This is a genomic window from Pedobacter jaeyakensis (assembly GCF_054461315.1).
Genome location: NZ_CM136921.1, coordinates 57672 through 114680 on the forward strand (window position 1 = coordinate 57672; position 57009 = coordinate 114680).

The window sequence follows — 57009 nt, forward strand, 5'->3', positions numbered from 1 at the left end:
ACGCAACGCTTTTGCCTTTGCTAAAGTTGTTGATATCCTTTTGTGTTTAATTAAAGATGAAGCCATATTAGCCAACATCGCTTTACGATGTGAATCTGTTCTTCCTAAATGGTTTACTTTTCTACCGTGTCTCATTTCTTAATTTGTTCAGCATATACCGTCTCTTTTATTTATCCGAGGGAATTATATACTATTTATAATCTATTATTTATTCAAATCTTCTTATTCCTCATCAAGTTTGAACTTAGATAAGTTCATACCAAATGACAAGCTTTTAGATTTAACAAGCTCTTGTATCTCCGTTAAAGATTTCTTACCAAAATTTCTGAATTTAAGCATGTCTGCAACATCATAAGAAACTAAATCTGCCAATGTACGGATATCAGCTGCTTTAAGGCAATTCAATGCACGTACAGAAAGATCAAGATCCACAAGTTCAGTTTTAAGAATCTTGCGCATATGAAGAATCTCTTCATCCACTTCTTTAGTTTCCTCTTTCGCTTGTGATTCCAAAACCAGATTCTCATCAGAGAACAACATAAAATGTTGAATTAAGATTTTCGCAGCTTCCTTCAACGCTTCTTCAGGATGGATTGAACCGTCTGTTGAAATATCAAGGATAAGCTTCTCATAATCCGTCTTCTGCTCAACACGATAATTTTCAATCGTATATTTCACATTTTTCATCGGAGTAAAGATCGAGTCAATAGCGATCACACCAACAACGGCATCATTGATCTTATTTTCTTCAGCAGGAACATATCCACGACCCTTATTGATAGACAATTCTACTTCCAAAGTTACCGCTTTCTCCATGTTACAGATAACGAAGTCTGGATTAAGAACCTCAAAATTAGTCGAGAATTTGGTAATATCTCCAGCAGTAAACTGATCTTGGCCATTAACTACGATAAAAACTTTTTCAGTATCACCCGTGTCACCAACCTTTTTAAAACGAACTTGCTTTAAATTTAGGATAATCTCGGTTAGATCTTCTACAACACCTTTGATGGTAGAAAATTCATGAGATACACCTGAAAAACGAATACTTGTAATTGCATAACCTTCTAGTGAAGAAAGTAAAATTCTTCTTAGGGCATTACCAATTGTTACACCGAAACCCGGCTCTAAAGGACGAAATTCAAATATACCATCGAAATCAGTTGATTTCTGCATGATTACCTTATCGGGTTTCTGAAATGCTAAAATTGCCATTTATAATGTTTTTAGATCGTTATTAAATTATGTAACGCAAAAATTTGATTGCCCATTAAGGACAATCAAACTATATATTATTTAGAGTACAACTCAATTATCAGGTTTTCTTTGATGTTCTCTGGAATCTCATCACGATTTGGATAAGAAAGGAACTTCCCTGTTAATTCACTTGCATTCCAGTCTAACCAATTAAATTTGTTAATTACCCTAGCAGCTACTGAATTTGTAATTGCTTCTAAAGTCTTTGATTTCTCACGGACTGCAACAACATCTCCTGCTTTTAACTGATAAGATGGAATATTTACTACTTCACCGTTAACTGTAACGTGTTTATGGCTAACTAACTGACGAGCAGCTGAACGAGTGGTAGCGATGCCTAATCTATAAACAGTGTTATCTAAACGAGCCTCAAGCAATTGTAATAAGTTATCTCCTGTAATACCCTCACGAGAAGACGCTCTAGTAAATAGGTTACGGAACTGACGTTCTAATACACCATAAGTATATTTAACTTTCTGTTTCTCCATTAACTGTACAGAATACTCTGATTGCTTTCCTCTTCTTTTTGACGCACCATGTTGCCCAGGAGGATAGTTTTTTCTGTCTAATACTTTGTCAGGGCCAAAAATAGGCTCTCTGAATTTACGCGCGATTTTGGACTTCGGTCCCGTGTATCTTGCCATTGCTTTTTGTTTTAAAGTATCATGCAACCTGTAGCTGCAGACTCTTAGCTTTAAAAATTAATAAATTAAACTCTTCTCTTCTTAGGAGGACGACATCCGTTGTGCGGAAGCGGTGTGATATCTTTGATTGAGGTAACTTCGATACCTGAAACCTGCAATGTTCTAATTGCAGACTCACGACCTGAACCTGGACCTTTAACAAAAACTTCTACTTTACGCAGACCAAGGTCAAATGCTACTTTACCGCAGTCTGATGCTGCTTGTCCAGCTGCATATGGAGTGTTCTTTTTAGAACCCTTAAATCCCATTTTACCTGCAGAAGACCATGAAATAGTCTGACCATTGTTATTTGTTAGGGTAACAATGATATTGTTAAAAGTCGCATTGATGTGGGCCTGACCAACAGGCTCAATAACAACAATACGCTTTTTGGTAACTTTTTTACTCTTAGCCATAATTATTATTCAGTACTAATTTTATTTAGTAGCTTTTTTCTTGTTTGCAACTGTTTTTCTCTTTCCTTTACGTGTACGAGAATTGTTTTTAGTACGCTGACCACGAACCGGCAAACCTTTTCTGTGACGTAAACCACGATAACAACCGATGTCCATCAAACGCTTAATGTTTAATTGGACTTCTGAACGTAAAGCACCTTCTACTTTAACGCCGTCATTGATAATTGTACGGATCGCAGATAATTCATCATCCGACCAGTCCTGTACTTTTTTGCTTAAATCGATACCTGCCTCAGTCAATATACGCTGAGCAGTTGATCTGCCTATTCCGAAGATGTAGGTTAATCCAATTTCGCCTCTTTTGTTTCTTGGTAAATCAATACCTGATATCCTTGCCATATTTGTACTAAATGTTTGATTATTTGATTAAACGACAGATTGAGTAACCCGTACATTCAATCCAATCATACTTCAATAATTTCTTAACCTTGACGTTGCTTAAATTTTGGGTTCTTCTTATTGATAACGTAAAGTTTACCTTTACGACGAATAACCTTACAATCCGCGCTACGTTTTTTAATTGATGACCTAACTTTCATTTTATTTGTATCTATAAGTAATCCTGCCTTTTGATAAATCATAAGGCGACATCTCTAATTTAACTTTATCTCCTGGTAAGATCTTGATGTAGTGCATCCTCATCTTTCCCGAAATATGTGCAATTATCTCGTGCCCGTTCTCCAGTTCAACCCGGAACATTGCATTTGATAATGCTTCCTTTATTACACCGTCTTGTTCAATTGAGGCTTGTTTAGCCATATAATATTGATTTTTACTTAATTAGCTGTTATCAAACAGGGTTGCAAAATTAAATAAAAAAATTTAATTATTTACTTTTTTTCTTTTAAAACTTCTTCAATTAATGAAAAGGTCGACAAAACATCCGCCTGGCCTTTTTTTACTGCAACTGTATGCTCGAAGTGAGCGGATGGTCTATTGTCTTTAGAAGTCACCGTCCAACCATCAGACCAAAATTTCACTTCGGGAGTACCGGCATTGATCATAGGTTCAATAGCAATCACCATCCCCTCCTCTAAGATAATACCGCTTCCACGTTTCCCATAATTAGGAACCTCTGGCTTCTCATGCAATTTAATTCCAACACCGTGACCGACAAGTTCTCTTACAACGCCAAAACCACTTCTTTCAGCTAAATCTTGGACAGCAAAACCAACATCACCAATTCTCAAACCAACAACCGCCTTATCTATTGCTAACTTTAAGCATTCTTGAGTAATCCTTACTAGTTTTCTCTTCTCTTCATTTATCTCACCTATCGAGAATGTATAAGCTGAATCACCGAAATAATTATTCCTGATAACTCCGCAATCTACCGAGATTAAATCTCCTTCTTCAATCACGTAAGCACCAGGGAAACCATGGACCACTTGACTATTTGGCGAGATACACAACGAGTAAGGAAAGCCATTATAATTAAGGAAGGCTGGTATAGCACCATGATCACTAATAAAAGTATAAGCCAGATCATCTAAACTTTTGGTAGTAATTCCTGGTCTAATTACTTTAGCTACCTCAGCTAAAGTTTTAGAAACCAAAAGTGAGCTTTCCCTAATCAGCTCAATTTCCTCTGATGTCTTGTAATAAATCTTGGACATTTGGAGTACTAAATACCAGCGTTACTACCCGTTGGTGCAGCAATACTAGATCTTCCGGTAACCCTACCAGTTTTCATTAATCCATCATAATGGCGCATCAACAAGTAACTTTCGATCTGCTGTAATGTATCTAATACCACACCAACAAGGATTAACAATGAAGTACCTCCATAAAAATGAGCAAATTCAGACTTAATACCGAACTTTACTGCCACTGAAGGAAGAATAGCAATAATTGCCAAAAAGATGGCTCCTGGGAGCGTAATTTTAGAAATCACATCATCGATAAAGCTAGAAGTAGCAAATCCCGGTTTAATACCCGGTATAAATCCTCCGTTTTTCTTCATATCATCAGACATTTGTGTCGGATTTACCGTTATAGCAGTATAGAAAAATGTAAATGCTATAATTAAGAAGGCAAAAGTCAAGCTATAAGCCCAAGATGTATAATCGCTAAACTGAGTAAGCCATGTATTTTGTAAAGATGGAATAAATCCTGTTAAAGTTGCAGGAATAAACATCAACGCTTGAGCAAAGATAATAGGCATTACACCAGCCGCGTTTACTTTCAACGGAATGTATTGTCTAACTCCACCAAATTGCCTGTTCCCTACAATTCTCTTCGCATATTGTACAGGCACTTTACGTACACCCTGAACAATCATAATAGTGAACATAACTACTGCAAACAGCGCAACAATTTCGACTACTAATGCAATCAATCCACCATCACCAACAAACCTTGAACTAATCTCTTGTTGTAAAGCAATAGGCAAGCGTGCAATGATACCGACCATGATAATTAAAGATATACCGTTTCCGATTCCTTTATCAGTAATTTTCTCACCTAGCCACATCACAAATAGAGTACCTGCGGATAACACAAAGGTTGATAACACGAAGAAAAGAGTGTGATCAATGATTATCGCTTCCTGTGGAACCTGAGTTTTCACGTATCCAACCGCCTGAACAGCTGTAATTGCGACAGTTAGATATCTTGTAATTTGATTGAGTTTCTTTCTTCCACTCTCTCCTTCTTTTTGCATTTTCTGGAAGGAAGGAACAGCGATTCCCAATAGCTGAACTACAATTGATGCTGAAATATAAGGCATAACACCTAAAGCCAAGATAGAAACCCGTGAGAAAGATCCTCCGGCAAACATATCTAACAGACCTAAAAGTCCGGACTTAGCATTATCGCCTAAAAGAGTTGCATCTACACCCGGTAAAACCACGTGCGATACAAACCTGTATACCAAAAGAATCATGAGCGTATACAATATACGTTCCTTTAATTCCTGGATTTTCCAAATGTTACTTAAAGTAGTAAACAGCTTCTTCATTAATTACAATTTTTCGATTGAGCCTCCAACAGCCTCAATAGCTTTTTGTGCAGTTGCAGAAAAAGCATGTGCTTTAACTTCTAATTTAGCTTTAACTTCACCACGACCTAAAATTTTAACCAGATCATTTTTTGAAGCCAAACCATGTTGTTGCAGAATAGCAAAATCTATACTTGCCAACTCAAATTTTTCAGCCAATTCCTGAAGAACATCTAAGTTTACACCAACGTATTCAACACGATTAATAGGCTTAAAACCTACCTTAGGTACACGACGTTGTAAAGGCATTTGACCGCCTTCAAAACCAATTTTAGTGGAGTGACCAGAGCGTGATCCAGCACCTTTGTGTCCGCGTGTAGATGTACCGCCGCGACCGGATCCAGTACCACGACCTATTCTCTTACTATTCTTAGTAGAACCTGCTGCAGGTTTTAAATTACTTAAGTTCATTTTTGAAACTTATTGTGTTGTCCTTCGCTTTCACTAATCAGGAACAACGGTTAAACATATACAAGGGTTGCAAATCTAGTTATATAACTGAAATTTGCAACCCTTAAAAATTATATACTTTCGATAGCGATCAAGTGATTCACTTTCCTAACCATACCAATGATGGCTGGATTCGCTTCGACTTCAACACTTTGGTTCATTTTATTTAGACCTAATGCCTGCATCGTCCTCTTCTGACGTTCGCTTCTGTCGATGATGCTCTTTATCTGGGTTATTTTAATCTTAGCCATAGTATTATCCGTTGAAAACTTTATTTAAATCCACGCCGCGTTGCTGAGCTACAGTGTAAGCATCACGCATTTTTGTCAATGCATCAACTGTTGCCTTTACCACGTTGTGAGGGTTTGATGAACCTTTTGATTTCGCAAGTACATTGTGTACTCCTGCGCTCTCCAAGACAGCACGCATCGCACCACCTGCAATAACACCGGTACCTACTGCTGCTGGTTTAATTAAAACAAAACCACCTGAGAATTTACCAATTTGTTCGTGAGGAACAGTACCATTTAAAAGCGGAACTTTAACCAGGTTCTTTTTAGCATCATCGATACCTTTAGCAATTGCTTCAGTAACCTCTTTTGCTTTACCTAAACCGTAACCTACGATTCCGTTCTCATCTCCAACAACAACGATTGCTGAGAAGCTGAAAGTACGACCACCTTTGGTTACTTTGGCTACACGCTGTATGCTAACTAAACGATCTTTCAATTCGATCTCGCTAGTCTTAACTCTTTTTATATTGATAGTTGACATTCTTATCCTATTTTCAGATTAAAATACTAAACCAGCCTCGCGAGCACCTTCTGCCAGCGATTTAACACGTCCATGGTATAAGTAGCCATTTCTATCGAAAACAACTTCTTTAACACCAGCAGCAATTGCTTTTTCAGCAACTAATTTGCCTACAGCTACTGATTGCTCAGATTTGCTTCCAGTTCCTGCAAAATCCTTTGATAAAGATGATGCCGATACAATTGTGTTACCCGTTACGTCATTAATGATTTGAGCATAAATACCTTTATTGCTTCTATAAACCGATAAACGTGGACGGTTTTCGGAACCTGTTAATCTTTTTCTGATTCCTTTTTTTATACGATCTCTACGAGATAATTTTTTCCCTGCCATGATGATTATTTTTTAGAAGCTGATTTACCTGCTTTTCTTCTTAATACTTCGCCTACAAACTTGATACCTTTACCTTTATATGGCTCTGGAGTACGTAGTGAACGGATTTTAGCCGCTACTTGTCCAATCAATTGCTTATCAATACTCTCTAAAATGATTTTAGGAGTCTGACCTTTCTCAGATGTTGTAGTTACCTTAATCTCTTCCGGTAATTGGAATACATAATGGTGAGAATAACCTAAAACAAGATCCAGTGTATTACCGGTATTAGTTGCGCGGTAACCCACACCAACTAATTCTTGCTGTAACTTATAACCTTCTGTTACACCAATAACCATATTGTTTAACAAAGAACGGTACAAACCATGTAACGCTTTGTGTCTTTTTTGCTCTGTTGGACGTTGTACAGTTAGTACACCATCTTCTTGGCTCACAGTGATTTCTGAATCTACTGCTTGAGTAAGCTCTCCTTTTGGTCCTTTTACAGTAACTAAATTCTCTTTAGATACTGAAATCGTAACACCAGCAGGAATACTAATTGGGGCTTTTCCTATTCTTGACATTTTGCTATCCTCCTTTAATTAATAAACGTGACACAAAACTTCGCCACCAATGTTAAGTTTAGCAGCCTCCTTATCTGTCATCACACCTTTCGATGTAGACAAGATTGCGATACCTAAACCATTTAATACTCTTGGCATATTATCAACGCCGGCATATTGCCTTAAACCTGGTTTGCTAATACGTGTAAGCGTACGAATCGCCGGAATCTTCGTAATAGCATTATACTTTAAAGCTATTTTAATAATTCCTTGAGTTGTCGTATCCTCAAATTTGTAGTTAGCGATGTAACCTTTGTCAAAAAGTACTTTAGTAATTTCCTTTTTAAGGTTTGATGCAGGAATCTCTACAATTCTATGATTTGCCTTGATGGCATTTCTTACCCTTGTAAGATAATCTGCTATTGGATCTGTATTCATTGTTATATAATTGTGATAGTGGTTTCCTTCCTGACCTATTCGGGACGACCTGCCATCGGTTAAAATTTTATTTTAAACTCAGAACTATGTTCCAAGCCAAAAAGAAGCTGTTTACCAGCTTGCTTTTCTTACTCCAGGGATCTTACCTGCTAAAGCCATATCACGGAACAATACCCTAGATATACCGAAAGTACGCATATAACCACGAGGACGACCAGTAATTTTACAACGATTGTGTAAACGAACTGCAGATGAGTTTTTTGGTAACTTATCTAATCCTTCATAATCACCGGCAGCTTTAAGTTCTGCACGTTTGTCTGCATATTTAGCTACCAATTTTTGGCGCTTAACTTCGCGAGCTTTTACTCCTTCTTTTGCCATTATTGCTCAGTTTTAGGTGTTTGGTTTTTAAACGGTAATCCAAATTGTTTTAAAAGTTCCAATGCTTCAACATCAGTAGTAGCTGTTGTCACAAAAGTAATGTCCATCCCTAAAATCTTACTGATCTTGTCGATGTTGATCTCAGGGAAAATGATCTGTTCAGTAACACCTAATGTATAGTTACCTTTACCATCAAAGCCTTTGTCATTAATACCTTTGAAATCACGGATACGCGGCAAAGCTACGGAAATTAAACGATCTAAAAACTCATACATGTTATTGTCACGTAAAGTAACGCGCACACCTACCGGCATACCTTTACGCAATTTAAAGTTTGAGATATCTTTTTTAGATTTTGCTCCAACTGCCTGCTGACCTGAAATTGTAGTCATCTCTAAAATAGAGCTGTCCATAATCTTCTTGTCAGTTACAGAAAAGCGTCCAACACCTTGGTTGATAGCTATTTTCTCTAATTTAGGAACCTGCATTACGCTTTTGTAATTGAACTTATCTTTAAGTGCAGTTACAATTTCCTCTTTATATTTACTTTTTAATCTTGGTACGTAAGCCATTATTTGATCTCCTCTCCTGATTTTTTACTAACCCTAACTAATTTCCCATCAGCATTAAGCTTTCTGCCAACGCGTGTAATATCTCCCGATTTAGGATCAATTAATGCTACGTTAGAAATATGAAGAGCAGCTTCTTTTTTAATGATACCACCGTTTGGAGTAGCAGCATTTGGTTTTGTATGTTTTGATACAAGGTTAACTCCTTCTATTAGGACTCTGCTTTTAGTTGTAAGTACTGAAAGTACTTTACCTTGCTGGCCTTTTGAATCTCCGGCTATAACCTTTACTAAATCTCCTTTACGGATCTTTATTTTTGGTGTAGTTATTTCTTTTTTCATTTTATAATACCTCCGGTGCTAATGACACAATTTTCATGAATTGTTTTTCACGCAGTTCTCTTGCTACCGGGCCAAAAATACGTGTACCACGCGGCTCATCTTGTGCATTTAATAATACTGCTGCATTGTCGTCGAAACGGATGTAAGAACCATCCTTACGTCTGATCTCTTTCTTTGTTCTTACAACAACTGCTTTAGAAACTGTTCCTTTCTTGATGTTCCCGGAAGGCAATGCACTCTTAACGGTAACAACGATTTTGTCACCAATAGAAGCATATCTCTTTCCAGTACCACCAAGTACACGGATAACCAATACTTCCTTTGCGCCGCTATTATCGGCTACGTTTAATCTTGATTCCTGTTGTACCATGTTATTTAGCCCTTTCTAAAATTTCCACTAATCTCCAGTTCTTATTCTTACTCAGCGGACGAGTCTCCATGATCAGTACTGTATCACCAATACCGCAATCGTTTTTCTCGTCATGAGCCATAAATTTGGTAGTTTTCTTTACGAACTTACCATAGATCGGGTGTTTTACTTTACGCTCTACTGCTACAACAATAGATTTATCCATCTTGTTGCTCACCACCAACCCGGTTCTTGTTTTTCTTAATTGTCTTTCCATTTCGACTCTAAAGTTATTTAGTTTCAGTAGCTGGCACAGCTTTACGCTTGGCCACTTCAGTGTTTAATCGGGCAATATCTCTTCTTACCTTTCTAATACGGGTAGGATTTTCAATAGCCGAAATTGTGTGAGCAAATTTTAACTTTACTAAGTTTTCCTTTTCTTCTGCAATCCTGGCTACTAGTTCTTCTTGTGAAAGCCCTGTGATTTCTGAGTTCTTCATTTTATTAATTTTTATGATGCGGGTCTAGCGGTTATAATAACAAGTTACTTACAACATTCAACCCGCAACTGCTTATGCCTCTACGTAATCTCTACGTACTACAAATTTTGTTTGGATCGGTAATTTCTGAGCGGCCAATCTCATTGCTTCTTTAGCTACTTCTAAAGGAACACCTTCGGCTTCAAAAATAATACGTCCTGGTCTAACAACGGCCACCCAATATTCAGGAGCACCCTTACCTTTACCCATACGTACTTCAGCTGGCTTCTTAGTAACCGGTTTGTCCGGGAAAATTCTAATCCACACTTGGCCTTCACGTTTCATGAAACGAGTTACCGCAATACGGGCTGCCTCTATCTGACGACTGGTAATCCAAGTCGACTCTAAAGATTTGATCCCGAAAGACCCGAATGATAATTCAGCACCACGAGTTGCTAAACCTTTCATTCTGCCTTTTTGCATCTTTCTGAACTTCGTTCTTTTTGGCTGTAACATTTTATTCTAATATTATCGTAAAACGATCTGTTAACTAATTATTTACGAGGACCTCTGTTAGGAGTATTTCCACCTCTGTTATCTCTTCCTGGACCACCTTGACCGGGACCACCTTGACCAGGACCTCTTCCGCCACGATTACCACCACCGCGGTTATCGGTTCTTCTGTCTCCACCGCCACGGTTATCTCTCTCTCTGCCGCCTGCAAATGCACCCTCTGGTCTGCCACCTTTGCCTGGAGCATTGCTCGTAGCGCCAATGTTTGGAGAAAGATCACGTTTACCGTAAACCTCGCCTTTACAGATCCACACTTTAACACCTATTTTTCCATAAGTAGTTAAAGCTTCTGCCAATGCATAGTCAATGTCTGCACGGAAAGTATGCAAAGGAATTCTTCCTTCTTTATACTGTTCGCTACGAGCCATCTCAGCACCACCTAACCTACCAGAGGTCATGATCTTGATACCTTCAGCACCCATACGCATTGTTGATGCAATTGTAGATTTCATCGCTCTACGGAAAGAGATCCTCGCCTCTAACTGTTTCGCAACACCTTCTGCAACCAATTGTGCATCAAGCTCAGGACGTTTGATCTCAAAAATGTTGATTTGAATTTCCTTTTTTGTCAATTTCTTCAACTCTTCTTTGATCTTGTCAACTTCCTGACCAGCTTTACCGATCACAATACCTGGACGTGCTGTATGAATTGTAACAGTGATACGTTTTAACGTACGCTCAATTACAACCTTAGCAACACCGCCTTTCGCGATACGTGCAGCAAGATATTTTCTTATTTTATCGTCCTCAACTAATTTATCAGCATAGTTGTTGCCACCGAACCAGTTAGAATCCCAACCCTTGATGATTCCTAACCTGTTTCCTATTGGATGTGCTTTTTGTCCCATTTCTGTTAATTAGTTTGAGTTTCAACGTTTTTACTATCTACTACCAAAGTTACATGGTTCGAACGTTTACGTATTCTGTAACCACGTCCTTGAGGTGCCGGTCTTAATCTTTTTAACTGACGACCACCGCCTACCATTATCGTTTTCACGTATAATTGGTTTTCTTCAGGGCGAGAACCTTCATTCTTAGTTTCCCAGTTTTTGATAGCTGACAATAATAGTTTCTCAACTCTTATTGCCGCATCTTTATTGGTAAACTTTAAAATATGTAAAGCTTTCTCAACACGCTCACCTCTGATAAGATCTACAACCAAACGCATCTTACGCGGTGAGGTTGGACAATTGTTTAATTTCGCTACTGCTTCCATCTCTTAATTATTTTTTCTTTTCAGAGTGACCCCTAAATGTTCTGGTTGGAGCAAACTCTCCCAGCTTATGACCAACCATGTTTTCTGTTACGTATACCGGTATAAATTTATTACCGTTATGTACTGCAAATGTATGACCCACAAAATCTGGTGAGATCATTGATCTGCGAGACCAAGTTTTAATTACAGACCTCTTGCCTGAATCATTCATAGAGGCTACTTTCTTCTCTACGTTATGGTCAATATAAGGTCCTTTTTTTATCGAACGAGCCATTATTTCTTCCTTTTCTCTATGATGAAACGATTTGAGTATTTTTTAAGTGTGCGGGTCTTAAAGCCTTTAGAATACATACCATTCCTTGACCTAGGCTGACCACCTGATGAGCGTCCCTCACCACCACCCATTGGGTGATCGACAGGGTTCATCGCAACCGGACGTGTTCTAGGACGACGACCTAACCAACGATTACGACCAGCTTTACCTAATACTTCATTTGCATGATCAGAATTGGAAACAGCTCCGATAGTAGCCAAACAAGCAGTCAGGATTAACCTGGTTTCGCCTGAAGGCATTTTCAATGTAGCATATTTACCGTCACGTGCAGCTAATTGTGCATAAGCACCTGCGCTACGTGCCAACTGAGCACCACGACCTGGATGAATCTCCACATTGTGTACAATAGATCCTAAAGGAATATTGCTCAGTTTTAAAGTATTTCCCACTTCTGGAGTTGCAGTATCACCCGATACCACCTTTTGCCCTACTTGCAATCCTTCCGGTGCAATAATATAACGCTTCTCACCATCTGCATAATGTAATAATGCAATACGTGCTGTACGGTTTGGATCGTATTCAACAGTAGCTACTGTTGCAGGAATATCAAACTTCTCACGTTTAAAATCAATTAAACGATAAGATTTTTTATGACCACCACCCATGTAGCGCATAGTCATCTTTCCTGTATTGTTACGTCCTCCCGATTTCTTAGAAGATACAACCAATGATTTTTCGGGCTTGGTTGCTGTAATCTCCGTAAAACTGGCACCTACTCTAAAGCGGGTTCCCGGAGTGACTGGTTTAAATTTTCTTAAGCCCATAGTTTATAATTATTCAATTCTTATTAAATGTTCGCGTAATAATCGATTGTCTCTCCTGCTTTCAAGGTAACAACAGCTTTCTTGTATTTAGGGCTGCGTCCTGTTACCAATCCGCCCTTAGTGTTTCTCGACTTAACTTTACCAGCCACAACCAAAGTGTTGATGGCTAAAATGTTTACGCCGTACATTTTTTCTATTGCAGATTTGATTTGCAGTTTGTTAGCTTTAGTATCCACTCTGAATGTAAAGCGGTTTGACTTTTCAGTCAGTACAGAAGCTTTTTCTGTTAAAATCGGTTTTTGTAAAATTTCCATATTACTTGGCAAATGCCTCCTCCAATGTTTTAAGAGAATCAGTAGTAAACAAAAGCTTTCTGCAATTCAATACATCGTATGTATTTAACTGATCTGCAGTGATTACTTTCGCTTTCTGGATGTTTCTGCTTGATAAATAGATATTGTTATTTTGTGAAGGTAAAACCAACAAAGTCTTTTCGCCAGCTAAATTCAAAGCGCTAACTAAATTGATGTAGTTCTTAGTTTTGATAGAATCAAAGCTGAAATCTTCTAAAACCACAACATTTGAATCTTGTGCTTTATAAGATAATGCAGACTTACGAGCCAACACCTTCAATTTCTTATTCAGTTTAAAACTATAATCTCTTGGTTGAGGACCGAAAACACGACCACCACCATTAAACAAAGGAGATTTAATACTACCTGCACGAGCACCACCAGTACCTTTTTGTTTATATAATTTACGGGTTGAACCAGCAATTTCATTACGTTGTTTAGACTTGTGAGTACCTTGACGTTGATTTGCCAAATACTGCTTAACATCTAAATAGATCGCATGATCAACCGGCGATATACCAAATACCGCCTCAGGAAGCTGCACTGTTGCGCCTGTTTCTTTTCCTGAAATGTTTAATACTTTAACTTCCATCTGCTTACTTATCTAAGATTACGTAAGAACCCTTAGCTCCTGGTACGGAACCACTAACTACAACCAGATTTTGATCAGCATAAACTTTCAAAACTTGTAAGTTCTGAACCTTAACCCTGTCTCCACCCATTCTTCCAGCCATACGCATACCTTTAAATACGCGTGCAGGATAAGAAGCTGCTCCCAATGAACCTGGTGCACGCATCCTGTTGTGCTGTCCGTGAGTTTGACCACCAACACCACCAAAACCATGACGCTTTACAACACCTTGAAATCCTTTACCTTTTGAAGTACCAACAACATCAACAAAGTCACCTTCATTGAAGATGCTTACTGTTACCGTGTCTCCTAAGTTTAATGATTCCTCAAATGGCTCAAATTCAACCAATTTGCGTTTAGGCGTAGTGTTTGCTTTCGCAAAGTGTCCTTTTAACGGCTGAGTGGTATTTTTTTCTTTAGCCTCGCCGAAACCCAGCTGAACTGAAACATAACCATCTTTCTCTTCGGTCTTTACTTGCGTAACTACACAAGGCCCAGCTTCGATCACCGTACATGGAATATTCTTTCCATCGGCGTCGAAAATGCTGGTCATTCCTACTTTTTTTCCAATAATACCTGACATTTTCTTTTTTTAATTTAACACCCATCGAAGCAGTAGGGCTTCGTTCAAGGTGGATACACATCCCTGTTAAGGGAGGGCAAAAATAGGAAAGAAATCTTAATTTTCAAATAGTTAGCGTATTATTTTTTCAAATAATCGCAAATAATTTGATTAGGCAGGACAGCACTCATTTAAAACCAGTTTTAACCAACTAGCTTATTACTCAAACTAATCAGAATCACAGTCAAAACCAATAAACCAATTACCACATATAGATAATCTCGTTCAATAAGAAAGCTAAAAACTGAAAAGACCACTCTGGCAACCGGCGTAAAAATCAATAAAAGAACACCGAATTGGGCGATCGCGTTTCCATCCAAATTAAGAACGCCTCTATAAACTGAAGCAATTGAAAACAGTCCCGATTTATTGGGATCAAAAACACTATAATCTACAGCTTCAGAATACCTTGTAAACAAGTAAATCATCCCACCAGTAAAAACCACGATCATCGAAGCGACAACTCCAACCCTCAATAACGTTCCAAGTATTAACTGAACATCTTTATCTGCATAAAAATTAAGCGGCTTTTTCATAGTTTTCCAGATAACCCGTTATAAATCATTTGTAGCGCAAGAAAAGTAACAACCAGTGCAAAAACAACTTTAAGCTTGTCGGTTTTAGTTCTTACCAAGATCTTTGACCCTACAGTAGCACCAATTAAAACTCCAATAGATACCGGCATCGCAATACCCGGGTCAATCTGGCCTCTATGAAAATATACAACCGCACTTGCAGCAGCTGTAACACCCATCATGAAGTTACTTGTTGTAGTAGATACCTTAAATGGAATTTTCATAATATTATCCATCGCTATGACTTTCAAAGCTCCTGAGCCTATCCCAAGTAAGCCAGAAATTATACCAGCAATGAACATCATTAAAAATCCGCCAACTACATTATGTACAGCATAATATTTAGCCCCCTCCGCAGTTGGATAGCTACCATTTAATTTAAGAAATACAGCCAATCTTCCAGCTGTATTGTTATCAGACCGATCAACTTTCTTCCTCATCATCATAACCGCGGAAAAAAGTAGAATCATTCCAAATGCAACAGCTATATACCCCGGGTTTATATATATGGTAATAACGGCACCAAATACGGCACTGATTGTGGTAGCGATCTCTAAAAACATACCAATACGAATATTAGTTATTCCCTCTTTGACATAAGCCGCCGCTGAGCCAGACGAGGTAGCAATGACTGAAATGATTGAAGCGCCAATTGCATAGTGGATATCCACCCCTAAAACAAGCGTAAGCAACGGTATTATAACGACCCCTCCGCCTAAACCCGTAAGTGACCCAAGTAGTCCTGCCAGAAAAGCACCTACGAAGACAATCAATGTGAACACCAATACTGACATCGATGCAAATATACTATCTAACGGACTAACACAATAAATTTATAATACCATTGTTAAAATAGAAGTAACTATTTTCAATATATTCACACAATTTAAACAGGCATTAATGAAAAAATTCTCCATCCTACTGGCCATAATTATCCTAACCAACTTAAGTTTGAATGCTCAGGTCAAGGCAACCCGTACCGGCATAAAGATTGACTCGGTCAAACTAGATCCTAGTCTGCAGGGTCAGTATCAGTTAATCCTGGCGAAATCGAAAACCTTAAATGGTTACAAATTGATCAATCCATATAGATTTTCTCAATTTTTCCAAAGTGTTAAAGACACTTTACGTACAGAGAGAAAAAGCCTTGCCAACGCAAATCAAAAAATCAAAGCGCTGGAACAAGGTGTTTCGGGATTAAAAAATGAAATTTCAGGAACAGAATCATCGCTTGCCGCAACGAATGCAAAAATGGATCAGATTTCCTTTATAGGGCTGTCCTTCTCCAAGTCCAGTTACAATGTGATCGTTTGGACAATAATTTTAATCCTTGCCCTACTGCTCACTTTTGTTTTTGTTAGATCGGCCAAGAATATTCATGAAGCAAAGTACAGAACTGGTCTATATGAAGAGATATCGCAGGAATACCAGGCCTATAAAACGAAAGCCAATGAAAAAGAAAAAAAGCTAGCTCGTGAACTTCAGGACGAACGGAACAAACTCGAAGAGCTTAAAGGCAGGGGTTAGTCTCCACTAATATTCCAAAATAGCAAATAAATAAAAAGCCTTCCAGAAAATCTAGAAGGCTTTTTGTTTTATTAACTCAGTAAAGTTAAACTTTGATTTCTACTTCAACGCCGCTAGGTAATTCAAGTTTCATTAAAGCATCAACAGTTTTAGAGTTAGAACTATAAATATCTAACAAACGTTTGTACGCACACAATTGAAACTGCTCACGTGCTTTTTTGTTCACGTGTGGTGAACGCAAAACTGTGAAGATTTTCTTTTCTGTTGGCAACGGAATCGGTCCGCTAACCACTGCACCCGTAGGTTTAACTGTCTTAACAATTTTCTCAGCAGATTTATCTACCAAGTTGTAATCGTAAGATTTCAATTTGATTCTGATTCTTTGGCTCATAGTATTTATTTAATTAAGGCGCCGGTTAGAGCTATTAATAACCGGCAGCCAAGTTTTATATTAATCGATAGATTTAACTCTACCTTTTGATTTAGCAATTACTTCGTCCTGTACATTCTTAGGAGCAGCTTCGTAATGATCAAACTCCATTGTAGATGTTGCTCGTCCAGAAGTGATTGTACGTAACTGAGTTACATAACCAAACATCTCAGATAGTGGCACAGTAGCTTTAATTACCTGAGAACCATTACGTGTATCCATACCTAAAAGTTGACCGCGACGACGGTTCATATCTCCAATTACATCACCCATATTCTCTTCTGGAGTCAGGATTTCAATTTTCATTATTGGCTCCATCAAAGTAGGTTTGCATTTAGGTAATGCTTCACGGTAAGCCATTCTTGCTGCAAGCTCAAATGACAAAGCATCTGAATCGACCGCGTGGAATGAACCATCAATTAAACGAACTTTCATATCAGGAAGTGGGTAGCCTGCTAATACACCATTCGCCATTGCTGCCGCAAATCCTTTTTCTACTGAAGGAATAAACTCACGCGGAATTGAACCGCCTGTAATTTCATTTACAAACTGCAAACCACCTTTTTCAAAATCAGAATCGATAGGTGAGATCACTACTTGAATATCAGCGAACTTACCACGACCACCAGATTGTTTTTTATAAGTTTCACGGTGTTGTGTAGAACCAAAAATTGCTTCCTTGTATGCTACTTGAGGCGCACCTTGATTAACTTCTACTTTAAACTCACGTTTAAGACGGTCAATCAAAATATCAAGGTGTAGCTCACCCATACCAGAGATAACAGTTTGACCAGTTTCCTCGTCAGTTTGAACTCTAAATGTAGGATCCTCCTCAGCAAGCTTTGATAAGCCCATACCTAGTTTATCGATATCAGCTTGAGTTTTAGGCTCAATTGCCAAACCAATAACCGGCTCTGGGAATACCATTGATTCCAATACAATTGGGTTCTTCTCTTCACAAAGTGTATCACCAGTTTTAATATCTTTAAATCCAACTACCGCAGCAATATCACCAGCACCTACATTAGGGATTGGATTTTGCTTGTTGGCATGCATTTGGAAGATACGGGAAATACGCTCCTTATTCTCAGAACGTGCATTGTAAATATATGATCCAGCTTCCAGGTTACCTGAGTAAACACGGATAAAGCACAAACGACCAACAAAAGGATCTGTTGCAATTTTAAAAGCTAAAGCCGCAAAAGGTTCTTTCTCATCAGGTTTACGTAATACTTCTTCTCCAGTTTCAGGATTAGTTCCAACGATACCTTCAGAATCCATCGGCGACGGCAATAACTCCATCACATAGTCAAGCATAGTTTGTACACCTTTGTTTTTGAAAGACGAACCACAAACCATAGGTACAATTTTGGCATCCAAAACTGCTGCACGTAATGCATCCAGAATTTCACGTTCAGTAATTGAGTTAGGATCATCGAAGAACTTCTCCATCAAGGTCTCATCGTAATCCGCAACGGATTCCAATAGTTTTTCTCTCCATTCAGCTACTTCATCAAGCATATCGGCAGGAATAGGGACTTCTGTAAAAGTCATACCCTTATCATGCTCATTCCAAACAATTCCACGGTTATTGATTAAATCCACAACGCCAGTAAAGCTGTCTTCAGCGCCAATAGGCAATTGTAACGGAACAGCGTTACTACCCAACATACTTTTCACCTGTCCAACAACTTTTAAGAAGTCAGCTCCGGAACGGTCCATTTTATTAACGAAACCAATACGGGCAACATTATAGTTGTTAGCCAAACGCCAGTTGGTTTCAGATTGAGGCTCAACACCATCAACTGCCGAAAACAAAAATACCAATCCATCCAATACACGTAAAGAACGGTTTACCTCTACGGTGAAATCCACGTGTCCCGGTGTATCAATAATGTTGATGTGGTAATCCTGTCCCCTATACTTCCATCCTACTGTAGTTGCAGCAGAAGTGATGGTTATACCACGCTCCTGCTCCTGTGCCATCCAGTCCATTGTAGCCGCACCTTCATGCACCTCACCAATTTTGTGACTAACACCAGCATAATAAAGGATACGCTCAGTTGTTGTGGTTTTACCCGCATCAATGTGCGCTGCGATCCCAATATTTCTTGTAAATCTTAAATCTCTTGACATTATATAATTTCAAATATTAGAAACGGAAATGAGAGAACGCTTTGTTAGCCTCAGCCATTTTATGCGTATCTTCTTTTTTCTTAACTGCTGCGCCTTCACCTTTAGCTGCTGAAATAATTTCACCCGCTAATTTCTCTTTCATAGTTTTCTCACCACGTTTACGAGCGTAATTGATTAACCATTTCATGCCTAAAGCAATCTTGCGGTCTGGTCTCACCTCTGTTGGTACCTGGAAGTTTGCACCTCCAACTCTACGAGACTTAACTTCTACAGCTGGGCTGATGTTCACCAAAGCACGTTTAAATACTTCTAAACCATTCTCACCAACTTTTTTCTCAGCTAACTCTACTGCATCATAAAAAATATCGTAAGCAATGGATTTCTTTCCATCATACATCATATTATTCACAAACCTTGTTACCTGAACATCATTAAATTTAGGATCAGGAAGGATAATTCTCTTTTTTGGTTTTGACTTTCTCATTTTTCTTTCCTCCTAATTATTTCTTTTTACCACCTTTTGTTGGAGCCGCAGCTACTTGTCCTGGCTTAGGACGTTTTGTTCCGTATTTAGAACGACGTTGATTACGACCGGCTACGCCTGACGTATCTAACGCACCACGAATGATGTGATAACGTACACCTGGTAAATCTTTAACACGACCACCACGAATCAATACGATGGAGTGCTCCTGTAGGTTGTGACCCTCTCCAGGAATGTATGCGTTAACCTCTTTACCATTGGTTAAACGTACACGCGCTACTTTACGCATTGCTGAGTTTGGTTTTTTAGGGGTAGTAGTATATACACGTGTACATACACCTCTTCGCTGTGGACAGCTGTCCAACGCCGGAGACTTACTCTTGAACTCCAGTGCTACTCTACCTTTTCTAACTAATTGCTGAATGGTTGGCATTGCTCTTTTTTGTTTTTCTATTAATGTTTAAAAACTTTACCCCTCAATAAGGGACTGCAAAGGTAAGACAATACATTTTATAAATCAAGACGTTAACAAAAATTTAATTAATAACTGTTAATGAAAAGTATTGAGATATAATTTCTCCACTTTCTTCCTTGCCCAGTCGGTTTTTCTCAGAAACTTTAAACTTGAATTCATTGTTGGATTGTTTTTAAAGCAGTCAATCTTCACATATATGCTCATCTCCTCCCAGCCATAATGCCATACCAACTGTTTTAAAATGAACTCTAGTGTCTTGCCATGTAACGGATTGTTCTTTTGCTCCTCTTCTGCCATGGTACAAAAATAAACAACTTCCATGCTACCTTAAAATAAAATTACTTTACGCTGCTATTAAATAACTCCCCTTCCTTTTATCTAAGTTTGAATCCATAATTATAACTAACCATGGATTTAAAAATTGGAGATTTTGTACGTTTTGTTGATGAAAACCTCGAAGGCTACATCACACGCATCATAGATAAAGAAACTATAGGTGTTACCGACGCTAACGACTTTGAAATACCTGTTATGGCTTCCAAAGTAACATTAATACACGGAGAAATCCCTACCGGGAGCAAACTGGCCAGCAACACTGCAGGCCAAATTCAACCTATTCCAACCCAATTTATCAAAGAGGGAGTATTTTTAGCAATGGTTAGTGATCAACACATATCTTCCGTTGCGCACTTTCATTTGGTTAACGAAACCTCATTTACACTGCTAACCAGCCTCAGTACAGAAAAAAACGGAGCCTTTAAAGGTGAATTTGCTGGAATTATCCACCCAAACAGTACAGCAAAATTATATTCAGCAAACATGAGTGATATCCAGCTATGGCCAAAATTCCGTCTAGAGATACTATTCAATACGAAAGGTGATATAGAATCTCCTGAACCAATACTATATAATCAAGCCTTAAAAGGGAAAGACCTTTCTGTAGCGAAAGTTGATATTGCGCTATTGAAAACTAAAGGATGGTCTATCCGATTAGATACTCCACCACCTGTTTTAAATGCAGAAAAACTTAAAGAAAGCTTTTTTAAATAAGCAACCCTATTCAATTAAAAATGCCCCCAAAAGCAACTAACTTTCTGGGGGCATTCTATGTTCCGGTGTTTTGCTTTTTAGTTTCCAGTCCAGCTGTCATTATCAGCATTTACATCAGGCAATACTTTATCAGGATCTAATTTTACAGAAACAACTTCTTCTGTGGTAGGATAATTTACAGTCCAGCTTTTATTCCTCATCCAAACATCTACACCTAATTTAAGAATATCTGTCTTGCCGCTCTTTGTTTTAACTTCAATAATAATTGGCATCGGTAATTTTTGAAGGTTAGTCACCACAATGCTATACCCCGTAGTAGCACCATTAATTTTATTTGGTGTAACACTAGTAATAGCTTGATCCATTTTCCAGTTTTCTAAAAACCAACCCCTCCAGAACCAGGATAAGTCTTCTCCTGCACCGTTTTCAATTGACCTAAAGAAATCAAATGGTGTTGGATGCTTGAAAGACCATTGGGCTATATAGTTTCTAAATGCATAATCAAAACGATCTGCTCCTAATATTTGGTTTCTTAACAAATCCAATCCTTGCCCAGGTTTGCTGTATAAGTTTCTGCCGATATTTGCTTCACGCATCGCATCTGGCGTAAGCATGATATATTCCGCCTCAGGTTTAGCATTCGCGATAGCTGCTTTATGCATATCAGCTGGTGCCTTTTTATATTCGCCATTATTGAATGACTGCGAAGATATGCCATTGATAAAAGTATTAAAACCCTCATCCATCCAACCATACTTGCGCTCGTTACTACCTACAATCATTGGAAACCAGGTATGCCCAAACTCATGGTCTATAACCCCCCAGGCACTACCATTCTTAGCAGTCCAGCCACAGAAAACAATCCCCGGATATTCCATACCACCAACGTTACTGGCTACATTTACAGCCATTGGATAAGGATACTCAAACCATTTTGCAGAGTAATGCTCTATAGTGGTCTTTACGTATTCTGCACCCCTTCCGTAGCTTTCTTTACCAGCGCTTTCAATGGGATGAGCTGAAACGGCCAGCGATTTTTTGCCACTTGGCAAGTTGATGCGAGCAGCATCAAGCACAAAAGCCTTAGACGATGCCCAAGCTACGTCCCTTGTATCTTTTATCTTAAATTTCCAGGTCAACTTATCTTTTGAAGGTCTTGATGCTGCATCAGTGACTTCTGCTGCAGAGCGGATCGCTACAGTTTGATCACTTTGCTTTGCGGCATTCCAGCGCTTCAATTGCTCTGCAGTAAATACTTCTTGGGGGTTTAACAACTCGCCAGATCCCATCACGATATGATTGGCAGGGGCTGTAACAGAAAAATCAACGTCACCATACTCGCAGTAAAATTCTCCTGCACCCCAGTAAGGCAAGGTGTTCCAACCCAATACATCATCATACACGCACATTCTTGGAAACCATTGGGCTATCGCATATATCTCGCCATTTTTTGTGGCGAGGTGCCCCATTCTGTCTGATCCATTCTTAGGAATAATAAAGGAAAAGTTCATTTTTAGAGTGATCGTTTCTCCTGGCAATAAAGGTTCCTCTAACCTTACTTGCATTCTTGTGTCTTCAACAAGTGAAGCAAACTTTACCGACTTTGCTTTTATTGAAATAGCTATTCCATTTATCTTATAACCGCCTTCTAGTTTTTCTCCTCTATTGCCATAACGGCTGTTACCGGCAATCATCGCATTTCCTCTTGATCCTTCCGCGAACAAATTCTGATCCAGCTGAAGCCATAAGAAAGGTAGCTTATCAGGACTGTTATTTTTATAAGAAATAGTAACTGCGCCGGTTACCGAGTTGTTTACATCGTTTAGCGTGGCAGATATTATATAATCTGCTCTATTTTGCCAGTATCTTGCACCTGGATATCCACTCGCAGAGCGAAATTCATTGCCATTTTGCGTATAAAAAAGCGGACTAAACGCATCGTGTGGATCATAATTCGATTCGACAGTGACATTTTGCTGAGCAAATGCAGAAAAACTGCCGGCAAAAATTAACACAAACAGAAGATTCAGTTTATTTATCATTGTTTATAAGATTAGTTGTAGCATCAAATATAGAAAATACCTTTTTTCTATACAGATTGTAACGGTATTATTAACTCTTTTTGATTTTTGGCAGCGCAGGAGGTTTTCTTTGATCGACAGGCAACTTCTGCCAGGTGCTAAATGCCTTTAAGATATACAAAGTGTAATTGAATGGCCGATCTGCTTTTACAAGTCCGGCAGATGGTTTATACAGATAAATAAAATTCTTAAGTTCTTCTCCTTCCAGCTTTGTCAACTTGCCTACAAATTCATTGGTAAAATTAGCGTTAATCTCGTCTTCATAAATTTCTGTCTCCTCAATCTGCTGTTTCTTTTGCTGCTCCCTTCTGTATTTACCATAGCCAAGATTAAAACTAAGTCCACCGGCCCGGTCGTTGTTTTTCTTTCCCCTCAGATCATCAGTTTCAAATCTCTTAAATTCCTTTGCTTCGGGATCTCGATAGAGCACGCCCGGATTTACCCTTACTCCTTGTATGTTCACCTCTTTCAAATCGGTAACACTAACAGGAAGAAAAATCCGCTTTACGGAAAGGTCAATTAAAAATAAAGTATCTGTATGGTATCCACTTTTTGAAAATACCAGGAGATCCCCTTTTTTTGCTATAATTTCAAACTGTCCGCCACTCTGGGTTTGTGTTTCCTTTGCATTATTCAGATTCTTGACCACGACGTATGGCAACGGCAACTTTCTATTTTCATAATCATAAACATGACCAGACAAAGTACTTTGAGCTATGCTTTGCAATGGAAAAATTAGTACAAGAAATAGGAACAGCGTTTTGTCCATAACCAAAGGTAGCAGCGTTAAAGAATCAAACAATTCATTTAACAAAAATTAACAATTATGCTGTTAATTGGGCTGTTTAAATTTGGTCTTTAATACGATAACGATAATACCGATTGGTATTCGTCTTCAGAAAAACTAAGAAGCACTGGCTTACGCTCAACTTCAACAACAGGGCGCTTAATAGCGCTATTATTTTCCAGCATCACTGCAATCGCAGTTTGCTTGTCTTTTACACTTTCCTGTATTTCTGGAGAAAGTTTTTTCCAGGTAGTTCCCTTTTTATTCAGCACACGTTCCCATCCAAAAACTTCACACCATTGATCTAGCTTCTCAACAGTAATGCCTTTTTTCTTAAAATCATGAAATTCCGGCTCAAATCCATGGTCTCTCAACCAGGTCATGGCCTTCTTAACCGTATTACAATTTGGGATTCCATATACTACCATCTTACAAAACTAGGCAATTCAGCCCTTTTTTCTTAGGTTTCGTCACATTTTAAAATTTCAGCAAAAAAGCATTTGTACTATTGCAGCATTAGAAATAACAACCATGAAATTACAAGAATCAGCAAAAATTGAACTTATTGCTTTTACAGCATGTGCAGTAATCGCATTTTTTTTCAATGCCGGTGTTGCCATTAATGAGCATGCTACCATATTCCATCATCAGTATTACCCTAACTACTGGACCAATCTTTTGTTCAGTTACATTATAACATGTGTCTGCTATTTTATTTTGTTCTTTTTTGTCGATAAGGAACTGGAACAACAAGAGAAAAGGCCTTCTACTGCCGTTATTTTGATCTGCTTATTCATTAACGTTTGCTTTGTAACACGGCTTATAAATGAATACTTTGCTATTTTAATAGCTTTAAAGATGCTAATTATCTACTTTAATTCGTCCAAGATCAGCAAAAAGGCAAATATTATGCAAGAAGCAATTTTGCTGTTTGGTTTTTCAATTTTTCTGAATGCAAGTGTTGCCATTCTTAACGCGGATTATAAGTTGAATGTTTTCTTCACTACCATTGCTCCGCTTGCTATTTTGCATTACCTGTATTCCACTCATGTCCTTATGCCAACGCTGATCAGCAAAAGGCGCCCGGTTCTAAAATTTATTGGATATACGATATTTATTACAGGATTAAGCTTCCTGGCGATGCTGGTTATACAACTTGCTATTTATGGCAACGTATCAACCTACGAATTCATATATCCATTTAACCTGCCCTTCCAATTGCTTGTTGTTCCTATTTGTGCATGGAACTTCTATAAGTCTAGGAATAAAAAAGATATAGAGGAGATTAAATCACTTAAAACAGAACTTGGCAAGTCTGACGCGAATTTAAATTTCCTAAAATCCCAGATTAATCCACACTTCCTTTTTAATGCCCTTAATACGCTCTATGGCACTGCCCTGCAAGAAAATGCGGAGAGAACTGGCGAGGGGATCCAAAGGCTCGGCGATATGATGCGTTTTATGCTTGAGGAAAATTTGGAAGACAGAATCTTTCTTTCACGAGACATGGATTATCTAAAAAACTATATTGACCTCCAGAAATTGAGGACGGCCACAACCAATAATATCCATATTGAAACCCAGCTAGAAGAGCCATTAAATAAATACTTAATAGCGCCAATGGTGTTACTACCTTTTGTAGAAAATGCATTTAAGCACGGGATTAGCCTAAATTCCCCTTCGCATATTAAGATTACACTTCAAACAAAAGGCACAAAATTGTTTTTCGATGTGAACAATAGCATACATATTAAGAGTGAGAATGACCCTGAGAGACTTCAAAGTGGCATTGGGCTTAAAAACGTTGAGCAAAGACTTTCGCTGCAATATCCCGACAAGCATGAACTCATCATTAGAGAAAATGCCAAAGAGTTTTTCGTTCACTTGACCATAGAATTAGAGGAAATTAACTAATTTTATAGCATGATCGCTATCGCTATTGATGATGAGCCTATCGCCCTGGACATTGTAAAATCCCACGCTTCAAGGGTTACATTTATAACTTTAGCCGAAACATTTACAAATGCTTTTGATGCCATTAGTTATTTGCAGCAGCATAAAGTGGATCTGATTTTTCTGGATATTAAGATGCCAGATATTAACGGAATAGACTTCTTGAATAGCCTGACCAAACCTCCTATGGTAGTTTTTACAACTGCTTATTCTGAGCATGCCGTAAAAAGCTTTGAGCTAGATGCGATAGACTATTTACTAAAACCTTTTTCGCTTCCACGGTTTTTAAAAGCTTGCAATAAAGCATTAGAGCTATTTAACCTAAGGAAAAATATTAGCGATGCCTCAGACTTGCAAACTACTATTTTTATAAAAGATGGGTATGAACAGATTAAGGTACAACTTGATCACATTTTATATATAGAGGCCTCTGGAAATTATACTCGTGTACACCTCGAAAATGAAAAGCTTTTGAGCACCCGGGTACCAATTAACGAGATGATCCAAATGCTACCAGCTAAAAAATTCATCAGGACACACAGAGCTTTCATTATTTCGAAAGACAAGATAGCAAAGTACGATCGCTCGCAGATTTGGATAAATGAGGCCGTAATCCCAATAGGAAATACTTACGCTCAATCTTTATCGGAAATTCTTTGAATTTTATCTGCTAACGGTTAAAATTATTTCGCAAAAATTTCATTTCTAGTATTATCTTAGTCCCAATCTGACTATAATATTTTATCTTAGAGATATATGTTTAAATTATCCTTCAAACAGCAGGTACTCACGGGGTTCGCTGTGTCTTTATTGTTTGTACTCTTATCTGCAGTTACTTCTTACCAGAGCATAAAAGCACTTTTTGAAGATGCAGGTTGGCAAAGTCATACATACGAAGTCATCAATTTAACTCAGCGGATTGAAACAGAAGTACTCAACTCTGAAGCATCAATGCGGGGTTTCGTACTAACGCAAAAAAATGACTTTCTAGGGCCATACAATGCCAATATAAATAGGATATCTCCCAGTGTTGGCGAGTTAAAAATACTGGTATCGGACAATGCGCGTCAATCTTTAAGAATAGATACGCTGGACAAGTATGCAAATGAAAAAATAGCTGATATGCAATCTGTGCTACGGGCAAATGCTTTAGGTGGCAGAGACAATGCAATTAAATCTGTAATGACCGGAACTGGTCAGCGTCTTAAATTGCTAATGTTAGGAGTTAGTAATAGGATTATTGCGGAAGAAATGAGATTGCTTAAACTTAGAAAGGCCGCTACAGCTTACAGCAGCAACAGAAGTTCTTGGATAGTTTGGGGGAGTTCTGCAATAATCTTTGGACTTATTTTATTCCTTTTTTCTTACATCAAACGAACATTTGATCAGCAAAAACGCACGGAGGAGCAAATCCGTGAATCCAATACAAAGCTCGCGGAGATTTCTGCAGACAATGAACAAAAAAACTGGCTGCTATCGGGAGCTACTACAATTAATGAAGCCATCAGAGGAGAACAGGAAATAGAAGATCTTTCCAACAACATCATTGCTGAAATTTGTAAGTATATTAATGCACCAGTAGGTGCCCTGTTCTTATTGAACTTAACTAATAAAAAGTCATACCAGTTTTCTGGAGGATACGCCTATCAGCGAAGTAAAAACCTATTACCTGAATATCGAATCGGCGAAGGTATGGTTGGACAAACCGCGGTAGAGAAGACTTATAAAATACTAACTGATCTTCCAAAGGATTACATTAAGGTTAACTCCGGATTAGGGGATACACCTCCTACTTCACTATTTTTATTGCCTATTGTATTTGAAGAAACAACACTTGCTGTGATCGAATTAGGCATGCTGAAGCACCCGGATGCGGTTACTACTCTTTTCTTAACAAATATAGCAGAAAATATCGGGGTAGGGATCAATAGCGCTATAGCAAGAATTAAACTAAGAGACTTGTTTGAACAAACCCAGCAGCAGGCCGAAGAACTAGAAAGTCAGCAAGAGGAATTACGTACTACAAATGAAGAGCTAGTTTACAAATCTGAACAGCTACAGGCCTCCGAAGAAGAACTAAGAGTACAGCAGGAAGAACTAAGGCAAACAAACTCTGAACTGGAAGAGAAAGCACAGCAACTCGAAGAAAGAAATATTCTTGTGAATCAATCTCGTGAAGCAATGAGTCTTAAAGCGGAGGAGCTGGAAATTTCAAGCAAATATAAATCAGAATTTCTGGCTAATATGAGTCACGAGTTAAGGACTCCATTGAATAGTATACTTATCCTGGCAAGGATCCTAAAAGAGAACAGGCCTGAAAACCTTAATGAAGATCAAATAAAATATGCTGGGGTAATTCATAATGCAGGTAACGATCTATTGACATTGATTAACGATATTCTTGATCTTTCTAAAATTGAATCAGGGAAAATTGACCTGACGATTGAACCAGTAAAACCAAATGCGATACAACATAACATGGAGTCGCTGTTTACTGAATTAGCAAAAAGTAAAAAAATCGACTTCAAAACTTCTATCGAACAAAATCTCCCTGACGCAATATTGTCTGATCAGGCTAGATTGGAACAGATTATCAAAAACCTATTGTCTAATGCCTTCAAATTTACGCCTGAACATGGGGAAATAAGCTTAAAAATTGCGAATGCAAATCATGATGTAAACTATTTCTCAGACCAACTAAAAAACACCAGAGAACAGATTATAGCTATCCAGGTGCAGGATTCAGGAATTGGAATCCCACTAGAAAAACAAAAATTAATTTTTGAAGCTTTTCAGCAAGCTGATGGTTCAACAAGTAGAAAGTACGGCGGAACAGGGCTTGGCCTATCCATTAGTAAAGAATTGGCGCATATAATGGGCGGAGAAATCCAGATTAAAAGTGAGCCAAATGTTGGCAGTACTTTTACTTTATACATCCCAGAAAGAAATGAAGGTATGCTTGGTGAGGAAGTTCAACTTTCTCAAGAGCCACGATCAAATTCCACAACTTATGTACCAGAGGTTGCTCCTGTAAAAGTTCCAGAACTTAGAAAAGGCAATGCGCAAACCTTATTGATCGTTGAAGATGATCCGATTTTTGCAGAGCTACTAAGTGACTATGCGACAGAAAAAGGTTTCAAACCAATTTTAGCAAGTCAAGGTGATACTGGCTTAGAAATAGCCATTTCGGAATTACCAGATGCTATAGTACTGGATATTATGCTTCCAGTTATGGATGGATGGCAAGTTTTAAAAAAATTAAAAGCTGACTCCAGAACGAAGCACATACCGGTACACATGATGTCTGCCGGAAATGAGCGGGAAGACCGTGCGAAAAGCGAGGGTGCTATCGGGTTTTTAAGGAAGCCTGTAGAAAAAGAAGATTTAGATGAAGCATTTAATTTGCTTAGCGATGCCTACATAAAATATAACTTAAAGACAGTTTTAGTTATCGAAGACCAGGAACTGCAAAGTAGGGTACTTACAGAACAGTTAACCAGTAAAGGCGTGGAGGTTAAGCAAGCTTATACAGGTAAGGAAGCGCTTGAAATGCTAAAAAATCAGGAATTTGACTGCATAATTCTGGATTTAAAACTTCCAGATATTTCGGGTTTTGAATTATTAGACATGATCAAAACGCAGCCAAATCTTGTGCATGTTCCTGTCATAATAAATACGGCAATGGAATTAGATCAGGAAAAAATGGATAAGATACTTCGGTATACGGAAGCTATGGTATTGAAAACCAACAAATCTAACGATCGGCTTATCGATGAAGTGAGCTTATTTATGAATAAATTGAAGCAGGGGGACCGAAAAGCAATCTCCGTAAAAAGCAAGGCAATTGAAAAAGGCGTATCTACTATCGAGAAAGCACTTAGGAATAAGACTGTATTAATTACTGATGATGATATGAGGAACATATTTGCCTTATCAAGCGCATTGCAACTTTACGACATGAATATCCTGATTGCAAATAACGGTAGGCAGGCGATAGATAAGTTGGAAGAAAACCAAGACATAGACATTGTACTAATGGATATTATGATGCCTGAAATGGATGGATATGAGGCGATGACGGCAATAAGGAAGGAGAAAAAATATGCTAAATTACCCATTATAGCGTTAACAGCAAAGGCAATGAAGAACGACCGCGAAAAGTGTATTGAGGCGGGGGCAAATGATTACATTTCAAAACCAGTTGATATGGATAAACTGTTGTCAATGTTAAGAGTTTGGTTAAGTTAATGAGTGCTAATAACCATGAAATAATTAGCTACGATGAACTGAGCAGCCTGGTTGATCTTATTAAGAATACCCAGGATTTTGATTTTAGCAATTATTCTCCCGCTTCTTTAAAAAGAAGGGTTACCAGAATATTGCATTTGCAAAAACTAAGCTTATTCGATTTACGTACGTTAATTACGAATGATGAGGATTACTTTGAATCGTTTTTAATAGAAATTACAGTTAATGTCACTGAAATGTTCAGGGATCCGATGTTTTACAAATCTTTGTCAACAAATGTGATCCCTTATTTGAAATCTTATCAGCGCCTAAAGATATGGAACGCCGGTTGTTCAACTGGTGAAGAGCTATATTCTTTTGCCATTTTATTTAAGGAAGAAAATATTTACGATAGAAGTTTTTTTTATGGTACAGACATCAATAACGATGTTTTGGAACATGCAAGAACAGGTATTTATGACCTGCAAAAAATGAAACAGCATGCAGAAAACTATCAAAAAACAGGTGCAACTTACACCCTTTCTGACTATTTTACTGCAAAGTATGAAGCTGCAATTATCAATCATTCTTTAAAAAAAAACGTGCTTTTCTCAGTTCATAACCTGGCATCAGACGGTGTATTTAATGAATTCCAAGTAATTTCCTGCAGAAATGTATTGATATACTTCAACCCCGAACTCCAAATGAAAGTTATTGAGTTATTCTATAATAGTTTAGCTAATTTTGGGTTTTTATGTCTAGGGTCAAAAGAGACATTAAGAAGTACAGAGTTAGGACGCTTCAAAGTAATTGACAAAAAAAACAATATTTATCAAAAAATTGCCTAATCCCTCAAATGACAATTTGCACCCATGGAAAAAATTAATATCCTGATAGTCGATGACCGACCAGAAAATATTATCGCACTTGAAGCCCTCTTGCAAAGGCAGGATATTAATATTATTACAACCACAAATCCAAACGAAGCATTAAGGCTATCTTGGGAGATGGACATTGCAATTGCCTTGGTTGATGTTCAAATGCCCGAAATGGATGGCTTTGAATTGGTAGAAATACTAAAAAGCAATCCCAGAACTAAAGATATCCTTATCATATTTGTTACAGCAATATCAAAGGAAACAAAATATGCGGTTAAAGGCTTAAATACTGGCGCAGTTGATTACTTATATAAACCCTTGGATCCGTTTATAACTTCTGCAAAAGTTGATTCTTTTATACAATTTGTAAGAAACCAGAGAGAGATTAAGCAGAAAAACAAGGAACTGGAGGCTTATCAAAAAGAGCTCATCAAAGCCAAGGAAGCAGCAGAACAGGGAAAGAGAATTAAAGAGAATTTCTTAGCGAACATGAGTCATGAACTCCGAACCCCTATCAATGGAATCATTGGAGTAGCTCATTTATTAGAAAAGACCGAATTGTCTGAAGAGCAACAAGAAATGCTCAAATTACTCGAAATATCCTCTAACTCCTTATTGGGAGTAATTAATGACATTCTTGATCTTTCAAAAATTGAAGCAGGAAAATTTAGGATCAACAGAAATGATACAGACCTAATCGGCCTGTGCGAAGCGGTAGTTAATCTTTTGAAAATTAGGGCCAAGGAAAAGAAGCTTAAGTTGATTACTATATTGGATCCGGATCTCCCAAAGTATATTATTGCAGATTCATTAAGACTTAATCAAATCTTGATGAACCTAATTGGGAATGCCATCAAATTTACTTCTGAGGGAAGTGTAACCCTTAAGGTTGAGGTTGTAAATGCTAAGGGAAATAATGCAAGAATAAAATTTTCGGTAATTGATACAGGGATCGGGATTGCAAAGGAGAATACAGAGAAAATTTTTGAGACCTTTGAACAGGCAGATGATCAGACTACCGTAAATTTTGGCGGTACAGGTTTAGGGCTCTCCATTGTTAAAAACCTGGCGAAGCTAAAAGGCGGTACTTTAGAAGTACATAGTGAAATTAATAAAGGAAGTACTTTCTGCTTTGAGAACTGGTATCAGATAAGCAAAGATGTAAAAACTGTTGTAAAAAAAGCGAAAGAAACGTTAATGCCTTTTACTGATCTAAAAGTACTTGTGGCAGAAGATAACCCTATAAATAAATTTCTGATCATCAAGATTTTAAAAGACTGGATGGTGCAGGCTGATGTTGTTGAAAATGGCAAGGACGCAATTGACAAGCTGAAGGATAATGAATATGACATCATACTTATGGACACCTTTATGCCAGTTATGAATGGGCTAGATGCCATTAAATTAATACGTGATGGTGCTGCTCCAGGGAAGGAAAATATACCCATTATCACTTTTTCAGCAGCCGTAATGGAAAATGATAAGAAAACTGCTATTGAAGCAGGAGCAAATGATGTAGTGAGTAAGCCCTTTGAACTGGAAACATTACATCGTAAGCTAACAATGTACACATCTAAGGCTACTGATTAAAAGCAGTCATTGTTTTTGCTGGGCCGGCGGTTACAAAACTTTTAATCAGCTCTACACTTCTGTCTATTAAATCTGGAAGTTCAGGCACTTCATCTTTGTCAAAGTTTGACAAGACATAATCCGCTTGTCCGCCCCTTCCAAAATTATCACTGATGCCAAAACGAAGTCTTGGGTAGGCTTGCCCTCCGCATAATTCTTCTATACTTTTTAATCCGTTATGTCCTGCACTACTGCCTTGTAATTTTAGTCTCAATTTCCCTAAAGGCAAAGCTAGATCATCTACAAGAACCAGGACATTCTCAATTGGTATTCGAAGTTCATGCATCCAGTAATTTACAGATTTGCCACTTAAATTCATAAAAGTTGTGGGTTTAATCACGTGAAGCTTTTTTCCTTTAAAAGAAAGTTCAGAGTAATAGGCCAGTCGGGAGTTGCTATAGTATCCTTCAAGGTCCTTCACCAATTGATCTGCGATTAGAAAACCGATGTTATGACGAGTGTATGTGTATTCAGGACCAATGTTTCCTAAGCCAACTATTAAGTATTTCATCTGGTTACAAAGATAATGTTTTGCTTATATGAAAAAAGGTGGAGCAGATTAGATCTGTCCCACCTTTTTACTGATAAAAAGTAATAAATTATTTCTTACCGCTGGCTTGTTCAGCTTGTTTTAGCGCTCTTGACATACCTACTGATACGATCGTATCTTCAGGAGTATTGGTTACTACATAGTTTCCTTTTGCAAGATCACGTACACGGAATAAATTGCCAACTTCTAATTTAGAAATGCTTACTTCAACAGCTTGCGGCATGTCTTTAGGTAAAGCTTTCAAACGAAGTTTACGTAATTTTTGTACCAATTTACCTCCCATTTTAACACCTGGAGAAGTACCAACTAATTTAATTGGAATTTCCATTACAATTTCTTTGTCGTCAAACAACTGAAGAAAATCTACGTGTAAAAGTAGGTCAGTTAGTGGGTGAAATTGTAGTTCTTTGATTACGGCTTTAACTTTCTCTGCACCTAAAGTGATTTCAACAAAGTTTGCTTCAGGAGTATAAATAGCATCCTTTAATTCGGTTATTACTACAGCAAAATGTGCTTGTTCTTTACCACCATACAATACTGCAGGAACTTTACCTTCATAGCGAAGCTCTTTAGCATCGCGTTTCCCTACGTTCTCTCTTGGAGAACCGCTAATTGCGATTGTTTTCATTTTTTCTTAAATGTTTTGGAACATAATTGTTCCGGTATATAATAGTTATTAATATTAAACTTTAAAAAGGTCGCTAATAGAACCATGCTCATTTACATTGGCAATTGCCTTGGCAAACAATGGTGCCGTACTCAATACTCTGATTTTTGAACTCGGTTGCTTTAACGGTATAGTGTCTGTTACAATCAGTTCCGTTAGCATAGAGTTCTCTACTGTTTCATAAGCTTTTCCTGAAAGTACAGGATGAGTACAAACTGCTCTTACGCTTTTAGCACCTTTCTCCATAATCAGCGCAGCTGCTTTGGCAAGTGTTCCGGCAGTATCGCAAATATCATCAATCAGCACAATATCCATTCCGGTTACATCACCGATAATAGACATAGATTCGATTTCATTGGCACGCTTACGGCGCTTGTCACAAATAACCACCTCTGCATTAAAGAACTTAGCAAAAGTACGGGCTCTGTATGAACCGCCCATATCTGGTGAAGCAATCGTTAAATTCTCTAAACCAAGACTTTTTATGTATGGAACGAAAACTACGGAACCATCAAGGTGATCAACAGGTATATCAAAAAATCCCTGAATTTGAGCAGCATGAAGATCCATGGTCATGATTCTGTGAATCCCCGCAGATTTCAATAAGTTAGCCACCAGCTTTGCACCTATTGCTACTCTTGGTCTATCTTTTCTATCTTGTCTTGCCAAACCATAATAAGGCACAACGGCAGTAATGTAATGAGCAGATGCCCTTTTTGCGGCATCAATCATTAACAATAACTCCATTAAATTATCAGAAGGCTGGTAAGTAGACTGTATAATAAAAACATCGCATCCCCTAACTGTCTCATCATATGAAGGCTGAAACTCCCCATCACTAAACTTGTTAAGTGTAACGTTTCCTAACGGCTTACCGTATTGCTCGGCAATCTTGGAGGCCAAATCTTTAGTGCCTGTACCGGCAAAAAGTTTAACTGGGTTGAATTGCAATGGCATTATTGAAAAGTATCAATAGTCGTTAAAAAAAATCGGATTGCGGTTTATCACAATCCGAATATTGTTTAGTTGCCCGACCAGGATTCGAACCTAGACAAACGGTACCAAAAACCGTTGTACTACCTTTATACTATCGGGCAATCTTCCATCAAAGGGTTGCTTTTAAATGGAATGCAAATTTACGCAGATTTTTCACTTCTGCAATACCACAGAACAAAAAATGTAAAATAAATTAATCACTTGTTATATCGAGTTTGAAAATCAGGAATTTAAAATCTATCTCGCCAGTTTAGTCTACCAACATTCCAGCTTTTATTGATTAATATTACCGATAACAAAAGTGTTAAACACCGTAAGATGTATACATATTATCAATCTTATTCTTTATTTTCGGCAGCGATTAATAGCGCTTTAATCCAATTAACAATTTTGATAAAGAAATGAATTATTCAAAAATCAATAACATTACCGGCTGGCTTTGTTTTGGAGTGGCCACTTTAACCTATATTTTAACATTAGAACCTTCAGTAAGTTTTTGGGATTGCGGTGAGTTTATTGCCTCGGCATTAAAAATGCAGGTGGTACACCAGCCGGGTGCCCCACTCTTTTTGATGATCCAGCGCTTCTTCTCCCTTTTCGCTTTTGGCCAACTTGATAAAGTAGCCTACTTTATGAACGTAGGCTCCGCTATTGCTAGTGGTGCAACCATTCTCTTCTTGTTCTGGACCATCACCGCACTTGCTAAAAAAGTGTTGATTAAGGAGAATGAAGAGGTTACAAAGTCAAACATGATTTCAATAATGGGCGCTGGAGTTGTTGGCGCTTTAGCATACACTTTTTCCGATAGCTTTTGGTTCTCGGCTGTTGAATCTGAAGTTTATGCCCTATCATCTTTGTTTACAGCAATTGTTTTCTGGGCTATATTAAAATGGGAAGCTCATGCTAATGAACCAAGGGCAGACCGGTGGTTGCTATTTATAGCATATATTATGGGTCTTTCCATTGGCATACACTTATTAAACCTGCTAACTATTCCAGCTATTGCTTTTGTTTATTATTTCAAGAAAACTAAGAAAACAACAACAGCGGGTATATTTAAAACCGCGGTAATTGGTGTCTTAATCCTGGCATTTATCCAATATGGTATTATCCAGTATATCGTCTCATTTGGCGCATATTTCGATCTTTTCTTTGTCAACACACTAGGAATGGGATTTGGAACTGGAGTAACATTTTTTGCCATCTTGGTGATTGCAGGCTTTGTTTGGGGGATCAAATATTCCATTAAGCATCAGAAAAAAATCCTAAATCTTGCACTACTGTCTACCGTATTGATAATTTTCGGATATGCATCTTTCGCGATGATTATTATCCGTGCTAAAGCAAATCCTAATTTAAATAATAGTGACCCTGATAATGCTTTTTCATTTTTAGGCTATTTGAACAGGGAACAGTATGGGGATAGGCCATTGCTTTTTGGACCTAACTATAATTCTGAGGCAGTTGAATACCAAGAAGGCAAAACCCTATATCGTAAGGGTGCGGACAAGTACGAAGAAGCAGGTAAAAAAACAGACGCTGTTTACGACAGAACTACACCTTTTCCAAGGATGTATAGTGACGATGCGAGACATATCGGTTATTATAAAGACATGATGGGTTTTGATGATACACATTTCCCAACTTTATTCGACAATATTGGCTTCTTCTTTGCATATCAAACCGGTCAAATGTATATGCGGTATTTCATGTGGAATTTTGCCGGAAGACAAAATGACGACCAGGGCCAGGGAAGTATATATGAAGGTCAGTGGCTGAGTGGTATCAAATTTATTGATGCAATAAGACTTGGGGATCAAAGTCATCTGCCTCCTACTATTACTGAGAATAAAGCTTACAACCGCTTTTTCTTCCTCCCTCTAATACTTGGTTTACTGGGTGCAATATGGCATTTCAAAAGAAACCAGAAAGATGCCGGGATCATTGCTTTGCTATTCTTCTTCACAGGTATGGCAATTGTACTGTACCTTAATCAAAAACCTCTTGAACCTAGAGAACGGGATTACGCTTACGCTGGGTCCTTCTATGCTTACGCGATATGGATAGGTTTGGGTGTTCTTGCTATAAGAGAGTGGCTTGCTAAAAAGTTAACCCCGGTTAACGCTGGTATATTTGCTACAGTTATTGCGCTATTAGCGGCACCAGTTATTATGGCCCAACAGGGATGGGATGATCACGACAGGTCTACTAAACTCGTTGCACATGATATTGCTGTAGACTACCTGCAATCATGTGCGCCAAATGCCATCTTATTTACTTATGGTGATAATGATACATACCCGCTCTGGTACGCTCAGGAAGTGGAAAACATTAGACCAGATATTCGCCTAGTTAATTTAAGCCTGTTTGATACAGATTGGTACATAAACGGCATGAAACGCAAGCAAAATGAATCTGAGCCATTGCCAATCACCATGAAGGAATCTCAGTATGTGCAAGGGGAACGTGATATTATGTATTATCAGGATTATAAGATTGCTGGACATATAGAATTAAAAAATATCCTGGAAGTATTGTTGTCTGACAATGATGAAGACAAAATACCATTGCAAGCCGGGCGGAAGGCAAATTTCATTCCTACCAAGAACTTCAAGTTAACGGTCAATCGTGATGATGTTGTCAAAAACGGTTTGGTAAGTCTTGCTGATTCTGCTAAAATCGCTCCTGAGCTAGTTTGGACATTTAAAGAAAATTATGTTACAAAAGGAAAGCTAGCCATGTTGGATATTTTGGTTCACAACAATTGGAAGAGGCCAATTTATTTCGCCAGTACAGTACCTTCAGAACAATATCTTGGTTTAGATAACTATTTATATAGCGAAGGACTTGCACTTCACCTTATCCCACTGAAGGTCGATACGGCATTGGCAGGTAAAACTGAACTTTTGAATACGCCAGTCTTGTATAATAACCTCATGACAAAATTTGTATGGGGAAATATTAAAAATGCACGATACCTTGATACACAGTCGACAGACGATGTATCTATCTTCACCAATATTTTTAATAACACCATGTCAGGTCTAATTAATGAAGGAAAAACTGAAGAAGCTAAAAAGGTTGCAGCAAAATATTTTGAAGTGATGCCAGATAAATTTTATGGTTTGAGATCAATGATGGGTATGTATTTCATGGCAGAAAATCTTTACGCGGTAAATGAGACTCAAAAAGCAAATGCAATTATTGAAAAATCTGCTGCCTACATTCAAAAAGAGCTTACTTATCTTGCAGATATTTCTGCCAGCAAGAATAAGTTTACAGGCGCACAGAACATCCAACTTGGCATGTCGTTCTTAAACCAGATGGCAAAAACGACCGAAAAATACAAACAAACTAAGTTGAGTCAGGATTTACTTGCACAATACAATGCTATGGAAGGTCGCTTTAGCAGATTTCTAGGACCTCAATAAATAAGACTTATAACAAAAAGGGGCCAGCAATTAATAATTGCCAGCCCCTTTTATATAATGACGAAGATTTGTTTTTATCCTTCAACAACAACACCCATTGCACAGAATTTATCAATTCTATTGGAGATCATCTTCTCGGTTTTCTCTTTCTTTAATTCTTTAAGGTCTTTTATAATTTGTTGCTTTACTGTTTCGGCCATAGCTTCAGGATTCTGATGTGCACCACCAAGAGGTTCGTTTATGATGCCATCTATCAGTTGGTTTTTAAACATGTCATCTGAAGTAAGTTTAAGACAATCTGCGGCCCTTTCTTTATAATCCCAGCTTCTCCATAATATGGATGAGCATGACTCAGGTGAAATCACGGAATACCAGGTGTGCTCAAGCATGTAAACTTTATCACCAATACCAATACCTAAAGCACCGCCCGAAGCACCCTCACCGACTACAAAACAAAGAATAGGAACTTTTAAAATTGACATTTCCAATAAGTTTCTCGCAATAGCTTCTCCCTGACCTCGCTCTTCAGCTTCAAGGCCAGGATACGCGCCCATGGTATCAATAAAAGAAATTACAGGTTTGTTAAACTTCTCAGCAAGTCGCATTAGGCGTAATGCCTTTCGGTAACCTTCGGGATTAGCCATACCGAAATTTCGATATTGACGTTCTTTAGTGTTTTTGCCTTTCTGATGACCGATCACCATAACCGACTGTCCATCAATAGTAGCAAAGCCACCAATTATTGCCTTATCGTCTTTTACAGTTCTATCACCATGCATCTCGATAAAGTCCTCACAAATCATACTGATGTAATCGAGGGTTTGTGGTCTTTCCGGATGCCTGGACATCTGTACCTTTTGCCAGCCGGTCAAATTGCCATAAAGATTGTTCTGGGTTTCCACTAACTTCTCTTCTAATTCAGTTAAAGTGGCAGACATATCTACTTTTGTTTTATCGGCAACCTGTTTCACCTTATCAATCTGCTGTACCAATTCAGCCAAAGGCTTTTCAAAATCAAATGATGTTTTTATCTGTTCCATAAGCGGGCTGTAAAAATAGGAATTTTATTTTTAATGCAGATACTTTCAATTTAAAGCATAACTAATTTGGAAACAAAACTTTAATGGATCAGTTTTCGTAACTTAATAATAACGTCTGATTGTAAACAACCTATACATAATTGTACTACATTAGCTATCAGTCCAAGGGATAACAATTTAATTTACTGATTAATAAAAATAATGGCGAGAAAGATTAAGTTTACCAATGCCAACAAATCAACTTTTTACGCCACTGTAAGAAAACGTGTTGATCAATATTTTCTTGACAACAATTTATCTACACATGCAAATGGTGCAATGTGGTTCAAAGCCATATTTTTCTTGACTGTATTAACCTGCCTTTATCTTTTCGTTCTTATTGGAAATACAGGTTTACCGCTTACACTAATCGCTGCCGTATTACTAGGGATTACCGGTGCCTTTGTCGGATTTAACATTTGTCATGATGCCATACATAAATCATTCTCATCAAATCCAAAAGTAAATGCTGCTTTTAGTTTTGTATTTAATCTTATCGGTGCAAGCCCATATGTATGGAATATTTGCCATAACATTGTTCACCACACTTACACCAATATTGCTGGACATGATGAGGACATTGATGTTGCACCCGGATTGATACGATTCTCTGAGTCAGAAACAGTGAACAAGTTGCAACGCTATCAGCATTTCTATGCGTTTGGACTGTATAGCCTGGCCATGTTATCATGGGTGTTCAGAAAAGATTATAAGAAATTCTTCCAGAAAAAAATTGGGGAGCATGTATGTGATCATCCAAGGATAGAATATTATAAGCTTTTTTTGTATAAAGGAATATATTATGTGCTTTTCATTGTGCTTCCATTAATCGTAATGAATGTAACCTGGTGGCAGTTCCTCATTGGCTTTATGGCAATGCAGTTCGCACAGGGCCTGGTTCTGGGTTTAGTTTTTCAATTAGCGCATGTAGTTGAAGGTACAAGCTTCCCCTTTCCTGATGAAGATGGCAACATTGAGGAGGCCTGGGCGGTCCATCAGCTACAAACCACGGCAAACTTCGCAATTAAGAGCAGACTTGCAGGATTTCTCTGCGGAGGATTAAACCGGCAAATAGAACATCACTTGTTCCCAAAAGTTTGTCACATACATTATCCTGCCATTGGCTTAATTGTGCAGGAAACCGCAGCAGAATATAACTTGCCGTATATTTACAGTGATACTTTTGGTGGTGCCCTAGTTTCGCACTACAAAATCTTAAGGCGATTAGGCAAAGAAGCTTACAAAGAAAATAGATACATTAACAAAGCTTCCTGCACTTATACAAGAAAGGTATCAGCTGTCTACGCTTAATATATTGTAAAAAAAACTTCAGACAGTATTACCCATAAAAAAGTAACTGCCTGAAGTTTGTAATGGTTAATGCCCAAAGTTTATTTACTATTTAATAGCTGTCGCATTATCTCCTTCAATCTCAGCAATTGAAGCTGTTTTGGCCAATCTAACATTTGTCTGTGATCTTGCTCCAGTCCATTTACTCAACACAGTGTCAAAAGTACCCCCAAGGATATAGAAAAAGCTTACATCGGTCGGAGAAGTGTATAGAAATTTTTGTTTATTAGATCCCGACAGGTAAAAAGGCTGAGAGTTACCATTGGAAGGATCAATAATGTCATAGATATCAGTATTTCCAATCCGATACCCAACTGCTGGATTTGCCTGGTAAAGACTTCCTCCATCATGTACCCAAACTACATCGATAGGCACACTTTTTTCAGTAATCTCGATGCCTCTAAAGGCCGCGATTCCAAAGGCATTTCCACTGTTCGCCAATAAATTGGTAGTAGCTTGTCCAAAGTTAGCTTGTGTAGAATTGAACTTTGGACTCGATGTATTATAGTTCAGTGCAGCAATCCATTTAGCAGAAGCTATTGAAGTCGAGTTTGGTCCGGCAATCAATTTATTAACACCACCAACGTAAAAGAATTCGCCCTTAGCTACAGTACCCGACTTCAATTCGATCTTATAGGTCTTTAGGCCACCTGTTGCCCAACCATTCAACGGGAAACCTGTGGGATTCGATGCACCTGCATTATTCGAGGTACATATACTAAACGGTGTAACCGCAAAGTTGATATCCCGAGTAGCCCTAAACTGAATATATTCGTTATTGCCATCTCCTCCATTTGGGTCATTAATAAATCCTGAAATAACAAACTCAGGAATATCAACCGTAGAACTTAGAGCCACCATATCATTGGTATTACGAACCCTCAGTGTAGGAACTAGCTTTCCATCTGTTGCAATCTTATTAAAAATTATCCCTTTATAATTACCAGAATATGGTGGCACCACACTGGCAAACTTTGCTCCTGGTAAGGTTTCCATCAGTAAGTCGGATGTACCATCATTTAAGGTTTTAATACCGGACAATGTTGTTCCTGCAGCTAACGTTGGGTTATATGTGCCTTTCCAGATGTTAAGTAAGGTACTTTCAAACCTATCGGGAAATTTAGTGATCAGGTTTCCAAATCCTCTATTTTGTATAACTGGTTTGCCAGATGCCTTTTTTTCTACGTCAGCACTGGAAACACCAGTAATGGTAAGAATCCCATCAACCCTCTTTAATATAGCACCTTCAATCTTAACGTGAACTGAATCTCCCGGAACATATTTTGTAGCATCCGCACCAATATTAATTGCAATTCCTCTTAAAGAATCGATACCGTTTCCCGCTGTTCTCAAGTTTTGGATAACCAATAAGCCGGCTGGCAAGTTGTTTTCAGAATGGTCGGAAATTACCTGGCCTCTGACATATGTTGCACCTCTCATATTCTCACTGGTCAAAGTCACATCTGAACCTTTATATAACTTTCTTAGGTCAAGGTTGGCAATATATGAACTTGGAGTTCCGATGAGGTAATCCTCATCCCGCTCACAACCCATCCAGACAATGGCCATTGCCACCATCACCAAACAATTCATTAATATCTTTCTCATAATTGTATTATTCGAGTTTTATAAATTATGGCTTTTGCCACCAAACTTTTGTATTGATATCATCTGCTCCCTGCGCAGCAATCGCATTTTTATAGCTTGTAGGATTAGCCGACTGACTTATTATCGGATAGTTAAGTCTTGCTGGCATCTGACCGCCGTTAGCAAGACCCACACCTTTTGGAAGGAATGGATGGCCTGTCCTTCTGTAGTCAAACCATTGTTGGAAGTCTACTAAAAACAGGGCGTAATATTTTTGTATAAATATTAATTCCATTTTACTACTTACACCCGCCAAACTACTTTCCAGGGGTAAAGAATTATCCCATTCAATATCAGCTGCTTTAACAAACGTGGTGAAGTTTGCATCTGTTACTTTCGACATATAGCCTGGCAACCAGTAGTTGATTGCATCAACGATTCCTTTATTGTAATATGTTTCTCCTGAACCGCTAATGAATCCTTTGGCAGCTGCTTCTGCCAAAATAAAATCAACCTCAGCAACATTCATGATGATACCGGTATATGGGTCAGTTTGCAACGTATAACCTGCATCCTGAGCATCGGAATAAAAATAGGCTTGTTTCGGAACCCCTGAACCCTGGGCATATCCACTTGGAACCCCAATAAATCCGCTTGGGCCCTGTGCTATCCCAAATCTTGGCGTGCTGTTTTTACCTAAAGCGGGTCTTAATCTTGGATCATCCCAGTTTCTTAACCGATCTATAAAAAACTCTGTTATGGCAGGACCTCTAAAATCTACTGGCCTAACATTAATCATATGGGGCGATGAGTAGACAGCGCTACTGCTATTGGTACCATTCCATAATATTTTCGCAGTATGCGAATTATCTAACATAATCGGATATTTACCAGGATTAGAGTCGACGATCTCCTTGATTTTTGAAATGACTTGAACTGATACTTCTGACTTTCCAGACAGTCGCATTAACAACCTCAAATACATTGAATTACCTAACCTTCTCCATTTGAAAACATCCCCTTGATAAACCGGATCGCCAGTACTTACAATTGGGAAACCAGCTTCAAGAAGTGTATTAGCTTCTTCCAGCTTCTTGAACATATCTAAGTAAATATCTTTCTGTCTATCATAAGCTGGTTCAAAAACACCAAATTTACCTTGGTTAGCTTGCGAATAAGGAACATCACCATAAGTGTCAGTTAGCAAAGAACTCACCCAGCATTGCGTGATTAATGAAATCGCCTGATACGACTTGTTTAGCCTAGTTGGATTACTTGCAAGTACGTAAATATCCTTAAAATTGGTAAGTTCAGGATACCAGGCATTCCAGGTATAGTCTGCCCAGGTTCTTCTAAAGTCATACCTAAAAACTTGCGCATCTGCGTCGCTTAAATTAACAGTAACCTGCATCAACTCATTATTAAACGTGCGGTTACGATTCATATTGGCGGACAAAACGTTAACTAACGCAGGTGCAAGCAATCTGTTTGGAGTGGTCGTACTATCGCCAACAGGATCTGTATTGACCTCATCAAAATCCTTAGCACAAGAAGAAAATAACATGGCAATACCAAGTAGGATTATGGCAGCATTACTATGTATGTTTATAAATTTTTTCATCATCTTAAAAATTAAATACCAACAACTAAACGTGCACCGAAACTTCGGGTAGAAGGCAACTGTCCTGTTTCAAAACCTTGCTGAATGTCGGACCCAGCAAGCGTACCGAACTCGGGATCAAATGCCGGCCAAGGCGACCAAATAAATAGGTTGCGACCATAGGCGCCTATGGTCACCCTGCTTAGCCCCATACTGGTGGCCAGCCTTTTAGGCAAGCTGTAGGTGATATTTGCCTCCCTGAATTTTAGGTAATCTGTTCTAAATACACTTCCTTCAGCCTGATCGGATCCATAAAGGGCAGTATAGTAGTTTTCAAAATTGGTGGCAATAACATCGTTTGGACGGAAGGTTCCATCGGCATTTTGCACCACCCCGGGACCGATGATACCATTATATCTTCCTGGCAAGGTAATCTTGAGTTTACCTAAAGCGGCCATTCTTGAAAACGTCAAAGAATGACCAACGGCACCTAATTGGGCATCAAACAATCCAGTCACACTAATATTTTTGTAGGTAACGCCAGTGCCGAAACTGAATCTAAACTTTGGTACAGTATTACCTAAATAGATCAGGTCTGTTGTATTCACTTTCGCATTACCGGTGACCTCATCAAATACAATCTGACCATCTGGGGAACGGACAAAACCTCTTCCATAAAGATCGCCCATACTTCCACCTACGTTGGCTACAACCTGTCCACCACCTAACGCACCGGTCCTCAACACAACCGAACTGTCTACCAACTCTTTAATTTTATTTCTGTTGGCAGAAAACGTTCCATTGAGCGTCCATGTAAATTTTCTAGTTTGTATCACCGTACCATTTAATGCAACTTCAATACCTCGGTTATCTACTCTCCCGGCATTGAACGTTGCGACATTGTAACCAGAGGCACGATCAAGCTGACGTGCAAGAATTTGGTTTTTAGTGTTACCGGCATAAACCGCCAAATCCAGATTTAACCTACTTTTAAATAACCTTAAGTCCATCCCCAATTCAATGGTTGTTGTTTTTAGAGGTTTTAAGTTTTCGTTTGGTAATACCGTAGGGTTCGTCATTGCTGTATCTGGATAAATACCATTTCCAGCTAAAATATACGTATAAGATGTGCGGTAAGGGGTTGTACCACCGCTACCCACCTGAGAAACAGATCCTCTAAATTTAAGGAAACTAATAGCTTGTGGCATCTTCCAGAGATCTGAAGCAACGAAAGCTAAATTTGCAGAGGGATAGAAGAAGCTCACATCTCCTGACCCAGCAGCACTAGACAGTCTTCTTGGCGTAGACAGAACACTGTTCCAATCCTGACGACCGGTTATATCAAGGAATAGATAGTTTTTGTAAGCCAGTCCAACAGCTCCATAGAAGCTATTGATCCTATATCTGGCAGTATCCGGAACCGAAACCAGGGGATTGGCATTATTATCCAGTCTGTAAATATTGGGAATTTTCAACCCATCAGCACGTAGTTCATCTTTGTGATATTCATTTTTCAACTGACTGCCACCTGCAGTGACATTCAAATTAAAAGCACCGCTAATCTTTTTATTGTATTTTAATAGAAAGTCTCCATTCAGTTCATAAGAATTGATGTATTGCTCCCGGTAAGACCCTTGAGCAAACTTATTACCAGAAGCATCATATGGCCTAAGTGTTTGTCTTTCGTCGTGCACCATATCATAAGTAGTGCGCAACAACAGGCTCAACTCATTTGTAAACTTGTAAGTCGCTTGTATATTACCGGTTACACCGTTTCTTTGCTGAGCATTAAGGTACTGCTCGGAAATTGCATAAGGACTTTCAGGATTAGTAGTAGTTATATTTACAAACTGACGATATGTAAGTGCAGGAGATGCCCAATAATCTTTGTACCAATCTGTATTGACATTAGGTTGTGCGAACATAAACCAATACATTAAAGATTGGTTACCATAACCCGTAGCTGGTAAATTATCACTAAACCTGTTGCTATAATTCGCCTTAACAAAGAGGTTCAGCTTCTTGGTAATGTTGGCATTCGCAGTTACAGTTGCATTCGTGCGCTCCAAACCAGTATTGGGAACAATCCAGTCATTTTCACCATGGTTTATAGAAAACCGCAGTGCAACTTTTTTCACGTTGGCATCCACACTTAGCGAGTTATTATTTTCGAAACCTGTTTTAAAAAAGGCATCTATTGGATTTGGATACGCTACCCATGGAGTTCTCACCGCGCCTCTCCCTTTCAAAGCGGGATCATATTGATAATAGGATCCTCCTGCGGAAAATGGAGCTCCCCAGGAAGCGCTTGTCGCATTGGTATTAGCACCATCTTCACCAGCGCCATAGGAGAAATAGGATACACCAAACTGACCCTGACCAAATTCTTGCTGAATATCTGGTCCGCGGTTCACCTCTTCCCATGTATTATTTGACGTAAAGGTAATACCGAGTGTCTTACGGTTCGGATTTCCAGATTTCGTGGTTATGATAATTGCACCATTGGCCCCTCGCTGGCCATATAATGCAGATGCTCCCGGACCTTTAAGTACCGTCACGCTTTCAATGTCGTCTGGATTTAAATCGTTCAAACCGCTACCAAAATCTGGTGGCAAAACGTCACCTGATGTACCATACACTCCCCCACCTGTAGCTGCTGTACGTCTGGAACTGCTACTTGCTACAACTCCATCAATGATAATTAAGGCTTCATTGTCACCCGTCAGGTTATTTTCGCCACGGAGGATAATTTTGTTTGAACCAGCTGGACCACTATTTCTAACTAGGTTTAGTCCGGCTACTTTGCCAGATAACGCATCTGTCCAGTTACTAGATACGGCATTAGTAAGCTGCGTACTGTCTACTCTGGTAACTGAATAACCCAATGATTTTTCTTCGCGCTTTATTCCTAAAGCTGTTACAACAACTTCATTTAGATCACTCGCAGATTCCGTTAACTTAATGATCAAACTATTCTGAGTACTATTCGCGATCGCTCTTGACGAAGAATAACCAATCATACTAAAAGTTAATTCTGTGCCTTTTGTAACTTTGATTGTAAATTCGCCATTGGTATTGGTAAGCCCAAGCACTTTACCGTCTTTGTCTGTGATGGTGACGCCAGGCAAGGGCTGACTGTCCTTAAAATCAAGAATCGTTCCCTTTACAGTAACCAGCTCCTGATAGAAATCTCCGATAGCATGATTGTATTTCGATGCGTACAGATGCTGTGGCAACATAGAAACCGATATGGCAAACACTGCCAAAGCAATCTTATCGGTGAAAGTTGATCGCCTTTTTTTGGTAAAGTTTTTATTCATTTGTGATGATTTTTGCATTTAATACAAAGTTCTGATTCGCTGCAAAGATCAATTCAACCCGTTAAGAGATTATTAAGCACCTGTTAACTTGGTATTGTCGTTTAGTATATAGTTTGTTACTTCCTTAACAAACAAGTAAGGCAGTATTACATAAAAACTATTTTATACGATGTTATTTGCATATGTGGAATACTTTAACTTACTTTGAATTACAAAGTACTTTTATGGAAGACAAAGAAATCTATTCCGAACTTGCTTCCATCAGAAATCTGATGGAGCGATCTGCTAAATTCATATCCTTAAGTGGATTGTCAGGAGTAATGGCCGGAATTTATGCAATAGTAGGCGCTGCAATGGGTTATTACATTGTTTACGGCAATTCGGGTGGATTTGATTACCGTGATTACTATATCAATGAAAGTGAGATCATTCTCCAACTACTTGTGATCGCTGTGGCGGTGCTATTACTGTCAATTATCACAGGAGTAGCGCTAACTCTAAAAAAAGCAAAAAGAAAGGGTGAAAAAATCTGGAATCCAAGTAGTAAAAATCTGCTTATCAACATGGCCATCCCGCTTGTTACCGGAGGGATATTGATTATTATCCTATTGTTAAGGGGATATTATGGGATCATCGCTCCAGCTTGTCTTGTCTTTTACGGTTTGGCGCTAGTCGCCGGAAGTCATTACACTTTTACTGACGTAAAATGGCTGGGTATCTATGAAATAATATTAGGACTACTGGCCGCATGCCTTCCTGGGTATGGCATTATATTTTGGACCATAGGTTTCGGCGTTCTTCATATTGTATATGGTTCAATAATGCACTTTAGGTACGACAAGTGAAATCAGTGTTAGAACATTTCGATAAAGCATTTGAGAACAGGATTCGCTTACAGATCATGAGTGTATTAGTTGTGAATGAAAACTACGACTTCAACTCACTCAAGGAACTTTTAGCAGTTACTGATGGCAACCTGGCCTCTCATCTTAAAGCGCTGGAAAAAGAAGAGTATATTATCATTTATAAATCTTTCCAAGGCAAAAAGCCCAATACAACATACACTGCTTCTCCGATTGGTCGCGCGGCATTTAAGAAACATCTGCAAGCCCTTGAAAATTTAATTAAACAACAACAACTATAATTTTTTTTATTCACATACTTTGAATTACAAAGTACTTTCAAAAACAACAACATGGAAAATCAAACACCATTCCCAGTAGAAAAATCATTCATGACACAAGTTAATGAATCAGTTGGCATCAAATTATTCCTTATCGGTATGCTCACAGTCGTACTACTCCTTCCATCATCTTGGGTACAATCACTAATTTCCGAACGCGAAATACGAAGTGATGAAGTTGTAAGTGAGGTCGCCTCCAAATGGTCCGGCAACCAGTTAATTGAAAGTCCGGTACTTCAGTTGCCAATAAAATCATTAGTAAAGAGTACTGATACCGCTGGTAAAATATCTTATCGAGAAGTGCTTTCCACCCTATACGTACTACCAGAAGACCTGAACATAAAAGGCGATGTTTCTCCTGAAGTCTTGCACAGAGGGATATTTGACGCGGTTGTTTACACCTCTAAAATTAAAGTGAGTGGAAAGTTTAGCGCCCTTGAGATCAAGAAATCAGGAATCAACCCAGAGATGATTCAATGGGACAAAGCCAAAATAATTGCAGGATTGACTGACTTTAAGGGTTTAAAGAACACGCCGAAAATCAAACTTGGAGATTCCATTTTCACTCCGGAGCCAGACTTCGCACAAGAAAACCTATTCCAAAACAGTTTGGCGGTTCAGATCAATCTCTCAACAACCAAAAATTCTGCAGTTACGTTTAGTTACGATCTAGATCTTAGAGGCAGTGGAGAATTGAGTTTCCTTCATCTTGGAAAAAACACTATAGTTGATTTAGGGGGCAAGTGGAACAACCCAAGTTTTAGTGGCAATTTCCTCCCAGATCAAAGAAATATCACCACAAACAAATTTTCCAGCACATGGAAGATGTCAAATTTTAATAGGCCATTTCCGCAGCAATGGATTGGAAACATGCAGACTATGAGCAAGGAAAATAAAGAAAAAGCTACGTTTGGGGTCAAATTTCTACTGCCTGTTGATCAATATCAGAAAACAATGAGATCAGCAAAATACTCTATCTTGATCATTCTATTGAGCTTTGTATCGTTATTTTTCATCGAGTTGCTACAGAAAACTAAGGTAAACTTGCTTCAATACGTACTGATTGGTGCTGCAATGATTATCTATTATGCATTACTGTTGTCATTTTCAGAACAGATTGGTTTTGATCTGGCTTACCTTATTGCTTCCCTAGCTACAATTACACTGGTTAGTATTTTCGTTGGAGCATTCCTGAAAAATAGAAAACCGGCCCTTGCCTTTTCAGCTATACTTGGAATATTTTACAGCTTTATCTATGTGATCATCCAACTGCAGGATCTTGCCTTGCTGTTTGGAAGTATCGGCCTATTTATTACCGTAGCCTGCTTGATGTATTTCTCTGTTAGAGTCAACATAACAAAACAATCGCTCGCAACAGTCTAATTTAAAGACTGCATTTTGGCTGACTCATCCTCATACATGGGTCGGCCTTTTTGTTTTTACTACCATCTCCATTCGCCGGCAATCCTTAATGGCTCCTCTAACTTATTCTCTTGCAAAAATAACTTGACCGCCTCATCTCCTTGTTGCGTAACTGGCAGGGTAGGCGTATTGGCCAATGCATAGGTTAGCATTGCGCTGTAGCGAACTGTGTTTTTCATCCCCTGCTCATCTACAAGTTTGAAAACATCTCCGTTAGAGTGATAATATGGGCTGGAATTGTTTGGCAGCTGGCCACCTGCTCCTCCGCCTGTCGGAATACCTTGCAACATAAAAGGTTGATGATCACTGTGCAATCCAGCACCTGCAGAGAACAGATTCTTAAACCCGGTATCCAACTTAACGATTTGGCTACCCCAGGTTGTGAATAGGTCTTTCATTTCAGACCTCGTGGTACTAAACCCTTTCGGATCATTGGTCATGTCATAATTGAGCATAAACTTTACCAAGCCTAATTTACCTGCAGCTTTGGCCTCATCCACATAGGCTTTAGAGCCTAGTAAACCTTCTTCTTCTCCCATAAAGAGAACAAATTCTACCGTACGCATTGTAGTTAAATGAAGTCTGCTAAACGTTCTGGCCATATCAATTATCGAGAAAGAGCCAATACCGTTATCAATCGCCCCTGTTGCTAGATCCCAACTATCTAAGTGTCCCCCAACAACAATTTTATCGTCAGGTAACGCTGTTCCTTTAACCGTGGCAATTACATTTCTGGCTCTAATCATACCTGAGAAATTTGTCATGTTCAGGCTTGCGAACTGCTTTTTTGTTTTTAGCTTTTCTTTAATCGCCAAACCATCTTCCAGACCAATGCAAACTGCAGGTATTGGAATAAGTTTACCAGTCACTGATGCCGTTCCTGTAAGTAATACTCCTCCCTTTACACCATTAATTATGATTATTCCTGAAGCGCCATATTTGATGGCTATCGCTGTTTTTTCAGAACGGTGTAATGAAATGGTTCCTACTGGCGAACCCGGTAAAACTCCTAAATAAACCAACGCTATTTTGCCTTTAACTTTATTGGGGTTCTCCAGATAATCTGATTCCAAACCATTTCCCATATCGGCAAGTTCTCCACTCACATTTGCTTTTACAGGAGAGTGCGCTAACGCTACGGTCTCAACTTTTAGCAATTGTCCCTTAGTATCTCCTATTTTAGTTTCATTGGTTAATCTGCTCCAACTCTCCACTTCAAAAGGCTGATAACGCACAACTAAACCGTAAGATTTTAGAAGGTTATACGCATACTCTTCTGCCTTTGCGCCATTAGCAGAACCCGTTAAGCGGTGACCTATAGTAGTGGTTGCGTCTTTTAAAGTTGCGTAAGCTCTAGAATTGCTTTGTACTTCAGCATTAATCTTAGCAAAAACAGCACTAAAATCGTCCTGAGCTTCAACAATAGACGAAATAAAACACAGGAATAGCAACGAGAAAGTTCTCATAGAAGGAAATTTTGATCAAAATAGAATATTTTGATCAGCATATTAAAGAATAATCGCAATAATTGTTGAAAATTTATTTTTTTCGCTCAGTAGTATACCTAACAAGCTGCTCAAGACCTGTTCTTGCATCACCTGGCTCGAAAGTGTATAGAATATCAAAAGCTTCTTGCTGGTACTGTTTCATTTTCTCGTTGGCATAATGAACACCCTGCTTTTCATTTACAAAATGAATGATCTCCTGTATCTTTATCGGATCATCTTTGTGGTTCTTTACCAAGTTAATAATTCTCTTTTTCTCAGATTTGTCTGATCTGTTTAAAGCGTATATTAATGGCAACGTTACCTTTTTTTCCTTAATATCGATACCCAACGGTTTGCCCACATCATCAGTCCCAAAATCAAAGGTATCATCCTTTATCTGAAAAGCAATTCCTACCTTTTCGCCGAATAAACGCATCTTTTCTACAGTAACTTCATCCGCACCTGCTGATGCTGCTCCACATGCACAGCATGATGCAATCAGCGAAGCTGTTTTCTGACGGATAACATCATAATAAAGCTCCTCACTAATGTCCATCCGCCGTACCTTCTCTATTTGTAAAAGTTCGCCTTCACTCATCTGCTTAACTGCCTCTGAAACAATCTGAAGCAATCTGAATTCACCATTATCTACGGAAAGCAAAAGTCCCTTGGCCAATAAGTAATCACCAACAAGTACGGCAATCTTGTTTTTCCATAATGCATTTATAGAAAAAAAACCACGCCTTTCATAGGCATTATCAACCACATCATCGTGTACTAAAGTCGCAGTGTGCAGGAGTTCAACTAATGCCGCTCCGCGATGGGTAGATTCGATAATTCCTCCGCACAGCTTGGCTGCAAAAAACACGAACATCGGACGTATTTGTTTGCCTTTACGCTTTACAATATAGTGAGTGATCCTATCCAATAATGGCGCATCACTATGCATGGAAGCTTTGAACTTTTCTTCAAATACATCTATGTCTGCAGCTATTGGTAGTTTTATCTGATCTATTCCCGGCATTCAGGTAAAAATGTGTGTGCAAACATAAATTAAATTCCTTTAATATGAGCTATTATTTGATCTGCGTGCACTCTTGAATTTTCAATGAACCACTTGTGTGTATCCATTCCTCCACAAACCACCCCTGCAAGATAAAGTCCCTTTAAGGATGTTTCCATAGTTTCAGGATTGTATACCGGACAATTATTACCCTCCAAATGCACCCCAAGATTTCTTAACAGGTCAAAATCCGGGCGATAACCAGTCATAGCTAATACAAAGTCATTCTTTATCGTCACTAATCCTGTAGGCGTCCTGATATCAATTTCATGCTCTCGTATGGCTGCTACTTCGCTTTCAAAATATACCTTAATTTCTCCTTCTTTTATTCTGTTCTCGATATCAGGCCTCACCCAATATTTCACATTTGGACCCAGCTCTTTCCCTCTAACAACCAGCGTAACTTTTGCACCCTTTCTGTATGTTTCTAAAGCCACGTCAATAGCAGAATTATTAGCTCCCACTACTGCAACATCGCTAAAAGCATACAAATGCGGGTCCTTATAGTAATGTAGTACTTTGGCCAAATCTTCGCCAGGTACATCCATCATTACGGGAACATCATAGAAACCAGTGGCAATGATAACTTTCTTAACATGATAGTGTGTTTTAACAGTTACCACCTCAAAAGAATCGGCAGACTTCTTTTTTACTGTCGTTACCGCTTCAAAGAGATTTATCTTCAGGTTGTATTTCTCTGCAACCCTACGGTAATATTCTAACGCCTCATTTCTGTTAGGTTTATTACTAATGCTCACAAAAGGAACACCGCCAATCTCCAGCTTTTGAGAGGTAGAGAAGAAGGTCATAAATACCGGGTAGTTATATAAGCTATTTACCAGCGCACCTTTTTCAACAATAACATAACTCAAGCCAGCTTCCTTTGCACCTATTGCACAGGCCATACCAATCGGTCCGGCACCGATGATGAGTACATCATACTCCTCAGCCATATTAAACTTTCATTGCTTTACTGGGGCAAGCAAAATCTGTCCTTTTCAGACTGGTATTTTTAATAGCACCGTAACCGCCGGCAATATCGATTACATATTCAACTCCCCTGGCTTTTAATATAGATGCGGCGATCATTGACCTATAGCCCCCTGCGCAGTGTATGTAATAAGTTTTCTTTGGATCAATCTCTCCCATCCAGTCATTAATGTAGTCAAGTGGTCGGCTTAGTGATAGCTCTAAGTGCTCAGACTCGTATTCACCAGGTTTTCTAACGTCCAATACTGGAATTTCATGATCTTCGGTGATCAACTTGGCAAAAACTTCTGGAAATACAGATGAGACATAATCTAATTCCCTACCGGCAGCTTTCCAACTTCCAACGCCGCCTTCTAAATAACCGATGGTATTGTCGTAACCCACTCGTGCCAGTCGGGTTATTGCCTCTTCCTCTTTTCCCTCGTCTACAACCAGCAGGATGGGCTGTTTCAAATCTGTGATTAAAGCACCAACCCAAGGTGCAAATTGTCCGTTCAGACCGATATTTATAGCCGATGGGATAAACCCTTTTGCGAAAATCTGTGGGTCCCGGGTATCTAGTATTACAGCACCGGTATGATTGGCCAATAATTCAAATTCATCTGCAGACAACGCTTTAAAGCCTTTATCATAGACCTCATCAAAGCTTTCGTAGCCATTCTTATTCATCGCCGCATTCTTCGCAAAATATTGCGGTGGAGGCAGTATCCCTGAGGTCACTTCCTTAATAAACTGTTCTTTTGTTTCTGCCTTAAGTGCATAGTTTACCTGCTTTTGCCGACCAAGCGTATCAAACGTTTCCTTGCTCATATGCTTACCGCAGGCAGATCCAGCTCCATGTGCAGGATAAACGAGAACATCATCTGGCAAAATTAAAATCTTGTTATGCAAAGAATCATACAGGGTGGCAGCCATATCTTCCATGGTCAGGGATCCCTTTTGTGCAAGGTCTGGCCTGCCTACATCTCCAATAAACAAGGTATCTCCAGTAAAAATACAATACGGCTTTCCGTCTTCATCGCGAAGCAGGTATGTAGTGGATTCAGGCGTGTGCCCTGGCGTATGAAGCGTTGTAATGCTTAGTTTGCCAATTTTAAACACTTCTCCGTCTGTCGCAATATGTGATTTGAAGGTGGTTTCTGCGGTAGGACCATATATAATAGTGGCTCCTGATTTCTCAGCAAGGTCAACATGTCCAGATACAAAATCAGCGTGGAAATGTGTTTCAAAAATATATTTGATAACAGCTTTACCTTTACTGGCTTTATTGAGGTAGGGTTCTACCTCGCGTAAAGGATCAATAATTGCGGCTTCACCATCGCTTTCAATATAGTAAGCGGCTTCTGCTAAACAACCGGTATAAATCTGCTCAATCTTCATAATATGTATATGATCTAAATCTTTAACAAAGCAAAACTACGAGTATAATTTATTGAGGCACACAGCGCAGGATGAAATTTACTTTAAGCAGTCAATTCTCCGCGTAGCGAATGCTCCATTAATCTCGCCACTTCTTCTTTTCTAATATTTTGTCCCATCAGGTACATCAGCTTAGTAGTAGTTGCTTCAAAAGTCATATCAAACCCGCTAACCACGCCCATTTGCTGTAGCCTCTTACTGGTCTGGTACATGCCTAATTCTACAGCTCCACGCTGGCATTGCGTAATATCAACAATAATTTTCCCACTGTCTACTGCTTCCTGCAAACATGCAAGAAACCAATCTGCCGTTGTAGTATTACCAGACCCAAAAGTCTCCATAATAATCGCATCTACCGGAGAATGGGTAATTGCCTTAACTGCCTGCTGCGAAATCCCGGGATATAACTTTAATACGCCTATGTTTGGATTGAGTTCCAGGTGCACAACCAGGGGCTTCTCTGGCTGCGGCAATATGTAATTACTAAAAAAAGAAAGAGTAACACCGGCTTCTGCCAAAATATTGTAATTGGGGCTACGGAATGCTTCAAATTTCTCAGCATTGTATTTAATAGATCGGTTCCCTCTAAACAATTGGTAGTCAAAGTAAATGCACACCTCAGGAATCATAGCTTTTCCATTATTTTTAGTAGCTGCGATTTCTAGCGCGGTTATTAAGTTTTCCTTTGCATCTGTACGGATCTCTCCAATAGGTAGCTGAGAACCAGTTAGCACTACGGGTTTACTTAAATTTTCTAACATAAAGCTTAACGCAGAGGCGGTAAAAGCCATCGTGTCTGATCCATGCAAAATTACAAAACCATCAAATTCATCATATTTACGCGCTATCAATGATGCCAGTTCTGCCCAGATTACAGGAGTCATGTTCGATGAATCCAGTATCGGATCAAAAGAATGCACATCAAGACGATAGTTCAAACGTTCCAATTCTGGCACATTCTGTTGTATTTGCTTGAAGTTAAAAGGAATTAAAGCCCCTGTTTTAGGGTCGTTTACCATCCCAATAGTTCCACCGGTATATATAATCAGAATATTTACCATACTAGATTTTAAAAATATCAATAGAATTACCAGTAGTAACCTTCGCTATCTCTTCTAAGCTTACCTTATAAATATCTGCCAGCTTTTCTGCAATAAAAGGTAAATAGCTACTTTCATTTGTCTTTCCACGATAAGGTACCGGCGCCAAATAAGGCGAATCTGTCTCCAACACCAATTTATTTAAAGGCACTTCCTTTAACACTTCTGCCAAGCCAGAATTTTTATAAGTTACTACTCCACCTACACCCAGGTAAAAGCCCAAATCAATAGCGCTAGTTGCCTGTGCCAAATTCCCGGTAAAACAATGAAAAATCCCCCTCAGCAAATCATCTTTTTCGCTTTCCAATACTTCAAATACTTCGTCAAAAGCTTCTCTGCAATGAATAACGATGGGCAGATCCAAATCCTTCGCCCATTTAATTTGCTCTTTAAAAGCTTGTTGCTGAAAAGCTAAAGTGCTTTTATCCCAATGGAGGTCTATCCCAATTTCTCCGATAGCATACACCTCCCTATCCACAATGCTTTCGCAAATTTGATCCAGTACCAGCTCATAGTCTTCTTTTACCTCACATGGGTGAAGCCCGGCCATTGCAAAGCAGTTCTCGGGATAACTAGCCACCAAACTTTCAATTTGGGCGATAGAAGTAAAATCAACATTTGGCAAAAAAAGGCGCTTCACATCAGCATCAAAGCAGCGCTGCATCAGCAACGCTTGTTTCTCAGCATCTGTTTCATAATAGAGATGGGTATGGGTATCTGTTAAAAGCATGGGCGAAGTTAATAAAAAAACCCTGTTGGCTTGTAACCAACAGGGTCATTTCACGGATCATATCCGGATAACTTTATTACTTAATTGTAGGAGCAGGGATTGCGATAGGTGCAGGAACTGATCCAGGTTTAGGTTTCTTGATATCAACGATCTCGATCTCAAATATTACTGGTGAATAAGGGCTAATCTTAGCTTGTGGCT

Annotated in this window: 65 protein-coding genes and 1 tRNA gene (2 of these 66 running past the window's edge); 12 read left to right on the plus strand and 54 right to left on the minus strand. The window is 38.7% G+C overall.

Features of this window, described 5'->3' with window-relative positions; genetic code table 11:
• The 31 genes from rplQ to ACXZ1K_RS00420 form a co-directional block, all read right to left on the minus strand.
• Positions 1-135: the beginning of a 50S ribosomal protein L17 gene (gene rplQ, locus ACXZ1K_RS00270; RefSeq protein WP_458971386.1), read on the minus strand. The gene continues 402 nt to the left of window position 1, outside the view; only the first 135 of its 537 coding nucleotides appear in the window; its start codon is at positions 133-135; its stop codon lies beyond the left edge, outside the window.
• A gap of 87 nt (positions 136-222) precedes the next feature.
• Complete coding sequence (locus ACXZ1K_RS00275; RefSeq protein ID WP_458971387.1) at positions 223-1215, minus strand: DNA-directed RNA polymerase subunit alpha; 993 nt, start codon at positions 1213-1215, stop codon at positions 223-225.
• A 77-nt stretch (positions 1216-1292) separates the two neighbouring features.
• Entirely contained in the window at positions 1293-1901 is a 609-nt protein-coding gene (rpsD, locus tag ACXZ1K_RS00280) for a 30S ribosomal protein S4 (protein WP_458971388.1), read from the minus strand.
• A 65-nt stretch (positions 1902-1966) separates the two neighbouring features.
• Positions 1967-2356, minus strand: a complete 390-nt coding sequence (rpsK, locus tag ACXZ1K_RS00285) for a 30S ribosomal protein S11 (protein ID WP_048907426.1) — start codon at positions 2354-2356, stop codon at positions 1967-1969.
• A 21-nt stretch (positions 2357-2377) separates the two neighbouring features.
• Positions 2378-2755 carry a 30S ribosomal protein S13 gene (gene rpsM / locus ACXZ1K_RS00290; protein ID WP_048907427.1) on the minus strand — a complete coding sequence of 126 codons (378 nt, stop codon included), beginning with the start codon at positions 2753-2755 and terminating at the stop codon, positions 2378-2380.
• An 83-nt stretch (positions 2756-2838) separates the two neighbouring features.
• A complete protein-coding gene (ykgO, locus tag ACXZ1K_RS00295) occupies positions 2839-2955 on the minus strand; it encodes a type B 50S ribosomal protein L36 (protein WP_008244551.1) in 117 nt (38 codons plus the stop codon).
• Position 2956: 1 nt separating this feature from the next.
• Positions 2957-3175: a translation initiation factor IF-1 gene (gene infA / locus ACXZ1K_RS00300; protein ID WP_048907428.1), complete on the minus strand. Its 219-nt coding sequence runs from the start codon at positions 3173-3175 to the stop codon at positions 2957-2959.
• Between the two features lie 71 nt (positions 3176-3246).
• Positions 3247-4032 (minus strand): type I methionyl aminopeptidase, encoded by a 786-nt coding sequence (gene map / locus ACXZ1K_RS00305; protein WP_458971389.1) that lies wholly within the window; start codon positions 4030-4032, stop codon positions 3247-3249.
• Between the two features lie 8 nt (positions 4033-4040).
• Complete coding sequence (secY, locus tag ACXZ1K_RS00310; protein WP_458971390.1) at positions 4041-5375, minus strand: preprotein translocase subunit SecY; 1335 nt, start codon at positions 5373-5375, stop codon at positions 4041-4043.
• 3 nt (positions 5376-5378) lie between these two features.
• On the minus strand, positions 5379-5825 hold the full coding sequence (gene rplO / locus ACXZ1K_RS00315) for a 50S ribosomal protein L15 (RefSeq protein WP_458971391.1): 447 nt from the start codon (positions 5823-5825) through the stop codon (positions 5379-5381).
• Between the two features lie 110 nt (positions 5826-5935).
• On the minus strand, positions 5936-6115 hold the full coding sequence (gene rpmD, locus ACXZ1K_RS00320; RefSeq protein WP_457287616.1) for a 50S ribosomal protein L30: 180 nt from the start codon (positions 6113-6115) through the stop codon (positions 5936-5938).
• 4 nt (positions 6116-6119) lie between these two features.
• The gene (gene rpsE, locus ACXZ1K_RS00325; RefSeq protein ID WP_008244566.1) at positions 6120-6638 is read right to left on the minus strand and encodes a 30S ribosomal protein S5; all 519 of its coding nucleotides are present in this window, start codon (positions 6636-6638) and stop codon (positions 6120-6122) included.
• 18 nt (positions 6639-6656) lie between these two features.
• Complete coding sequence (rplR, locus tag ACXZ1K_RS00330; protein WP_458971392.1) at positions 6657-7010, minus strand: 50S ribosomal protein L18; 354 nt, start codon at positions 7008-7010, stop codon at positions 6657-6659.
• A gap of 5 nt (positions 7011-7015) precedes the next feature.
• Positions 7016-7573: a 50S ribosomal protein L6 gene (rplF, locus tag ACXZ1K_RS00335; RefSeq protein WP_458971393.1), complete on the minus strand. Its 558-nt coding sequence runs from the start codon at positions 7571-7573 to the stop codon at positions 7016-7018.
• A gap of 18 nt (positions 7574-7591) precedes the next feature.
• Complete coding sequence (rpsH, locus tag ACXZ1K_RS00340; protein WP_458971394.1) at positions 7592-7990, minus strand: 30S ribosomal protein S8; 399 nt, start codon at positions 7988-7990, stop codon at positions 7592-7594.
• A 111-nt stretch (positions 7991-8101) separates the two neighbouring features.
• Positions 8102-8371 (minus strand): 30S ribosomal protein S14, encoded by a 270-nt coding sequence (gene rpsN / locus ACXZ1K_RS00345; RefSeq protein ID WP_457287611.1) that lies wholly within the window; start codon positions 8369-8371, stop codon positions 8102-8104.
• On the minus strand, positions 8371-8943 hold the full coding sequence (rplE, locus tag ACXZ1K_RS00350; protein ID WP_458971395.1) for a 50S ribosomal protein L5: 573 nt from the start codon (positions 8941-8943) through the stop codon (positions 8371-8373). The genes rpsN and rplE overlap by 1 nt, the downstream gene beginning before the upstream one ends.
• The gene (gene rplX, locus ACXZ1K_RS00355) at positions 8943-9281 is read right to left on the minus strand and encodes a 50S ribosomal protein L24 (protein WP_458971396.1); all 339 of its coding nucleotides are present in this window, start codon (positions 9279-9281) and stop codon (positions 8943-8945) included. Before rplX ends, rplE begins: the two co-directional genes overlap by 1 nt.
• Position 9282: 1 nt before the next feature.
• A complete protein-coding gene (gene rplN, locus ACXZ1K_RS00360) occupies positions 9283-9651 on the minus strand; it encodes a 50S ribosomal protein L14 (protein ID WP_008244575.1) in 369 nt (122 codons plus the stop codon).
• A 1-nt stretch (position 9652) separates the two neighbouring features.
• Positions 9653-9907 (minus strand): 30S ribosomal protein S17, encoded by a 255-nt coding sequence (rpsQ, locus tag ACXZ1K_RS00365; RefSeq protein ID WP_048907439.1) that lies wholly within the window; start codon positions 9905-9907, stop codon positions 9653-9655.
• A 13-nt stretch (positions 9908-9920) separates the two neighbouring features.
• Positions 9921-10130: a 50S ribosomal protein L29 gene (rpmC, locus tag ACXZ1K_RS00370; protein ID WP_458971397.1), complete on the minus strand. Its 210-nt coding sequence runs from the start codon at positions 10128-10130 to the stop codon at positions 9921-9923.
• Positions 10131-10202: 72 nt separating this feature from the next.
• The gene (gene rplP, locus ACXZ1K_RS00375; RefSeq protein WP_048907441.1) at positions 10203-10625 is read right to left on the minus strand and encodes a 50S ribosomal protein L16; all 423 of its coding nucleotides are present in this window, start codon (positions 10623-10625) and stop codon (positions 10203-10205) included.
• Between the two features lie 38 nt (positions 10626-10663).
• Entirely contained in the window at positions 10664-11530 is an 867-nt protein-coding gene (gene rpsC / locus ACXZ1K_RS00380; RefSeq protein WP_458971398.1) for a 30S ribosomal protein S3, read from the minus strand.
• 5 nt (positions 11531-11535) lie between these two features.
• Complete coding sequence (gene rplV / locus ACXZ1K_RS00385) at positions 11536-11898, minus strand: 50S ribosomal protein L22 (RefSeq protein ID WP_055130479.1); 363 nt, start codon at positions 11896-11898, stop codon at positions 11536-11538.
• A 7-nt stretch (positions 11899-11905) separates the two neighbouring features.
• Positions 11906-12172: a 30S ribosomal protein S19 gene (gene rpsS, locus ACXZ1K_RS00390; RefSeq protein ID WP_458971399.1), complete on the minus strand. Its 267-nt coding sequence runs from the start codon at positions 12170-12172 to the stop codon at positions 11906-11908.
• The gene (gene rplB, locus ACXZ1K_RS00395) at positions 12172-12996 is read right to left on the minus strand and encodes a 50S ribosomal protein L2 (RefSeq protein WP_458971400.1); all 825 of its coding nucleotides are present in this window, start codon (positions 12994-12996) and stop codon (positions 12172-12174) included. The genes rpsS and rplB overlap by 1 nt, the downstream gene beginning before the upstream one ends.
• A gap of 23 nt (positions 12997-13019) precedes the next feature.
• A complete protein-coding gene (gene rplW, locus ACXZ1K_RS00400) occupies positions 13020-13310 on the minus strand; it encodes a 50S ribosomal protein L23 (RefSeq protein WP_458971401.1) in 291 nt (96 codons plus the stop codon).
• Between the two features lies 1 nt (position 13311).
• Positions 13312-13941 (minus strand): 50S ribosomal protein L4, encoded by a 630-nt coding sequence (rplD, locus tag ACXZ1K_RS00405; RefSeq protein WP_458971402.1) that lies wholly within the window; start codon positions 13939-13941, stop codon positions 13312-13314.
• Positions 13942-13945: 4 nt separating this feature from the next.
• Entirely contained in the window at positions 13946-14563 is a 618-nt protein-coding gene (gene rplC, locus ACXZ1K_RS00410) for a 50S ribosomal protein L3 (RefSeq protein ID WP_458971403.1), read from the minus strand.
• 182 nt (positions 14564-14745) lie between these two features.
• Positions 14746-15138 (minus strand): DUF1634 domain-containing protein, encoded by a 393-nt coding sequence (locus tag ACXZ1K_RS00415; protein ID WP_458971404.1) that lies wholly within the window; start codon positions 15136-15138, stop codon positions 14746-14748.
• The gene (locus tag ACXZ1K_RS00420) at positions 15135-15971 is read right to left on the minus strand and encodes a sulfite exporter TauE/SafE family protein (RefSeq protein WP_458971405.1); all 837 of its coding nucleotides are present in this window, start codon (positions 15969-15971) and stop codon (positions 15135-15137) included. Before ACXZ1K_RS00420 ends, ACXZ1K_RS00415 begins: the two co-directional genes overlap by 4 nt.
• A 106-nt stretch (positions 15972-16077) precedes the next feature.
• Between ACXZ1K_RS00420 and ACXZ1K_RS00425 the strand changes: the two genes are divergently transcribed.
• Positions 16078-16704 carry a hypothetical protein gene (locus ACXZ1K_RS00425; RefSeq protein ID WP_458971406.1) on the plus strand — a complete coding sequence of 209 codons (627 nt, stop codon included), beginning with the start codon at positions 16078-16080 and terminating at the stop codon, positions 16702-16704.
• An 85-nt stretch (positions 16705-16789) separates the two neighbouring features.
• Here ACXZ1K_RS00425 and rpsJ read toward each other — a convergent pair whose 3' ends face one another.
• The 5 genes from rpsJ to ACXZ1K_RS00450 all read right to left on the minus strand — a co-directional run bounded on the left by rpsJ (position 16790) and on the right by ACXZ1K_RS00450 (position 20550).
• Complete coding sequence (rpsJ, locus tag ACXZ1K_RS00430; RefSeq protein WP_008244591.1) at positions 16790-17095, minus strand: 30S ribosomal protein S10; 306 nt, start codon at positions 17093-17095, stop codon at positions 16790-16792.
• 60 nt (positions 17096-17155) lie between these two features.
• Positions 17156-19270 carry an elongation factor G gene (gene fusA / locus ACXZ1K_RS00435; protein ID WP_458971407.1) on the minus strand — a complete coding sequence of 705 codons (2115 nt, stop codon included), beginning with the start codon at positions 19268-19270 and terminating at the stop codon, positions 17156-17158.
• Positions 19271-19286: 16 nt separating this feature from the next.
• Positions 19287-19754, minus strand: a complete 468-nt coding sequence (rpsG, locus tag ACXZ1K_RS00440; protein WP_458971408.1) for a 30S ribosomal protein S7 — start codon at positions 19752-19754, stop codon at positions 19287-19289.
• A gap of 16 nt (positions 19755-19770) precedes the next feature.
• The gene (gene rpsL / locus ACXZ1K_RS00445; protein ID WP_458971409.1) at positions 19771-20187 is read right to left on the minus strand and encodes a 30S ribosomal protein S12; all 417 of its coding nucleotides are present in this window, start codon (positions 20185-20187) and stop codon (positions 19771-19773) included.
• Between the two features lie 117 nt (positions 20188-20304).
• Positions 20305-20550 carry a VF530 family protein gene (locus ACXZ1K_RS00450; protein WP_458971410.1) on the minus strand — a complete coding sequence of 82 codons (246 nt, stop codon included), beginning with the start codon at positions 20548-20550 and terminating at the stop codon, positions 20305-20307.
• 87 nt (positions 20551-20637) lie between these two features.
• Between ACXZ1K_RS00450 and ACXZ1K_RS00455 the strand changes: the two genes are divergently transcribed.
• Positions 20638-21279 carry a hypothetical protein gene (locus ACXZ1K_RS00455; RefSeq protein WP_458971411.1) on the plus strand — a complete coding sequence of 214 codons (642 nt, stop codon included), beginning with the start codon at positions 20638-20640 and terminating at the stop codon, positions 21277-21279.
• Positions 21280-21356: 77 nt separating this feature from the next.
• On the opposite strand, the gene ACXZ1K_RS00460 is transcribed toward ACXZ1K_RS00455, so the two are convergent.
• The 3 genes from ACXZ1K_RS00460 to ACXZ1K_RS00470 form a co-directional block, all read right to left on the minus strand.
• The gene (locus tag ACXZ1K_RS00460; RefSeq protein WP_458971412.1) at positions 21357-23321 is read right to left on the minus strand and encodes a M1 family metallopeptidase; all 1965 of its coding nucleotides are present in this window, start codon (positions 23319-23321) and stop codon (positions 21357-21359) included.
• Positions 23322-23391: 70 nt separating this feature from the next.
• The gene (locus ACXZ1K_RS00465) at positions 23392-24129 is read right to left on the minus strand and encodes a peptidase associated/transthyretin-like domain-containing protein (RefSeq protein WP_458971413.1); all 738 of its coding nucleotides are present in this window, start codon (positions 24127-24129) and stop codon (positions 23392-23394) included.
• An 89-nt stretch (positions 24130-24218) separates the two neighbouring features.
• A complete protein-coding gene (locus tag ACXZ1K_RS00470) occupies positions 24219-24575 on the minus strand; it encodes a Spx/MgsR family RNA polymerase-binding regulatory protein (protein WP_458971414.1) in 357 nt (118 codons plus the stop codon).
• A 103-nt stretch (positions 24576-24678) separates the two neighbouring features.
• On the opposite strand from ACXZ1K_RS00470, the gene ACXZ1K_RS00475 reads away from it, so the two are divergent.
• The 5 genes from ACXZ1K_RS00475 (at position 24679) to ACXZ1K_RS00495 (ending at position 32795) form a co-directional block, all read left to right on the plus strand.
• A complete protein-coding gene (locus ACXZ1K_RS00475; protein ID WP_458971415.1) occupies positions 24679-26061 on the plus strand; it encodes a sensor histidine kinase in 1383 nt (460 codons plus the stop codon).
• Positions 26062-26070: 9 nt separating this feature from the next.
• Positions 26071-26760, plus strand: a complete 690-nt coding sequence (locus ACXZ1K_RS00480; protein WP_458971416.1) for a LytR/AlgR family response regulator transcription factor — start codon at positions 26071-26073, stop codon at positions 26758-26760.
• A 96-nt stretch (positions 26761-26856) separates the two neighbouring features.
• The gene (locus ACXZ1K_RS00485) at positions 26857-30348 is read left to right on the plus strand and encodes a response regulator (protein WP_458971417.1); all 3492 of its coding nucleotides are present in this window, start codon (positions 26857-26859) and stop codon (positions 30346-30348) included.
• Entirely contained in the window at positions 30348-31175 is an 828-nt protein-coding gene (locus tag ACXZ1K_RS00490) for a CheR family methyltransferase (RefSeq protein WP_458971418.1), read from the plus strand. Before ACXZ1K_RS00485 ends, ACXZ1K_RS00490 begins: the two co-directional genes overlap by 1 nt.
• 24 nt (positions 31176-31199) lie before the next feature.
• On the plus strand, positions 31200-32795 hold the full coding sequence (locus tag ACXZ1K_RS00495) for a response regulator (protein ID WP_458971419.1): 1596 nt from the start codon (positions 31200-31202) through the stop codon (positions 32793-32795).
• On the opposite strand, the gene pth is transcribed toward ACXZ1K_RS00495, so the two are convergent.
• The 4 genes from pth to ACXZ1K_RS00515 form a co-directional block, all read right to left on the minus strand.
• Entirely contained in the window at positions 32785-33345 is a 561-nt protein-coding gene (gene pth, locus ACXZ1K_RS00500; protein WP_458971420.1) for an aminoacyl-tRNA hydrolase, read from the minus strand. The two genes, ACXZ1K_RS00495 and pth, sit on opposite strands and share 11 nt — an antisense overlap.
• A gap of 88 nt (positions 33346-33433) precedes the next feature.
• The gene (locus ACXZ1K_RS00505; RefSeq protein WP_458971421.1) at positions 33434-34012 is read right to left on the minus strand and encodes a 50S ribosomal protein L25/general stress protein Ctc; all 579 of its coding nucleotides are present in this window, start codon (positions 34010-34012) and stop codon (positions 33434-33436) included.
• A gap of 54 nt (positions 34013-34066) precedes the next feature.
• Complete coding sequence (locus ACXZ1K_RS00510) at positions 34067-35008, minus strand: ribose-phosphate pyrophosphokinase (protein ID WP_458971422.1); 942 nt, start codon at positions 35006-35008, stop codon at positions 34067-34069.
• Positions 35009-35077: 69 nt separating this feature from the next.
• Positions 35078-35148, minus strand: a tRNA-Gln gene (locus ACXZ1K_RS00515).
• Between the two features lie 300 nt (positions 35149-35448).
• Here ACXZ1K_RS00515 and ACXZ1K_RS00520 point away from each other — a divergent pair.
• The gene (locus ACXZ1K_RS00520) at positions 35449-38478 is read left to right on the plus strand and encodes a glycosyltransferase family 117 protein (RefSeq protein ID WP_458971423.1); all 3030 of its coding nucleotides are present in this window, start codon (positions 35449-35451) and stop codon (positions 38476-38478) included.
• Positions 38479-38552: 74 nt separating this feature from the next.
• Here the strand turns inward: ACXZ1K_RS00520 and ACXZ1K_RS00525 are convergent, their stop codons facing one another.
• A complete protein-coding gene (locus ACXZ1K_RS00525; protein WP_458971424.1) occupies positions 38553-39518 on the minus strand; it encodes an acetyl-CoA carboxylase carboxyltransferase subunit alpha in 966 nt (321 codons plus the stop codon).
• 201 nt (positions 39519-39719) lie between these two features.
• On the opposite strand from ACXZ1K_RS00525, the gene ACXZ1K_RS00530 reads away from it, so the two are divergent.
• Positions 39720-40868 carry a fatty acid desaturase family protein gene (locus tag ACXZ1K_RS00530; RefSeq protein WP_458971425.1) on the plus strand — a complete coding sequence of 383 codons (1149 nt, stop codon included), beginning with the start codon at positions 39720-39722 and terminating at the stop codon, positions 40866-40868.
• A gap of 87 nt (positions 40869-40955) precedes the next feature.
• Here ACXZ1K_RS00530 and ACXZ1K_RS00535 read toward each other — a convergent pair whose 3' ends face one another.
• From ACXZ1K_RS00535 to ACXZ1K_RS00545, 3 genes are read right to left on the minus strand one after another with little or no spacing between them, the layout of a single operon-like run.
• A complete protein-coding gene (locus ACXZ1K_RS00535) occupies positions 40956-42515 on the minus strand; it encodes a DUF5689 domain-containing protein (RefSeq protein ID WP_458971426.1) in 1560 nt (519 codons plus the stop codon).
• Positions 42516-42540: 25 nt separating this feature from the next.
• Complete coding sequence (locus tag ACXZ1K_RS00540; RefSeq protein WP_458973217.1) at positions 42541-44115, minus strand: SusD/RagB family nutrient-binding outer membrane lipoprotein; 1575 nt, start codon at positions 44113-44115, stop codon at positions 42541-42543.
• Between the two features lie 11 nt (positions 44116-44126).
• Entirely contained in the window at positions 44127-47414 is a 3288-nt protein-coding gene (locus ACXZ1K_RS00545) for a SusC/RagA family TonB-linked outer membrane protein (protein ID WP_458971427.1), read from the minus strand.
• Between the two features lie 224 nt (positions 47415-47638).
• Between ACXZ1K_RS00545 and ACXZ1K_RS00550 the strand changes: the two genes are divergently transcribed.
• From ACXZ1K_RS00550 to creD, 3 genes are read left to right on the plus strand one after another with little or no spacing between them, the layout of a single operon-like run.
• The gene (locus ACXZ1K_RS00550; RefSeq protein WP_458971428.1) at positions 47639-48259 is read left to right on the plus strand and encodes a hypothetical protein; all 621 of its coding nucleotides are present in this window, start codon (positions 47639-47641) and stop codon (positions 48257-48259) included.
• Positions 48256-48558, plus strand: a complete 303-nt coding sequence (locus ACXZ1K_RS00555; RefSeq protein ID WP_458971429.1) for a winged helix-turn-helix domain-containing protein — start codon at positions 48256-48258, stop codon at positions 48556-48558. The genes ACXZ1K_RS00550 and ACXZ1K_RS00555 overlap by 4 nt, the downstream gene beginning before the upstream one ends.
• Before the next feature lie 51 nt (positions 48559-48609).
• Positions 48610-49980, plus strand: a complete 1371-nt coding sequence (gene creD, locus ACXZ1K_RS00560) for a cell envelope integrity protein CreD (RefSeq protein WP_458971430.1) — start codon at positions 48610-48612, stop codon at positions 49978-49980.
• A 59-nt stretch (positions 49981-50039) separates the two neighbouring features.
• On the opposite strand, the gene ACXZ1K_RS00565 is transcribed toward creD, so the two are convergent.
• From ACXZ1K_RS00565 to ACXZ1K_RS00595, 7 genes are all read right to left on the minus strand, one after another.
• Positions 50040-51485 carry a M28 family peptidase gene (locus tag ACXZ1K_RS00565; RefSeq protein ID WP_458971431.1) on the minus strand — a complete coding sequence of 482 codons (1446 nt, stop codon included), beginning with the start codon at positions 51483-51485 and terminating at the stop codon, positions 50040-50042.
• 73 nt (positions 51486-51558) lie between these two features.
• The gene (locus ACXZ1K_RS00570; protein ID WP_458971432.1) at positions 51559-52530 is read right to left on the minus strand and encodes a polyprenyl synthetase family protein; all 972 of its coding nucleotides are present in this window, start codon (positions 52528-52530) and stop codon (positions 51559-51561) included.
• Between the two features lie 29 nt (positions 52531-52559).
• A complete protein-coding gene (locus ACXZ1K_RS00575) occupies positions 52560-53522 on the minus strand; it encodes a YpdA family putative bacillithiol disulfide reductase (RefSeq protein ID WP_458971433.1) in 963 nt (320 codons plus the stop codon).
• Between the two features lies 1 nt (position 53523).
• Positions 53524-54939, minus strand: a complete 1416-nt coding sequence (locus ACXZ1K_RS00580) for an MBL fold metallo-hydrolase (protein WP_458971434.1) — start codon at positions 54937-54939, stop codon at positions 53524-53526.
• An 83-nt stretch (positions 54940-55022) separates the two neighbouring features.
• Complete coding sequence (locus ACXZ1K_RS00585; protein ID WP_458971435.1) at positions 55023-56039, minus strand: asparaginase; 1017 nt, start codon at positions 56037-56039, stop codon at positions 55023-55025.
• A 1-nt stretch (position 56040) separates the two neighbouring features.
• On the minus strand, positions 56041-56808 hold the full coding sequence (locus tag ACXZ1K_RS00590) for a TatD family hydrolase (RefSeq protein ID WP_458971436.1): 768 nt from the start codon (positions 56806-56808) through the stop codon (positions 56041-56043).
• Between the two features lie 76 nt (positions 56809-56884).
• Positions 56885-57009 carry the 3' end of an FKBP-type peptidyl-prolyl cis-trans isomerase gene (locus ACXZ1K_RS00595; protein ID WP_458971437.1) on the minus strand. The gene runs 871 nt beyond the window's last position, so the window shows 125 of its 996 coding nt (coding positions 872-996); the start codon falls outside the window, past its right edge; its stop codon occupies positions 56885-56887.

Bases quoted from the DNA above. Each gene is read 5' to 3' on its own strand.
- ACXZ1K_RS00275 (WP_458971387.1), bottom strand. From the start codon at position 1,215: ATGGCAATTTTAGCATTTCAGAAACCCGATAAGGTAATCATGCAGAAA.
- rpsD (WP_458971388.1), bottom strand. From the start codon at position 1,901: ATGGCAAGATACACGGGACCGAAGTCCAAAATCGCGCGTAAATTCAGA.
- rpsK (WP_048907426.1), bottom strand. From the start codon at position 2,356: ATGGCTAAGAGTAAAAAAGTTACCAAAAAGCGTATTGTTGTTATTGAG.
- rpsM (WP_048907427.1), bottom strand. From the start codon at position 2,755: ATGGCAAGGATATCAGGTATTGATTTACCAAGAAACAAAAGAGGCGAA.
- ykgO (WP_008244551.1), bottom strand. From the start codon at position 2,955: ATGAAAGTTAGGTCATCAATTAAAAAACGTAGCGCGGATTGTAAGGTT.
- infA (WP_048907428.1), bottom strand. From the start codon at position 3,175: ATGGCTAAACAAGCCTCAATTGAACAAGACGGTGTAATAAAGGAAGCA.
- map (WP_458971389.1), bottom strand. From the start codon at position 4,032: ATGTCCAAGATTTATTACAAGACATCAGAGGAAATTGAGCTGATTAGG.
- secY (WP_458971390.1), bottom strand. From the start codon at position 5,375: ATGAAGAAGCTGTTTACTACTTTAAGTAACATTTGGAAAATCCAGGAA.
- rplO (WP_458971391.1), bottom strand. From the start codon at position 5,825: ATGAACTTAAGTAATTTAAAACCTGCAGCAGGTTCTACTAAGAATAGT.
- rpmD (WP_457287616.1), bottom strand. From the start codon at position 6,115: ATGGCTAAGATTAAAATAACCCAGATAAAGAGCATCATCGACAGAAGC.
- rpsE (WP_008244566.1), bottom strand. From the start codon at position 6,638: ATGTCAACTATCAATATAAAAAGAGTTAAGACTAGCGAGATCGAATTG.
- rplR (WP_458971392.1), bottom strand. From the start codon at position 7,010: ATGGCAGGGAAAAAATTATCTCGTAGAGATCGTATAAAAAAAGGAATC.
- rplF (WP_458971393.1), bottom strand. From the start codon at position 7,573: ATGTCAAGAATAGGAAAAGCCCCAATTAGTATTCCTGCTGGTGTTACG.
- rpsH (WP_458971394.1), bottom strand. From the start codon at position 7,990: ATGAATACAGATCCAATAGCAGATTATCTTACAAGGGTAAGAAATGCC.
- rpsN (WP_457287611.1), bottom strand. From the start codon at position 8,371: ATGGCAAAAGAAGGAGTAAAAGCTCGCGAAGTTAAGCGCCAAAAATTG.
- rplE (WP_458971395.1), bottom strand. From the start codon at position 8,943: ATGGCTTACGTACCAAGATTAAAAAGTAAATATAAAGAGGAAATTGTA.
- rplX (WP_458971396.1), bottom strand. From the start codon at position 9,281: ATGAAAAAAGAAATAACTACACCAAAAATAAAGATCCGTAAAGGAGAT.
- rplN (WP_008244575.1), bottom strand. From the start codon at position 9,651: ATGGTACAACAGGAATCAAGATTAAACGTAGCCGATAATAGCGGCGCA.
- rpsQ (WP_048907439.1), bottom strand. From the start codon at position 9,907: ATGGAAAGACAATTAAGAAAAACAAGAACCGGGTTGGTGGTGAGCAAC.
- rpmC (WP_458971397.1), bottom strand. From the start codon at position 10,130: ATGAAGAACTCAGAAATCACAGGGCTTTCACAAGAAGAACTAGTAGCC.
- rplP (WP_048907441.1), bottom strand. From the start codon at position 10,625: ATGTTACAGCCAAAAAGAACGAAGTTCAGAAAGATGCAAAAAGGCAGA.
- rpsC (WP_458971398.1), bottom strand. From the start codon at position 11,530: ATGGGACAAAAAGCACATCCAATAGGAAACAGGTTAGGAATCATCAAG.
- rplV (WP_055130479.1), bottom strand. From the start codon at position 11,898: ATGGAAGCAGTAGCGAAATTAAACAATTGTCCAACCTCACCGCGTAAG.
- rpsS (WP_458971399.1), bottom strand. From the start codon at position 12,172: ATGGCTCGTTCGATAAAAAAAGGACCTTATATTGACCATAACGTAGAG.
- rplB (WP_458971400.1), bottom strand. From the start codon at position 12,996: ATGGGCTTAAGAAAATTTAAACCAGTCACTCCGGGAACCCGCTTTAGA.
- rplW (WP_458971401.1), bottom strand. From the start codon at position 13,310: ATGGAAATTTTACAAAAACCGATTTTAACAGAAAAAGCTTCTGTACTG.
- rplD (WP_458971402.1), bottom strand. From the start codon at position 13,941: ATGGAAGTTAAAGTATTAAACATTTCAGGAAAAGAAACAGGCGCAACA.
- rplC (WP_458971403.1), bottom strand. From the start codon at position 14,563: ATGTCAGGTATTATTGGAAAAAAAGTAGGAATGACCAGCATTTTCGAC.
- ACXZ1K_RS00415 (WP_458971404.1), bottom strand. From the start codon at position 15,138: ATGAAAAAGCCGCTTAATTTTTATGCAGATAAAGATGTTCAGTTAATA.
- ACXZ1K_RS00420 (WP_458971405.1), bottom strand. From the start codon at position 15,971: ATGTCAGTATTGGTGTTCACATTGATTGTCTTCGTAGGTGCTTTTCTG.
- ACXZ1K_RS00425 (WP_458971406.1), top strand. From the start codon at position 16,078: ATGAAAAAATTCTCCATCCTACTGGCCATAATTATCCTAACCAACTTA.
- rpsJ (WP_008244591.1), bottom strand. From the start codon at position 17,095: ATGAGCCAAAGAATCAGAATCAAATTGAAATCTTACGATTACAACTTG.
- fusA (WP_458971407.1), bottom strand. From the start codon at position 19,270: ATGTCAAGAGATTTAAGATTTACAAGAAATATTGGGATCGCAGCGCAC.
- rpsG (WP_458971408.1), bottom strand. From the start codon at position 19,754: ATGAGAAAGTCAAAACCAAAAAAGAGAATTATCCTTCCTGATCCTAAA.
- rpsL (WP_458971409.1), bottom strand. From the start codon at position 20,187: ATGCCAACCATTCAGCAATTAGTTAGAAAAGGTAGAGTAGCACTGGAG.
- ACXZ1K_RS00450 (WP_458971410.1), bottom strand. From the start codon at position 20,550: ATGGAAGTTGTTTATTTTTGTACCATGGCAGAAGAGGAGCAAAAGAAC.
- ACXZ1K_RS00455 (WP_458971411.1), top strand. From the start codon at position 20,638: ATGGATTTAAAAATTGGAGATTTTGTACGTTTTGTTGATGAAAACCTC.
- ACXZ1K_RS00460 (WP_458971412.1), bottom strand. From the start codon at position 23,321: ATGATAAATAAACTGAATCTTCTGTTTGTGTTAATTTTTGCCGGCAGT.
- ACXZ1K_RS00465 (WP_458971413.1), bottom strand. From the start codon at position 24,129: ATGGACAAAACGCTGTTCCTATTTCTTGTACTAATTTTTCCATTGCAA.
- ACXZ1K_RS00470 (WP_458971414.1), bottom strand. From the start codon at position 24,575: ATGGTAGTATATGGAATCCCAAATTGTAATACGGTTAAGAAGGCCATG.
- ACXZ1K_RS00475 (WP_458971415.1), top strand. From the start codon at position 24,679: ATGAAATTACAAGAATCAGCAAAAATTGAACTTATTGCTTTTACAGCA.
- ACXZ1K_RS00480 (WP_458971416.1), top strand. From the start codon at position 26,071: ATGATCGCTATCGCTATTGATGATGAGCCTATCGCCCTGGACATTGTA.
- ACXZ1K_RS00485 (WP_458971417.1), top strand. From the start codon at position 26,857: ATGTTTAAATTATCCTTCAAACAGCAGGTACTCACGGGGTTCGCTGTG.
- ACXZ1K_RS00490 (WP_458971418.1), top strand. From the start codon at position 30,348: ATGAGTGCTAATAACCATGAAATAATTAGCTACGATGAACTGAGCAGC.
- ACXZ1K_RS00495 (WP_458971419.1), top strand. From the start codon at position 31,200: ATGGAAAAAATTAATATCCTGATAGTCGATGACCGACCAGAAAATATT.
- pth (WP_458971420.1), bottom strand. From the start codon at position 33,345: ATGAAATACTTAATAGTTGGCTTAGGAAACATTGGTCCTGAATACACA.
- ACXZ1K_RS00505 (WP_458971421.1), bottom strand. From the start codon at position 34,012: ATGAAAACAATCGCAATTAGCGGTTCTCCAAGAGAGAACGTAGGGAAA.
- ACXZ1K_RS00510 (WP_458971422.1), bottom strand. From the start codon at position 35,008: ATGCCATTGCAATTCAACCCAGTTAAACTTTTTGCCGGTACAGGCACT.
- ACXZ1K_RS00520 (WP_458971423.1), top strand. From the start codon at position 35,449: ATGAATTATTCAAAAATCAATAACATTACCGGCTGGCTTTGTTTTGGA.
- ACXZ1K_RS00525 (WP_458971424.1), bottom strand. From the start codon at position 39,518: ATGGAACAGATAAAAACATCATTTGATTTTGAAAAGCCTTTGGCTGAA.
- ACXZ1K_RS00530 (WP_458971425.1), top strand. From the start codon at position 39,720: ATGGCGAGAAAGATTAAGTTTACCAATGCCAACAAATCAACTTTTTAC.
- ACXZ1K_RS00535 (WP_458971426.1), bottom strand. From the start codon at position 42,515: ATGAGAAAGATATTAATGAATTGTTTGGTGATGGTGGCAATGGCCATT.
- ACXZ1K_RS00540 (WP_458973217.1), bottom strand. From the start codon at position 44,115: ATGAAAAAATTTATAAACATACATAGTAATGCTGCCATAATCCTACTT.
- ACXZ1K_RS00545 (WP_458971427.1), bottom strand. From the start codon at position 47,414: ATGAATAAAAACTTTACCAAAAAAAGGCGATCAACTTTCACCGATAAG.
- ACXZ1K_RS00550 (WP_458971428.1), top strand. From the start codon at position 47,639: ATGGAAGACAAAGAAATCTATTCCGAACTTGCTTCCATCAGAAATCTG.
- creD (WP_458971430.1), top strand. From the start codon at position 48,610: ATGGAAAATCAAACACCATTCCCAGTAGAAAAATCATTCATGACACAA.
- ACXZ1K_RS00565 (WP_458971431.1), bottom strand. From the start codon at position 51,485: ATGAGAACTTTCTCGTTGCTATTCCTGTGTTTTATTTCGTCTATTGTT.
- ACXZ1K_RS00570 (WP_458971432.1), bottom strand. From the start codon at position 52,530: ATGCCGGGAATAGATCAGATAAAACTACCAATAGCTGCAGACATAGAT.
- ACXZ1K_RS00575 (WP_458971433.1), bottom strand. From the start codon at position 53,522: ATGGCTGAGGAGTATGATGTACTCATCATCGGTGCCGGACCGATTGGT.
- ACXZ1K_RS00580 (WP_458971434.1), bottom strand. From the start codon at position 54,939: ATGAAGATTGAGCAGATTTATACCGGTTGTTTAGCAGAAGCCGCTTAC.
- ACXZ1K_RS00585 (WP_458971435.1), bottom strand. From the start codon at position 56,039: ATGGTAAATATTCTGATTATATATACCGGTGGAACTATTGGGATGGTA.
- ACXZ1K_RS00590 (WP_458971436.1), bottom strand. From the start codon at position 56,808: ATGCTTTTAACAGATACCCATACCCATCTCTATTATGAAACAGATGCT.